Origin of the sequence: Corynebacterium sp. ACRPO, from assembly GCF_022347205.1 — a bacterium.
Classification (GTDB): domain Bacteria; phylum Actinomycetota; class Actinomycetes; order Mycobacteriales; family Mycobacteriaceae; genus Corynebacterium.
On sequence record NZ_JAKRNE010000007.1, the window covers coordinates 1 to 57,671 of the forward strand.

Annotated in this window: 46 protein-coding genes and 1 tRNA gene (1 of these 47 running past the window's edge); 28 read left to right on the top strand and 19 right to left on the bottom strand. The window is 60.8% G+C overall.

The window, feature by feature from the left end:
- The first annotated feature begins 214 nt into the window (after positions 1-214).
- From MHY22_RS06220 to MHY22_RS06240, 5 genes are all read left to right on the top strand, one after another.
- Positions 215-391 (top strand): hypothetical protein, encoded by a 177-nt coding sequence (locus tag MHY22_RS06220; protein ID WP_239278548.1) that lies wholly within the window; start codon positions 215-217, stop codon positions 389-391.
- A 183-nt stretch (positions 392-574) separates the two neighbouring features.
- The gene (locus MHY22_RS06225) at positions 575-1,765 is read left to right on the top strand and encodes a sensor histidine kinase (RefSeq protein ID WP_239278549.1); all 1,191 of its coding nucleotides are present in this window, start codon (positions 575-577) and stop codon (positions 1,763-1,765) included.
- Positions 1,766-1,980: 215 nt separating this feature from the next.
- The gene (locus tag MHY22_RS06230; protein ID WP_239278550.1) at positions 1,981-2,685 is read left to right on the top strand and encodes a response regulator transcription factor; all 705 of its coding nucleotides are present in this window, start codon (positions 1,981-1,983) and stop codon (positions 2,683-2,685) included.
- A gap of 580 nt (positions 2,686-3,265) precedes the next feature.
- A complete protein-coding gene (locus MHY22_RS06235; RefSeq protein WP_239278551.1) occupies positions 3,266-6,709 on the top strand; it encodes a bifunctional proline dehydrogenase/L-glutamate gamma-semialdehyde dehydrogenase in 3,444 nt (1,147 codons plus the stop codon).
- Between the two features lie 119 nt (positions 6,710-6,828).
- A complete protein-coding gene (locus MHY22_RS06240; RefSeq protein WP_239278552.1) occupies positions 6,829-8,202 on the top strand; it encodes an AI-2E family transporter in 1,374 nt (457 codons plus the stop codon).
- A gap of 52 nt (positions 8,203-8,254) precedes the next feature.
- Here MHY22_RS06240 and MHY22_RS06245 read toward each other — a convergent pair whose 3' ends face one another.
- A complete protein-coding gene (locus MHY22_RS06245) occupies positions 8,255-8,845 on the bottom strand; it encodes a nucleosidase (protein WP_239278553.1) in 591 nt (196 codons plus the stop codon).
- Positions 8,846-8,868: 23 nt separating this feature from the next.
- Positions 8,869-9,852 carry a hypothetical protein gene (locus tag MHY22_RS06250; RefSeq protein ID WP_239278554.1) on the bottom strand — a complete coding sequence of 328 codons (984 nt, stop codon included), beginning with the start codon at positions 9,850-9,852 and terminating at the stop codon, positions 8,869-8,871.
- 443 nt (positions 9,853-10,295) lie between these two features.
- On the opposite strand from MHY22_RS06250, the gene MHY22_RS06255 reads away from it, so the two are divergent.
- The 3 genes from MHY22_RS06255 (at position 10,296) to MHY22_RS06265 (ending at position 12,415) form a co-directional block, all read left to right on the top strand.
- A complete protein-coding gene (locus tag MHY22_RS06255) occupies positions 10,296-11,210 on the top strand; it encodes a hypothetical protein (protein WP_239278555.1) in 915 nt (304 codons plus the stop codon).
- Between the two features lie 202 nt (positions 11,211-11,412).
- Positions 11,413-12,024 (top strand): LppP/LprE family lipoprotein, encoded by a 612-nt coding sequence (locus tag MHY22_RS06260; protein ID WP_239278556.1) that lies wholly within the window; start codon positions 11,413-11,415, stop codon positions 12,022-12,024.
- A gap of 202 nt (positions 12,025-12,226) precedes the next feature.
- Positions 12,227-12,415: a hypothetical protein gene (locus tag MHY22_RS06265; RefSeq protein ID WP_239278557.1), complete on the top strand. Its 189-nt coding sequence runs from the start codon at positions 12,227-12,229 to the stop codon at positions 12,413-12,415.
- Here the strand turns inward: MHY22_RS06265 and MHY22_RS06270 are convergent.
- From MHY22_RS06270 to MHY22_RS06280, 3 genes are read right to left on the bottom strand one after another with little or no spacing between them, the layout of a single operon-like run.
- On the bottom strand, positions 12,412-13,695 hold the full coding sequence (locus MHY22_RS06270) for a sulfate adenylyltransferase subunit 1 (protein WP_239278558.1): 1,284 nt from the start codon (positions 13,693-13,695) through the stop codon (positions 12,412-12,414). The genes MHY22_RS06265 and MHY22_RS06270 overlap by 4 nt on opposite strands.
- Positions 13,695-14,594 (bottom strand): sulfate adenylyltransferase subunit CysD, encoded by a 900-nt coding sequence (gene cysD / locus MHY22_RS06275; RefSeq protein ID WP_239278560.1) that lies wholly within the window; start codon positions 14,592-14,594, stop codon positions 13,695-13,697. Before cysD ends, MHY22_RS06270 begins: the two co-directional genes overlap by 1 nt.
- Positions 14,594-15,379, bottom strand: a complete 786-nt coding sequence (locus MHY22_RS06280) for a phosphoadenylyl-sulfate reductase (protein WP_239278561.1) — start codon at positions 15,377-15,379, stop codon at positions 14,594-14,596. The genes cysD and MHY22_RS06280 overlap by 1 nt, the downstream gene beginning before the upstream one ends.
- Positions 15,380-15,552: 173 nt before the next feature.
- On the opposite strand from MHY22_RS06280, the gene MHY22_RS06285 reads away from it, so the two are divergent.
- From MHY22_RS06285 to MHY22_RS06295, 3 genes are all read left to right on the top strand, one after another.
- Entirely contained in the window at positions 15,553-15,972 is a 420-nt protein-coding gene (locus tag MHY22_RS06285; protein ID WP_239278562.1) for a methylenetetrahydrofolate--tRNA-(uracil-5-)-methyltransferase, read from the top strand.
- An 85-nt stretch (positions 15,973-16,057) separates the two neighbouring features.
- Entirely contained in the window at positions 16,058-17,800 is a 1,743-nt protein-coding gene (locus tag MHY22_RS06290; protein WP_239278563.1) for an ABC transporter ATP-binding protein, read from the top strand.
- Positions 17,800-19,737, top strand: a complete 1,938-nt coding sequence (locus MHY22_RS06295) for an ABC transporter ATP-binding protein (protein WP_304504386.1) — start codon at positions 17,800-17,802, stop codon at positions 19,735-19,737. Before MHY22_RS06290 ends, MHY22_RS06295 begins: the two co-directional genes overlap by 1 nt.
- An 18-nt stretch (positions 19,738-19,755) precedes the next feature.
- Here the strand turns inward: MHY22_RS06295 and MHY22_RS06300 are convergent, their stop codons facing one another.
- Genes MHY22_RS06300 through MHY22_RS06310 form a run of 3 tightly spaced genes read right to left on the bottom strand, consistent with a single transcriptional unit; the run spans position 19,756 to position 21,381 of the window.
- Positions 19,756-20,349, bottom strand: a complete 594-nt coding sequence (locus MHY22_RS06300) for a hypothetical protein (protein WP_239278564.1) — start codon at positions 20,347-20,349, stop codon at positions 19,756-19,758.
- Positions 20,346-20,813 carry a DUF6114 domain-containing protein gene (locus MHY22_RS06305; RefSeq protein ID WP_239278565.1) on the bottom strand — a complete coding sequence of 156 codons (468 nt, stop codon included), beginning with the start codon at positions 20,811-20,813 and terminating at the stop codon, positions 20,346-20,348. The genes MHY22_RS06300 and MHY22_RS06305 overlap by 4 nt, the downstream gene beginning before the upstream one ends.
- Positions 20,803-21,381 (bottom strand): DUF6230 family protein, encoded by a 579-nt coding sequence (locus MHY22_RS06310; protein WP_005325466.1) that lies wholly within the window; start codon positions 21,379-21,381, stop codon positions 20,803-20,805. Before MHY22_RS06310 ends, MHY22_RS06305 begins: the two co-directional genes overlap by 11 nt.
- Before the next feature lie 244 nt (positions 21,382-21,625).
- Here MHY22_RS06310 and MHY22_RS06315 point away from each other — a divergent pair, with 244 nt between their 5' ends.
- From MHY22_RS06315 to MHY22_RS06335, 5 genes are all read left to right on the top strand, one after another.
- Positions 21,626-24,400 carry a (Fe-S)-binding protein gene (locus tag MHY22_RS06315; protein WP_239278566.1) on the top strand — a complete coding sequence of 925 codons (2,775 nt, stop codon included), beginning with the start codon at positions 21,626-21,628 and terminating at the stop codon, positions 24,398-24,400.
- 34 nt (positions 24,401-24,434) lie between these two features.
- Positions 24,435-25,712, top strand: coding sequence for a cation:proton antiporter (locus tag MHY22_RS06320; RefSeq protein WP_239278567.1), 1,278 nt, complete (start codon positions 24,435-24,437; stop codon positions 25,710-25,712).
- Positions 25,713-25,769: 57 nt separating this feature from the next.
- Entirely contained in the window at positions 25,770-26,411 is a 642-nt protein-coding gene (locus tag MHY22_RS06325) for a DUF1707 domain-containing protein (RefSeq protein WP_239278568.1), read from the top strand.
- A gap of 54 nt (positions 26,412-26,465) precedes the next feature.
- Complete coding sequence (locus tag MHY22_RS06330; protein WP_179387070.1) at positions 26,466-27,695, top strand: pyridoxal phosphate-dependent aminotransferase; 1,230 nt, start codon at positions 26,466-26,468, stop codon at positions 27,693-27,695.
- Between the two features lie 144 nt (positions 27,696-27,839).
- The gene (locus tag MHY22_RS06335; protein WP_239278569.1) at positions 27,840-29,003 is read left to right on the top strand and encodes a YibE/F family protein; all 1,164 of its coding nucleotides are present in this window, start codon (positions 27,840-27,842) and stop codon (positions 29,001-29,003) included.
- A gap of 71 nt (positions 29,004-29,074) precedes the next feature.
- On the opposite strand, the gene MHY22_RS06340 is transcribed toward MHY22_RS06335, so the two are convergent.
- Complete coding sequence (locus tag MHY22_RS06340; protein ID WP_239235618.1) at positions 29,075-30,397, bottom strand: UDP-glucose/GDP-mannose dehydrogenase family protein; 1,323 nt, start codon at positions 30,395-30,397, stop codon at positions 29,075-29,077.
- A 42-nt stretch (positions 30,398-30,439) separates the two neighbouring features.
- Positions 30,440-31,003, bottom strand: a complete 564-nt coding sequence (gene dcd, locus MHY22_RS06345) for a dCTP deaminase (protein WP_005329405.1) — start codon at positions 31,001-31,003, stop codon at positions 30,440-30,442.
- A gap of 65 nt (positions 31,004-31,068) precedes the next feature.
- Here dcd and MHY22_RS06350 point away from each other — a divergent pair.
- Positions 31,069-31,142 (top strand) — tRNA-Gly (locus tag MHY22_RS06350).
- A gap of 22 nt (positions 31,143-31,164) precedes the next feature.
- On the opposite strand, the gene MHY22_RS06355 is transcribed toward MHY22_RS06350, so the two are convergent.
- The 3 genes from MHY22_RS06355 to MHY22_RS06365 are packed head-to-tail and all read right to left on the bottom strand — an operon-like array spanning position 31,165 to position 34,361.
- On the bottom strand, positions 31,165-31,464 hold the full coding sequence (locus MHY22_RS06355; RefSeq protein WP_239278571.1) for a hypothetical protein: 300 nt from the start codon (positions 31,462-31,464) through the stop codon (positions 31,165-31,167).
- Between the two features lie 13 nt (positions 31,465-31,477).
- The gene (locus MHY22_RS06360; protein WP_239278572.1) at positions 31,478-33,166 is read right to left on the bottom strand and encodes a VanW family protein; all 1,689 of its coding nucleotides are present in this window, start codon (positions 33,164-33,166) and stop codon (positions 31,478-31,480) included.
- Positions 33,167-33,200: 34 nt separating this feature from the next.
- A complete protein-coding gene (locus tag MHY22_RS06365; protein ID WP_239278573.1) occupies positions 33,201-34,361 on the bottom strand; it encodes a glycoside hydrolase family 3 N-terminal domain-containing protein in 1,161 nt (386 codons plus the stop codon).
- A 58-nt stretch (positions 34,362-34,419) separates the two neighbouring features.
- Between MHY22_RS06365 and MHY22_RS06370 the strand changes: the two genes are divergently transcribed.
- Genes MHY22_RS06370 through MHY22_RS06380 form a run of 3 tightly spaced genes read left to right on the top strand, consistent with a single transcriptional unit; the run spans position 34,420 to position 38,217 of the window.
- The gene (locus MHY22_RS06370; RefSeq protein ID WP_049359996.1) at positions 34,420-34,926 is read left to right on the top strand and encodes a universal stress protein; all 507 of its coding nucleotides are present in this window, start codon (positions 34,420-34,422) and stop codon (positions 34,924-34,926) included.
- Positions 34,927-34,948: 22 nt separating this feature from the next.
- Complete coding sequence (locus MHY22_RS06375) at positions 34,949-35,146, top strand: DUF2613 domain-containing protein (protein ID WP_005325448.1); 198 nt, start codon at positions 34,949-34,951, stop codon at positions 35,144-35,146.
- A gap of 2 nt (positions 35,147-35,148) precedes the next feature.
- On the top strand, positions 35,149-38,217 hold the full coding sequence (locus MHY22_RS06380) for an alpha-(1->3)-arabinofuranosyltransferase family protein (RefSeq protein ID WP_239278574.1): 3,069 nt from the start codon (positions 35,149-35,151) through the stop codon (positions 38,215-38,217).
- Here MHY22_RS06380 and MHY22_RS06385 read toward each other — a convergent pair.
- Positions 38,138-39,298 carry an acyltransferase gene (locus tag MHY22_RS06385; protein ID WP_239278575.1) on the bottom strand — a complete coding sequence of 387 codons (1,161 nt, stop codon included), beginning with the start codon at positions 39,296-39,298 and terminating at the stop codon, positions 38,138-38,140. The genes MHY22_RS06380 and MHY22_RS06385 overlap by 80 nt on opposite strands.
- A 9-nt stretch (positions 39,299-39,307) precedes the next feature.
- On the opposite strand from MHY22_RS06385, the gene MHY22_RS06390 reads away from it, so the two are divergent.
- Positions 39,308-40,462, top strand: coding sequence for a porin PorA family protein (locus tag MHY22_RS06390; RefSeq protein WP_239278576.1), 1,155 nt, complete (start codon positions 39,308-39,310; stop codon positions 40,460-40,462).
- A 34-nt stretch (positions 40,463-40,496) separates the two neighbouring features.
- On the top strand, positions 40,497-41,870 hold the full coding sequence (locus MHY22_RS06395; protein WP_239278577.1) for a hypothetical protein: 1,374 nt from the start codon (positions 40,497-40,499) through the stop codon (positions 41,868-41,870).
- Here MHY22_RS06395 and MHY22_RS06400 read toward each other — a convergent pair.
- Positions 41,785-42,894, bottom strand: a complete 1,110-nt coding sequence (locus tag MHY22_RS06400) for a glycosyltransferase family 4 protein (RefSeq protein WP_239278578.1) — start codon at positions 42,892-42,894, stop codon at positions 41,785-41,787. The two genes, MHY22_RS06395 and MHY22_RS06400, sit on opposite strands and share 86 nt — an antisense overlap.
- Positions 42,895-42,918: 24 nt before the next feature.
- On the opposite strand from MHY22_RS06400, the gene MHY22_RS06405 reads away from it, so the two are divergent.
- A complete protein-coding gene (locus tag MHY22_RS06405) occupies positions 42,919-43,662 on the top strand; it encodes a bifunctional 2-polyprenyl-6-hydroxyphenol methylase/3-demethylubiquinol 3-O-methyltransferase UbiG (RefSeq protein WP_239278579.1) in 744 nt (247 codons plus the stop codon).
- Positions 43,663-43,707: 45 nt separating this feature from the next.
- Here the strand turns inward: MHY22_RS06405 and MHY22_RS06410 are convergent, their stop codons facing one another.
- Complete coding sequence (locus MHY22_RS06410) at positions 43,708-45,531, bottom strand: phosphoenolpyruvate carboxykinase (GTP) (protein WP_239278580.1); 1,824 nt, start codon at positions 45,529-45,531, stop codon at positions 43,708-43,710.
- Between the two features lie 349 nt (positions 45,532-45,880).
- Here MHY22_RS06410 and trmB point away from each other — a divergent pair, with 349 nt between their 5' ends.
- Genes trmB through MHY22_RS06435 form a run of 5 tightly spaced genes read left to right on the top strand, consistent with a single transcriptional unit; the run spans position 45,881 to position 50,760 of the window.
- Entirely contained in the window at positions 45,881-46,657 is a 777-nt protein-coding gene (gene trmB, locus MHY22_RS06415) for a tRNA (guanosine(46)-N7)-methyltransferase TrmB (protein ID WP_225746315.1), read from the top strand.
- Positions 46,658-47,251 (top strand): NYN domain-containing protein, encoded by a 594-nt coding sequence (locus tag MHY22_RS06420; RefSeq protein ID WP_239278581.1) that lies wholly within the window; start codon positions 46,658-46,660, stop codon positions 47,249-47,251. It begins immediately after the preceding gene.
- Positions 47,252-47,263: 12 nt separating this feature from the next.
- On the top strand, positions 47,264-49,417 hold the full coding sequence (locus MHY22_RS06425) for an MMPL family transporter (protein WP_239278583.1): 2,154 nt from the start codon (positions 47,264-47,266) through the stop codon (positions 49,415-49,417).
- Positions 49,418-50,434, top strand: a complete 1,017-nt coding sequence (locus MHY22_RS06430; protein WP_239278584.1) for a YbhN family protein — start codon at positions 49,418-49,420, stop codon at positions 50,432-50,434. It begins immediately after the preceding gene.
- On the top strand, positions 50,431-50,760 hold the full coding sequence (locus MHY22_RS06435; RefSeq protein WP_239278585.1) for a DUF3054 domain-containing protein: 330 nt from the start codon (positions 50,431-50,433) through the stop codon (positions 50,758-50,760). The genes MHY22_RS06430 and MHY22_RS06435 overlap by 4 nt, the downstream gene beginning before the upstream one ends.
- Before the next feature lie 188 nt (positions 50,761-50,948).
- Here MHY22_RS06435 and MHY22_RS06440 read toward each other — a convergent pair whose 3' ends face one another.
- From MHY22_RS06440 to MHY22_RS06450, 3 genes are all read right to left on the bottom strand, one after another.
- Positions 50,949-52,505: an acyl-CoA carboxylase subunit beta gene (locus MHY22_RS06440; protein WP_225746311.1), complete on the bottom strand. Its 1,557-nt coding sequence runs from the start codon at positions 52,503-52,505 to the stop codon at positions 50,949-50,951.
- Positions 52,480-57,186 (bottom strand): type I polyketide synthase, encoded by a 4,707-nt coding sequence (locus MHY22_RS06445; RefSeq protein WP_239278586.1) that lies wholly within the window; start codon positions 57,184-57,186, stop codon positions 52,480-52,482. Before MHY22_RS06445 ends, MHY22_RS06440 begins: the two co-directional genes overlap by 26 nt.
- A 79-nt stretch (positions 57,187-57,265) precedes the next feature.
- A protein-coding gene (locus MHY22_RS06450; protein WP_239278587.1) for a FadD32-like long-chain-fatty-acid--AMP ligase crosses the window boundary here: on the bottom strand, positions 57,266-57,671 show its final stretch. 1,307 nt of this gene lie beyond the right edge of the window; 406 of the gene's 1,713 nt are visible here — the last part of the coding sequence; its start codon lies off the right edge, out of view — the gene reads right to left on this strand; it ends in the stop codon at positions 57,266-57,268.

Sequence of the window (57,671 nt, forward strand, 5' to 3'; positions counted from 1 at the left end):
CCCCCTACACGATCGCCCCCTTTGCCCGGCGCCACCCACACCCAAACGGAGCTCCTTAAATAACCCTAAGAGGATCCAAAAGTCACCTCAGAAAGGATCCAAAAGAGGATTGGCAGCCCGCCCCCGCTACCGCATACTAGAAATCACAGCAGTTAAGAGCTGCTACCCCAGAGAGAGATTGTAGTTTTACTCCGCCGATCCGAAAGGAATGTATATGTTCGATACCCTCGCAGACCTCAGCTCCGCCATTGACTGGGAAGCACTCGTTAAGGGCATCAAGGGCCTCATCGAGGCTTCCTCCGAGTCCAACACCGACTCCGAGGGCCTGTCCTCCGTATTCGAGGGCCTGTCCTCCAAGGATGACGCAGAGGCTGCTGCAGAAGCTAAGTAATTAGCTTTCTGTACTCCTTCATGAAGACCAGCTAAACCCCCTCACCTTCTTCCTCCGCTCGGAACCCACCACAAGGAACCGCGCACGAAGGTGCGGGGGTTTCGCTGTTTTCAATCGCTGTTTCACGTTCGCCGTACTTACACTAGGGAGATAAAACCCATTGAGCCTTAGCATCCAGGAAGCGTGGACCGCACCGTGTCGAAACCTTCACAGCCGCCCATTCACCAACGCATCCGCGCGGCCATGACCCTGCAGCGAACAGCCGCTTTAACGGCGTTCTTCTGTGTAATACTCGCCTTCCTCGGGGCATTCTTTTCTCCCACCGAGGACCAGCTATCTTCCGCCCTACTCGGCCTCACACTCACCGTCGTCACGACTTGCGCTTACCGCTGGCCTATCAACATGTCAGTGGCTTTCGTTGTCATCTGGGTAGCTGCAACACTACTGACCAAGACTCCATTTATTAGCTCGGTATTCTTAGCGCCGATCTTTCTTGCCGTCATTGCATATCATGGACACCACGGGCGCACTTTCCTGATCGGAATGGTCCTTTGGCTAGGTGGCCTAATTGACCCCACAGAGCCCAGCATGAATATCGACCCTGCACCAGCCTTCACTTGGGCCATGCTGATCACTATTGGCGGAGTCATCGGTGGTACGTTCGCCCATTCCGCTGATCGTTATAGGTCCGCCATGGTGGAATGGAACAATGATGTCAAGCGACGCCAATCTGACCTCGCAGAGACTCTGCACAATTCGGTAGTTTCTAGCCTGACAGTAAATACTATGCAGCTAGAAGCTCTAAGCCTCGAGTACGCTAACCAGCCAGAGCTAGCCCAGAGTCTCGATAAACTTAGCGATTCCATGCGCTCTTCAATGTCTGAAGTCCGTGCACTTACCAAGGTTTTGCGCAACGACATCGATGGCATTAACGACGGCACAAGCTTTGCAACCACCACGAAGCCTTCGAACTTTGCTCAGCTGCTGTCAGAAGAGCAGGAACGCCTGTCACGACTCAACCGAGCACCAGTCGTAGAGGTTTCCGGCGAAGAATTCGCGCCGGAATTCCCCCGAGAAATCCTGGATCCAATCGCAGCAATTACTACTGAGGCCTGCCTCAATGCTGTCAAATATTCGCCACCTGGCGCAGAAATTCTGATTTCTGTCCGACCTCATCTGGGGTGGACACTGGTCTCAATTACCAACCCCGTAGCGAAACCTACAACTACAAATGCTGATATGTCTTCCGGCATTGGACTGTCCTCAATGAATCGTATAGCCGCGACTATAGATGCTCGTGTCGACACCAACCTAGAAGATGGAAGCTGGGTTTTGACTCTGTCGCTGCCGCCAAGCACACATAAGGCACGTTAGATCCAGCACTCCGCCTAGCAAACACCGAGTTCGTCCATTAAGCTATCGCTTGTTTCTAACTAAATTGGTTTTTATTGAAGGAGCCCGCAGATGCAGGCCGCACTCGCTACTTTTCTCGCACCACTAATGCTGTCCACTTCACTCCTGGGTGGTCTCGCGCCTGGAGACCTTTCCTCCACAACTGAGTACAAGTCTGCCGTGGATATTGCATTCGGATGCCCCGCACCATGGTGCCCGAAATCGAAGTAAAAACATCCCTCTTGGTCGTCGATGACGACCCACTTGTCCTTGAGGCCTTGGGGCGCTATTTTGCCTCGGCTGAGGACATGGAAGTGCGCGCCACCGCAGAAAATGGCAAGGTCGCCCTCGAGCTTTTGCAAGAGCAGGACTTTGACGTCATTGTCGCGGACATCCATATGCCCGAGATGGATGGCACGACCCTCTTGCGCGAGGTCAACAAGCTGGAAGAACCGCCGGTCTTTGTCGCGATGACCGCGATGGACAATGACGAGACCCTCAAAGAGGTCATGTCCAATAAGGCTGCGGCCTATATTCTGAAAAGCTCCAAGCCGGTCTACATTTTGGATACCGTACGCGAGGCCGTGCGCGGCGGCACGGTAGTCACCCCGCAGTCGCTTACCCGCTTGTTTGAGCAGCTACCTGATTGGAACGCTGAGGGAACCAGCGCCGATGCCGCAGCCGCAAACGCAAAAATCAAGGGCAATCACCACATCTCCCCTGCGCTAGAGCAGGTCCTGGACTTGGTCTGCCAAGGAAAGTCCAACGAAGAGATTGCCAAGAGCACGCATTATGCACCGGGCACGGTGAAGAAGTATGTGTCCACCCTGCTCAGTGAATTCCACGCCAAGTCGCGCCTCGAGCTGGCAGTGAAGGCGCTTAAGGCCGGCTACGGTTCTTAAAACCCAATTGTTGGACAATCCGGGGGTAGATTACCCCCGGATGAGTCAATACCCCCTCTAAACCCCACATGCTGGGGTTTATTTTTTGTTTTTCTACCCCCGCTTACCGTTTTCCAAAGGAGACTAGCATCACGTTTACCGCTTTCCTATAATTGCGGCAACACAAAAGTTCATAGTATTTCCCAGGCAACAATTGGAACCTGAACCTGCAGGGTTGCCGCACGTCAGAGCGTTATGGCGCTCGCGTTTTCCTTTAGCCTTACACAGTCACGTCATAGAAAGCAGGTGAGTGTTGAACACCAACCTGGCGCGTGTTCGTCGCAGCAGCGATAGGCCTCCCGTCCGCACTCGGCCCGCATAATGGCCCGCTGAACATCGCACTTCACATCGAATCCCTGCGACCCTCACATTGCGTCGCGCGCACCCGCGTGTTCGCTCCTCACCCGACTGCAGCCTTGCAGTACCACATAGCTCACCGCTTACGTCCCAGCCGCCGTATCGCCTGGCAGCCCACTGTCCGGAACGAATACTGCTAGCGGCTACGGGGATGTGACCCGTTTGAAAAAGAGGTAGAACCAATATGACTTCTCCTGCTAATACCCGCTTGCCCATCTCTGATGATGTGGAAGCAGTCCTGCCTGCAGCAATTAGCCGCGCACACGACTGGTTGAAGTCCACTGCGGACGAAGAAGATAAGGCCACCGAACAGCTCGCGGACCTGCTGCGCGATGAAGACGGCGTGAAGTTCACCATGGACTTCGTCGACCGCGTCATGCGCCCAGAAGATGACAAGGTTGCCGCGCACGCGCTGAAGGATATTTCTTCCCACTATGACCCGTCGTTCCTGGGCAGCATCAATGGTGCACTCGTTGGCGCCGGTGGCTTCTTCGGCCCCATCCTGCCGAACCTAGTCATGCCGGTAGCCCGCCTATACATGCGCAAGATGGTTGGCCACCTGGTTCTAGACGCAGAGTCTGATGCCCTCAACAAGATCCTGGACAAGGCCGCCGAATCCGGTGAGCAGCTTAACCTCAACCTGCTGGGTGAGGCCGTACTCGGTGAGGAAGAGGCGAAGTCCCGCGCGGAGCGCACCCTCAAGCTCATCCAAAACCCCCGCGTGACCTACGTTTCGGTCAAGGCTTCCTCCATGGTGGCCCAGCTCAACCACTGGGATATCGACGGCTCGGTAGAGCGCCTCAAGGAGCGCCTGCGCCCGCTGTATCAGGCTGCAGCAGACCGCACCGACAAGGTCTTTATCAACATGGACATGGAGGAGTACCACGATCTCCACCTGACCATCCGCCTGTTCAAGGAGCTGCTCAGTGAGCCGGAATTCCTCACCTTGGATGCCGGCATCGTGCTGCAGGCTTACCTGCCGGATACCTTCGATGCGCTCAAGGATGTCGCTGACTTTGCCAAGGAGCGCGTGGCTAAGGGCGGCGGCAAGGTCAAGGTGCGCATTGTAAAGGGCGCGAACCTATCCATGGAAACCGTGCAGGGCGAGGTCCACGATTGGCCGCTGGCTACCTACACCAACAAGCTCGACGTTGACGCCAACTACTACCGCCTATTGGATTTCATCCTGCGCGAAGAATACGCCGATAGCGTCCGCATCGGCGTAGCAACCCACAACCTCTACACCGCGGCAATGGCCTATGAACTGGGCAAGAAGCGCGGCGTGCTGCACATGATGGATTCGGAGATGCTGCAGGGCATGTCCCCAGCACAGCAGGCAGCGGTGCGCAAGGTCTTTGACGGCCGCCAAATCCTCTATACCCCGGTTGTCCACGCAGAAGACTTCGACGTCGCCGTGTCCTACCTGGTGCGCCGCTTGGAAGAAAACTCCGCGCCGCAGAACTTCCTCTACGCGCTCTTTGCCCCTGGAGAGGAGCCATTGGCGGACCAGGAAGAGACGTTCCGTCGGGCCGTCGCCAAGCGCTGGGACACCTTCGCTGGTGCCCGCCGCACCCAGAATCGCCTCGAGGAAGACGGCCGCCAGGCACCGCGCACCGGACGCTTTACCAATGAGGCAGATACTGACCCGGCGCTCGCGCCGAACCGCCAGTGGGCGCTGGAAGCGCTCAAGCGCAATCCAGGCGAGCACGGCATTGCGGAGGTTACCGACCCTGCCGCGGTCGAAGGCCACATCGCTCGTGCCAAGGAACTGGGCACCGAGTGGGGCAAGCGCCCTGCCGCCGAGCGCGCCGCCGCACTGGAGGCCGTGGCAGATCAGATCGCGTCCCAGCGCGGCAAGTTCATCTCCGTGGCTGCGTATGAGGCCAATAAGACTGTTACCCAGACCGACCCTGAGGTCTCTGAGGCGATTGACTTCTGCACCTACTACGGCCAGTCCGCGCGCCTGCTGGAAGAGTCTTATTCCGAGTTCACCCCGCACACCGTCACCGTGGTAACCCCGCCGTGGAACTTCCCCATTGCCATCCCCACCGGCGGCATTGCTGCCTCCTTGGCGGCGGGCTCGGCGGTCATCGTCAAGCCTGCACCGCAGGTGGTTCACTGCGGCAAGCTCGTGGTGGAGACCTTCCGCACCGCCCTCGAGGCGCAGGGACTGGACCCGGACCTGGTCCAGCTCGTGCTTACTGATGAAGGCGAAGCCGGCAAGGCTCTGCTCTCCCACGATGACGTGGACAATGTCATCCTCACCGGCGCCTCCGATACCGGCGCGCTCTTCCGTTCTTGGAAGCCGAAGATGAACATTATGGCGGAGACTTCCGGCAAGAATGCGCTCATCATCACCCCAGCCGCAGACCCGGATCTGGCCATCGATGATCTCTACAACTCCGCCTTTGGCCACTCCGGACAGAAGTGCTCGGCGGCCTCCCTGGTTATCTTCGTCGGCGCGGCCGGCAAGTCCGAGCGCCTGCGCACCCAGCTGCTGGATGCCGTCAAGACCCTTAAGCCGGGCCCAGGCTTCGATATCACCACCACCATGAACGGCCTGGCGGAAGAGCCGAGCGAGAAGCTCCTGCGCGGTTTGACCCAGCTCGAACCGGGCGAGAAGTGGCTGCTCAAGCCGGAAAAGCTCAACCAAGAGGGCACCCTGTGGTCCCCGGGCATCCGCGATAATGTGCAGCCGGGCTCTTGGTACCACAAGAACGAGTGCTTCGGCCCCATCCTGGGCATCATGTACGCCGATACCTTGGAAGAGGCCATTGCCTGGCAGAACGACACCGGCTATGGCCTGACCGGCGGCATTCACTCGCTTGACGACGCCGAAATTGAATACTGGATCGACAACGTCGAGGTGGGCAATGCCTACGTCAACCGCGGCATCACCGGCGCGATTGTCCAGCGCCAGTCTTTCGGCGGTTGGAAGAAGTCCGTCATGGGACCGGGCGCCAAGGCTGGCGGCCCGAACTACGTGGCGCAGATGGGCGAGTGGGCCGATGGCGAGCTCAAGCCGCGCAACGTGGACATTGCCCCAGCTAGCCTCGCCGCGCTGCACCGCCTGCGCGATAACCTCTCTGGCAAGCTCACCGAGGACGACATCACCTGGCTGTGGCGCGCCGCGGAGCTAGACCAGGTGGCTTGGCAAGAGGAGTTCGGCCGCAACCACGACCGCACCGGCCTGGTCTCTGAGGCCAATATCTTCCGCTACCGTCCACTGCTGACCAAGCTGCGCGTGCGCGTGGGCGAAGGCTACGAACTGCGCGAGGTTGCTCGCCAGGTGCTGGCCGCCGCGATTACCGGCACCGCCACGGAAATCTCCGCCACCCCGGAGGTTGCCACCCAGCTGCAGGACCTCGGCTTCGACGTCAAGGCCATCGCCGACGAGGCTTTTGCTACCGACGTGGCCAATGACGCCTCCTCCCGCGTGCGCGCCCTGGGCACCGTCCCGGATTCCTTCTACGAGGCCGCGGTGCGCTCCAACTCCGTGGTGCTGGACCAGCCCGTGCTTGCCGACGGCCGCCGTGAGCTCATGCCTTACCTCCTTGAGCAGGCAGTGTCGGTTACCATGCACCGCTTCGGCATTATCCGCAACGTAGGTAACCTGCGCGACGAGTAATTCCCGGCCGCGTCAGCGGACGTGTTAAAGGTATTGAAGGGAGGTAGCGCCCCGCCCGTGGGCCGCTACCTCCTTTTTCGTATATGCGCTGCGAGTTTTATGTGGCATAGTGGTAGACAATGTCTACGTCACATAATTCGTCTTCCCGCGACGAGGTCAAGCGCCCGTCTGCGCAGGAAAAAGGCAACGCAACCCAGATCCAAAAGCCAGGCGAGGAAGATTCGCATACCCTCGTCGCTTATGATGACGCGCACCTTGGTGCAGAGGCTGCCAGCGAGCACCCTGCCGAGCGCGACGATAAATCCGCTGTTCTGGCCAAGGACTTCCGCACCATGGCCAAGGTCTCGGTAATCTTTATCCTTATCGTCGCCGGCCTAGCGCTGGCCGGCTACCTGCTCAAGTTCACTTGGGTAGGCCTGCTGCCGGTCTTGCTCGCCATCCTCGTCTCCACGGTGCTCTACCCCATCAGCGCGTGGCTGCGCAGCAAGGGATTCCCGCGCTCGCTCGCGGCGGTGAGCACCTTGCTCGGCCTCATCATCATCTTCTGCGGCGTTTTTGCCGCCATGGCCCCCGTAGTCACTAGCCAGAGCCAAACGCTCATTAACCAAGCCGAAGAGGGAATCAACCAGCTCACGGAGATGGTGGAAAAGTCCCCCATCGATATCCAAAGTGACCAGCTACAGTCCGTGCTCCAGGACGTGGTCAAGTTTGCCAAGGGCCAAGCCTCCACCATCGCCACCGGCGTTATCTCTGGCTTCTCGATGGCCAGCTCCATCGTCGTGGCCGCGCTGATCATGCTCTTTGTCACCTTCTTCATCATTAAAGACGGCGACAAATTCTTGCCTTGGCTGCGCAAGTACACCGGCAATTCCACCGGCTGGCACGTCACTGAGCTGGGTTCACGCATCTGGAAGACCTTGTCCGGCTTCATCCAAGCCCAGGCCGCCGTAGCCATGGTGGACGCAATCCTCATCGGCCTTGGCCTGTGGGCGCTGCAAGTTCCGCTCGCGCTCGTCATCGCCGTGGTGACGTTCTTCGCCAGCTTCATCCCGATCATCGGTGCCGTGACCGCCGGTGCTTTGGCGGTTATTATCGCCTTGGTATCCAATGGTCTGACCAATGCACTATTGGCCTTGGCCCTCATCATCATCGTCCAGCAGGTTGAGGGAAATCTCCTACAACCAATGCTGCAATCCAAGGCCATGGGACTGCACGCGGCCGTTGTCCTACTCTCCGTCACCGTCGGCTCTACCCTGGCCGGCATCGTCGGCGCCTTCCTCGCCGTCCCCGTGGCCGCAACCATCGCTGTTGTCGTGCGCTACCACGCCGAGATGGCTGCACTGCGCTCCGGCGAAGTCGAGCCCTCTGATATAGACATCATCACCGGCTCCAAGGACGATCCTGCAGACTCCAGCGACGTGGCCTACGAACACGCCGAGACTCCACGCGACAAGGTAGAACAGCTCTACCAGTCCATGAGTCCGCTGAGCTAAGACTCAGCCACCACTAGCAGCGCGCCGGCCCTCCCCGGCGCGCTTTTAGTTTTTAGCGCAGAAAGCCTAGGTCCGTAGCGGCCGAGGCGAGCTGGCGCGCACCGCGGTCCAGGACGTTGGCCCAGGTGCCCTTGGATTCCTCATTGGCGGAATCGGACACCTGCTTGAGCAGGGTGCAGGGCACATCGAAGCGCTGGCATACTGCGGCGATGGAATAGCCTTCCATGTCGCACAACTGCGACTTCTTAGCCAGCTCGGTGCGCAGGGCGGTATCGAAGACAAACATGTCGCCCGTGGCCAGTCCGCGCACCGGCAGGCGGCCGGAGGTCTCGAGCTCGATGGTCTCTGGCAGCAGGTAGCGGTTGATATCGGTAAGCACTTCTAGCTTGAAGTCATGCTTGGTGACCTTATTGACTTCGAAGACGCCAGCCATGCCGTCGACAAGCGCGCCGGCCGTGCCAATGTTGACCACGCGATCGGGAAGGGCACCGTTCGCGCGGGCGTCGGCAAGAGCTTCCGTCAGCGCAATGGCCGCCGGAACCGTACCGATTCCGGTGATGAGCAGGGGTTCGCCTTCCGGAATGTGGGCGGCTTCCGCATCCACGGCGGCGACGAAAAGGGTGCGTCCGTTGAGATTCTCCATGCCTGCGAGAATACCTGCCCACCCTAGTCAAAGTTCAATGTGCGGTTCTTCTGGCGCAGGCGAATCGTAATGTTTTTCTGTCCAGCGCCGAGGGCAATGATTTTCCCGCTGAGCACCCGGGCGACGGCCAGGTCCTCTTCCGTCGGTGCTTCGGCCGCCACCCGCGCCGTAGGCAGCCAAGCATCGTGCGGGTCTGGCGCGCCGAGGTGAATGAGCCGTTCGCGCTCCACGTCGATCCAATAGCCCTCCGTGGCCATGAAGCGGTCGTGGCTCCCTTCGAAGGAATCGCGGCGCCACCCGCCCTCGGCCACGCGGAAGACAAAGGGGCAGTAGCCAAAGCGCGAAGGCACGATATAGCGCGTCTGGGGGCTGACACGCCAATGGCCGCGCGCGGAACTCCACACCTGGCGGTAGGTATCAGCCAGGCTCATGCCCAAACGCAGACGCTGCTGCCGGTCCTCCTCTAGGCCAGCATCTTCTACCTGGGTGTTTAGCTCCCCGAGCCGCGTGGCATCGGCCACATACATGCCCAGCCACGCTTCCTCCGGAGTGGTGTACGGGCCGGTGATATCACGGTGAAAGGAATCCGGCACGGCTCTTTCCGCATCCTGGGGCAGGCGCTGGCGGGCGGCAAAAGCCCACAGGCGCGGATGCCCCATGCGGTACAGCATCACCGTCGCCCGCGGCAGGCGTTCGTGCACCTGCTGGCGCGTCAGATAATCACCCGCGCTGATGCGCCGCAGCAGCTGCTTAGCGACGTCCCCCTCTACCTGCTGCTCCACACCCGGCGCGACTTCCATATCAGGTAGCTGACTAAGCAGCATCAGATCGATGATGTCTCCCAAATCAAAGACCTTGCTCAATTCCGTCTGCGCCTCTGAACCAAAAGCCTCAATTGCGTCATACCCCAGCGCACCGCCCAAGCGGCGGATGAGATCCGGGGACACGCTCACTCGGTTGCGGGTCGCGTGCAATTCCGCGGCGTTGAGATTACGGTCCAGGCCCACGAGGGCTCCTTCCTCCCCCTCATCGGGGATTTAATTCTTGGTCATGCTTGGGATTAAGCCGGACATTGGTCTTACCCGGTGTCCTTCATTGAGGTCTTGTCTCGGCAAGCAGGCGTCAGATAGAAGCCTTTCTAGGAGAATTTGGACTCCCCAACTTCGTCGCTGTTGGTTCTCGACCACGCAGCTGATGACGCACTTAATCCGTACGAATTACATCGCAGGAAAGTGGCGCGTTGCAATTACCCCTTTCATAGTCCCATTCGAGAGAATTCTTGCAACTCTTATGCCTATAGTATGACGCGGAATGATTCTTAATCATTCCCTTTCTTTCGCATTTCTCTTTCTGGCCAGCGCACAAAGGAGCCTCCCCTTTGAATGACAAGAATTCTTGGGGTTCATCTGACTCAACCCCATATTCAGATTCGAACGGACCTGCATCCCCTATGCGGGACTCCGGTACTGGAACCAACGCAGAATCTTCGGGCAAAGGCACGCGCACCGCCATTATTGTCGTTGCCGCCCTCGCCATCATTGCGCTTATTGGCGGTGGTGCCTGGGCATTAACGGGAAACAAAAAGTCTGATGATTCCAGCAGCGCTGAACCGAATTTCCATTCTCAAGAAAACAGCAGCGAGGAAATCACCGAAGAGGCGACTTCTGAGAAAGAATCCACGCCTGAAAAGAAAGCTGAGACTACACAAGCTAAGAGCGCTAGCACTGGACCTTCCACAGAGGAGAAGTGTGGAACGCTAGCCAATAACCTAATGGACGTTCCAATTGGTACGCTTCAGTTGTTTTGCGACGGCACCTGGCTTTACATGGCCCAAAAGCAATCCTCAAATTTTGGCCTGTTCTACTGGACCGATAACGAGTGGAAGGTGTACCGGTCTGACAATACGACTGGAGACTCCGTCAATCAGTGCTACGACAAGGGCAAGTTGGACACGGCTGGCGCCCCAAAGGAGCTGACCAACCAGCTCCAACTCTGCGATGCACAGCAAACGCAAACTCCAAAGGTTCGCGACAGGCCTATTACCGCCGAGGAGGAATTTCCGCCCGAAGATTATTGGTACGGCGAATGCGACGGCAGCTATGTGCTCATCGCGGAATCGGTCATCATCCCGCCGACAACTGATCCGATTTCTGAGCCCTACCGAGTGCACAAGAAGTACCCAGGCTCCAAGATCATCAAGGGCGGCGCGTGTAGTTCCCTGCGCAGCCGCACTGAAGGCGGCTCTATCTATGCCATCATCTACGAAGCCGGTCACAGCGTGGACAAGGTCTGCGAACTCAAGGCCAAGTACGGCGGCAATGCCCGTTCCCTCAATAACGACGCGGATTTCTCTGACCCCTGCTAATCCAGATTCCGCGCTCAATTCCCTGTCACTCCCCTTCTGCTGCGTTGACTCCCTACACCCGCTACAACGCAGCGTGCACCCCTTTGACCTTTCATCTACCGCCTCAATGTGAAAGCAATATCTTATGCCTAAATCATCTGCCCACCTAGGCCGAATAAGCCGAATAAGCATTGCAACAAGTGTCGCCCTCATTAGTTTCTCCTTGGCTTCCTGCGATGACGAAACGTCGGATACAACCGCACAAGAGTTTTCAGTGGAGCCGGCGACGACGTCCGCTACAGAAGAAAGCAGCGATGCCAAGCCGGAAGAATCGCCCACTGCCTCTACTGCGACGGAGGAAGAACCTACTCGGCCGGTGCCCCCGAACGTCGTGATGGATGACGAGCAGCCGAGCCCGGAAGCCGACACCACTTCGTCGTGTGGCGCAGCCGATGCCCAAACGGCATTCTCCGAAGGCGTATCCCAAGTCGCTCCGTGGGGCACCATCGGATGGGAGCTCTTTGACTCCTCCGGTTATGACCCCTGCGCATCCCTATCGTGGGAAACCCTGATGATTGAGGGAGGAACCAGTTCTTCGCCTTTCCACATCATGTTGTTTAATCACGGCGAATACTTGGGCACCGCAACGGCAAAGCCCTATGGATTCGCCCCCACTATTGAGCGCGTGAGTGATTCCGAGATCGCGGTAACCTACCACTGGCCGCGCGAAGGTGAAGGCAATGCCAACCGCTCAGGCACAACCAACGCAGGCTTCCGGTGGGATGAAGGACAGCAAAAGGTAGTCATGTCCGGCGACGTACCGCCTATGCAATAGCTCGATGTAAAACAAGCACGTTTCGCTAAAATTTCACCAGTTAGGCGGCGAAACGTGCTTGTTTTGTTTGCAGGTGTGACCGCGGTGAAGCAGTGCGGGCCTAGAGGGGAGCGCAGAAGCCAAGAAATGGCCGCGTTCTAGGCTTTCGCGGGGAGCCAGGGGCGGTTATCGTGGCCGTAACGTAGCCGGAGGAGAGATAGGAATGAGCGAGAAGACGTTTCAGCAGAAGTTCGGGGCTTTCGCACTGGTCGCGGCGGTTGCCCTGCTGATCGTGAACTTAACCGTAGTAGGGCCTACGGTGTTCGGTATCTCCACGCCGCTGCTACTCGGCGTCACGGGCATCATAATGATGCGCGGTGAGAGAAGCAGCAGCGGCACAAAGGGTGACTAGCGCAGGCGGTGGCCTACGAAGCCGGCGGCGAGGGTGTTGCCGGAGGATTGATCGATGAGCAGGAAGTTGCCTACCGCACCGCGGGCGGCATAGTCCTCGACGGGGAGCTCGGCCTGGGTCTGGATAGTGATGTGGGCGATGTCGTTCATGGCGACGGACTCGGGATCTTCCACGTCGGAAACGCCATCAAGATCCAGGGTGCGGGTGACGGCGGCGACGCGGGCCTTAACCAGGGAAGAGCCGTAGCGCAGCTTGAGCATCTGGCCGGGCTTAATGTCCTTTTCGGTCAGGCCGACAACGGTGGCGTCGAATTCGCGGGTGGCCGCGGGGCGTTGGGGTCCGGCGAGGAGATCGCCGCGGGCGAGATCGACGTCGTCGGCAAGCAGGAGCGTGACGGAGTCGCCGGTGGCGGCGGAGTCGGCTGGGCCGTCAGCAGTGTCGATCTGGGTGATGGTGCTGGTGCGGCCTTCAGGGAGGCGGACCTCGTCGCCCACGGAGATGGAGCCCGCCTTCACGCGGCCGGCGTAGCCGCGGTAATCGGAGGCGTGCTCGCGGATGACGTACTGGATGGGGAAACGGAAATCCAGCTCATCGGCGCGGCCGGTGGCCACGGGGACGGTCTCGAGAACCTCAAGGACGGTCGGGCCGGTGTACCACGGCATAGTGGTGGAGCGCTCGACCACGTTATCGCCCTTGAGGGCGGAAATCGGCACCACGGTGGTATCGGTAATACCCAGGCGGGTGGCGATCTGGTTGAACTCGGACTCGATATCGCGGAAGACCTGCTCATCGTAGTCCACCAGGTCGATCTTGTTCACCGCGAGGACCACGTGGCGCACGCCGAGGAGGGCGGCCACGTTGAGGTGGCGGCGGGTTTGTTCGACGACGCCATGGCGGGCGTCGATAAGAAGCACCACTACCTGGGAGGTGGACATGCCGGTGACCGTGTTGCGCGTGTATTGCACGTGGCCGGGGGTATCGGCGAGGATGAAGGTGCGCTTATCCGTGGCGAAGTAGCGGTAGGCCACGTCGATGGTAATGCCCTGCTCGCGCTCGGCACGCAGGCCGTCAACAAGCAAAGAGAGGTCCATGCCGTCAAAGCCGCGGTCGGTGGAGGTGCGCTCCATGGACTCGACCTGGTCCGCGAGCACGGACTTGGTGTCATAGAGCAGGCGGCCGACGAAGGTGGACTTGCCGTCATCAACGGAGCCGGCGGTGCACAGGCGCAGGGTATCGCGCTGCTTGAGGGCGCCGACATTCGGCGTGAGGGTCGTAGTCATCAGAAGTAGCCTTCCTTCTTGCGGTCCTCCATGGCGGACTCGGAAAGTTTGTCATCGGCGCGGGTGGCGCCGCGCTCGGAAAGGGTGGAAATGGAGATCTCCGCGAGCACCTCATCCGGGATCGACGCGGTAGATTCCACGGCGCCAGTACAGGACATATCGCCCACCGTGCGGTAGCGCACGGTGCGGGTTTCCAGCTCCTCGCCTTCGGCCGGGCCGCCCCATTCACCAGGAGCCAGCCACATGCCATTGCGCTTGAATACCTCGCGCTCGTGGGAGTAGTAGATGGAGGGCAGCTCCAGTTCGCGAGCGCCGATGTATTCCCAAATATCGGACTCGGTCCAGTTGGAGATGGGGAAGACGCGGACGTTTTCGCCGGCCATCTTTCCGCCGTTGTACAGGTCCCACAGCTCGGGGCGCTGGCGGCGGGGATCCCACCCGCCGAAGGAATCGCGGATGGAGAAGATGCGTTCCTTGGCGCGGGCCCGCTCCTCATCGCGGCGGGCGCCACCGCATACGGCGTCGTACTCGCGCTCGGCGATAGTCTCTACCAACGGCACGGACTGCAGCGGGTTGCGGGTGCCATCGGGGCGTTCTTGCAGGTCGCCGCGGTCGATCCAGTCCTGGACGCGGGCGACGTGGAGGCGAGCGCCGGATTCTTCCACGAGGCGGTCGCGGAAATCGATAACCTCGGGGAAGTTGTGGCCGGTATCGACGTGGAGCAGCTCAAACGGCACCGTGGCCGGGGCGAAGGCGCGGCGGGCTAGCTCGAAGACTACGACGGAGTCTTTGCCGCCGGAAAAGAGGATGCCTACCTTGTCGAACTGCCCGGCCACTTCGCGCAGGATGTGGATGGACTCGTTTTCTAGGTCTTTTAAGTGTGGAGAAAGTGTGCTCATTATTCGTGTAACCCGCATTCTGTCTTGCCGTCTGCAAATACGCGCCCGGACCGGGCATCGTCGCCTTCACCGACCGGGAAGGTCAGCGGGGCGCAGCCGATGGAGCGGTATCCCTGCAGGGTGAGTGGGTGGATGATGAGGTTATTGTCCTCGATATAGCGGTCCGTATCGTCGAGATCCCAGGTAATGATGGGCGAGATCTTCAACCGGCCGGTGCGGTCGAGGCTCAGCGCTGGGGCGGTGGCGCGGTGCTCGGAATCGGCGCGGCGCAAGCCGGTAACCCAGCCGGCATAAGGATCCATGGCCATGTTCAGCGGCTCGACCTTGCGCATGCGGTTATAGGCCGCGGTATCGCGGGCGTAAAGGCGCGGGCCGTAGACCTCGTCTTGTTCTTCTGGGCTGAGCAAAGGCAGCACGCGAACAAGTGGCAGGTCCGGGTAGCGCTTTTCCACCTCGTCAGCTACCTGCAGGGTTTCCGGGAAGTGCCAGCCAGTATCGATAAAAAGCAGGTCCGCATCGAGCCCGGCGCGGTGAGCGAGCTCGGCCAAGACCGTGTTCTCCATGGACATGGTCACGGCCAGGCGTCCGGGTGCGTGTTCGGCGGCCCATTCGGTAATGGTTTCCGCTGAGGCGTCATAAAGCTTATCCGCCCACTGGTCCACCAATTGCTGGTTGCGCGCGGCTACCTCGGCGTCCAGCGGCGCGGTATCGCGCGTGCCTTCCGGGGAGATGCTGGGGTCGCGGTAGTTCTTGCCACCGTCCAGCAGGTTCGTCGTTGGGTTCATGCCGTCACACATTAGGCAAAACCCCCGAGGCGGCGCAGCGGATTCTGGGCGAAAAGCCGCTGAGCTTGGCGGGAGGCGCGAATAAAAAGTTTCCAATCCGTACCAAGCGGACTAGATTTACAGACAAGACAGTCTATTGCGGGCGTCCGCGCCCCGCACAAGGAGGCACTTTCATGCAGCGTATAGCCATCATCGGGGAGGGCCCGGCAGCCCTATCCACCACCGAGAAGCTTATCAGCGCTGGCATGTGTGTGGACCTCATTACCCAGTGCACCGCACCATTCGGTCTACTCCGCCGCTTTGCGGGTTTGGCAGGCGTGCTGGGCGACGCCGTCACGGGCTCCCACTGCGGCCCCGGCACCACTCCCCGACTCCGCCTCATCGGCAACGTGCGGGTAGGACCAGACGGCGATATCACGCATAACAAAATCCACCGGCTAGCCGCCTCTGGCAACCGCGAGCTACTCGTGCTCGAACTCAAGGCTCGCGGCGTGGCCGTCACCACGTGGGAAGGCCTATGCGCCCCACTGCAGGATTTTGAAGACTGGCGCAGCGTCATCACCCGCGCACAGCTGGCTCACGTGGGGATTTAGCAGCAGTAACCAACTAGCGCCCCACCCACCACCGGTATAAACTTGCACGGCTACCCAGCCACGGCAAGGAAAGGGGCGCGAGTCCATGGATCTGGTTCGCATTCTCATTACACGGTCGGCGCCGTATACGCCGTATTTCATCGCGGTACTTGTCCTGCAAGCCTTATCTACAGCCGCCACGCTGTACCTTCCATCGCTTAATGCCAAGATCATCGATGAAGGTGTGGCTCAGGGCGATGTGGACTTCATCTGGCGCACCGGCGGCATCATGCTGGCCGTCGCGTTTGCCCAAGTCATCACCGCTGTTGGCGCAGTCTGGTGCGGCAGCCGCACCGCCATGGGTGTCGGCCGGGATCTGCGCGGCGAGGTTTTTCGACACGTTAATTCCCTGTCCACTGAGGACATGAGCCGCTTTGGCACGCCTACGCTCATTACCCGCGGCACCAATGACGTCCAGCAGGTGCAGATGGTCTACATGATGATGCTGAACTTCATGGTGACCGCACCCATCATGTCCATCGGCGGCATCATCATGGCCGTGCGCGAAGACGCCGGAATGTCCTGGCTGGTGTGGGTGTCCGTGGCGGTACTGCTCGGCACCATCTCCGTTATCATTTCCCGCCTCATGCCGCTCTTCCGTTCCATGCAGGACAAGCTGGATTCCATCAATGGCACCTTGCGCGAGCAGATCACCGGCATCCGCGTGGTGCGTGCCTTCGTGCGCGAGGCCTATGAGTCCGAGCGCTTTACCGAGGAAAATAAGAACATCACCCGCCTGTCCTTGAACATCGGCCGGCTTTTCGTGGTGATGTTCCCGCTCATTACGGTGATCCTCAACGTGGCCACGGGCGCGGTCCTGTGGTTCGGCGGCCACCGCGTGGATGAGGGCTTGGTCAACGTCGGCTCGCTGACCGCATTCCTGCAGTACCTGCTGCAGATTCTGGCGGCGGTGATGATGGGTACCTTCATGGCGATGATGCTGCCGCGCGCCATTATCTGTGCCCGCCGCATCACCGAGGTGCTCCAGCACGAGCCCTCCATTACCCCACCCAGCTCCACCACCTCTCCGGAGGCCTGCGTGGGCACGGTGGAATTTCGCAACGTGGGCTTTTCTTATGCCGGTGCGGATGCGCCGGTGCTAGAAGACATTTCCTTTACCGCTCAGCCCGGCACCACTACCGCCATCATCGGTTCGACGGGTTCGGGCAAGACCACCCTGGTTTCCCTCATCCCACGCCTGTACGTGCCGACGGAGGGCCAGGTGCTTATCGACGCCACCCCTACCACCTCCCTGGCCCGCCAGGACATCGTCCAACGCGTCTCCCTCGTCCCGCAGAAGGCTTACCTATTTAGCGGCACTGTGGCCTCCAACCTGCGCTTGGGCAGGCCCGAAGCCACCGATGACGAGCTCTGGGAGGCGCTGCGCGTGGCCCAGGCGGACTTCGTAGAAGACTTGGACATGCCCATCGCACAGGGCGGCACCAACGTCTCCGGTGGCCAGCGCCAGCGCCTGTCCATCGCGCGCATGCTTGTTGCCCGGCCGCTGATCTACCTCTTTGATGATTCCTTCTCCGCGCTGGACGTGGCTACCGATGCCAAGGTGCGCGCCGCAATGCGCGCCTCCTTTGCCGAGCGTGAGCAGCCGGTGACCAGCATTATCGTCGCCCAGCGCGTGGCGTCAATCCGCGATGCAGACCAAATCCTGGTATTGGATGCCGGCCGCATCGTTGACCGCGGCACCCACGAGGAGCTCCTGGGCCGCTGCGCGGTCTATCAAAAAATCGTTCATTCCCAAGAAACCGCCGGTGTTGCAGGAGGCGAAAACTAATGGCTGAGAACACCACTTCTACTGCCGAGTCCACGGATGCCGGTTTTGATCCGATGGGCGGCTCCGCACCCCGCCAGGCCAAGAATTTCTGGCCCTCCACCAAACGCCTTTTCTCCCTGCTTGCTCCCTTCAAGCGCCACCTGTGGGCCGTCGCGGCAATGAACATCATCTGCATCTTCTTGGCCGTGGTAGCCCCGAAGATCATGGGCAAGGCCATGGACGTCATCTTTGCCGGCGTCATTTCGCGCAACCTGCCCTCTAATATTTCCGCCGAGCAAGCCATTGCGGGCATGCGCGCTGAGGGCCAGGACCGCTTTGCGGATATGGCTTCCGCGATGGACTTCGTCCCCGGTGAAGGCATCGATTTTAACCGCCTGGGCACGCTCATCATCACCGTGATCGCGATGTACATCGTCTCCTCTGGCTTCCAGTGGTGGCAGGGAGCCATCCTCAACAAGTTAAGCATGGATATCGTGTTTGACCTGCGCGAGCGCGTGGAGGCGAAGATTAATGCGCTGCCTCTCAACTACTTTGATTCCCAGCAGCGCGGCGATATCCTCTCGCGTACCACCAATGACATCGACAACGTGCAGCAGGCCCTGCAGCAGGCGCTATCGCAGCTTTTTTATGACGCGCTGCTGGTCATTGGCATCACCATCATGATGTTCAGCGTTTCGTGGCAGCTCGCTCTGGTGGCTCTACTGTCCCTGCCGCTTACCGGCTTAGTCATTGGTGTCATCGGCAGCCGCTCGCAGCGCCAGTTCAAAACGCAGTGGCGCTCCACCGGTCAGCTCAACGGCCAGGTAGAAGAATCCTTCTCCGGCCACGACCTAGCCATCGTCTTCGGCCGTACCGAGGCCATGAGGGAGGAATTCGACAAGCGCAACGAAGAGCTCTACCACTCCGCAGCTAAGGCTCAGTTCCTGTCCGGCATCATGATGCCCATCATGCAGTTCCTGTCCTACCTGTCTTATGTGGCCATTGCGGTCCTGGGCGGTCTGCGCGTGGCCAATGGACACATGACTTTGGGCGCTGCCACCGCATTTATCCAGTACTCCCGCGAGTTCAACCAGCCGCTCGGCCAGCTCGGCGGCATGATGCAGCAGGTGCAGTCCGGTGTGGCCTCGGCCGAGCGCGTCTTTGAGCTTCTCGACGCCGAAGAGCAAGCCCCCGACACCACCGACGAGGACCTTCCCGGCCGTGCCCAGGGGCTCGTGGAGTTCCAGGACGTTGACTTCTCCTACGCAGAGGAGAAGGAGCTCATCACCGGCCTCAACCTGCGCGTGGAGCCCGGCCAGACCGCGGCCATTGTCGGCCCCACCGGTGCCGGCAAAACCACCCTGGTCAACCTGCTCATGCGCTTCTATGAGCTAGATGGTGGTCAGATTCTCATTGATGGGCACGACATCGCCCGCATGCCTCGCCATACCCTGCGTTCCCAGGTGGGCATGGTGCTCCAGGACGCCGTGCTCTTTAAGGGCTCGATCATGGAAAATATCCGCTACGGCCGCTTGGATGCGACGGACGAAGAAGTCATTGCGGCGGCAAAGGCAACCTATGTGGACCGCTTCGTTCACGCGCTGCCCGATGGCTACGACACCATCATCGACCAAGACGGCGGCGCAATCTCCGCCGGCGAGCGCCAGCTCATCACCATCGCCCGCGCGTTCTTGGCCCAGCCCGCGCTGCTCATCCTCGATGAGGCCACCTCTTCGGTCGATACCCGTACCGAGGTCCTCGTCCAAGAGGCGATGAACGCATTGCGCGCGGACCGCACCTCCTTCGTCATTGCCCACCGCTTGTCCACCATTCGCGATGCTGACCTCATCCTCGTCATGGAAAACGGCACCATCGTGGAACAAGGCTCGCACGACGATCTCCTTGCGGCCCAAGGCGCATACTGGCGCCTGCATCAATCCCAGTTCGCTCAAGGGTAGGTCTTCCCCGGCGGTGAGCTACTCCAGCCCTACCGTCACGGTCGGCGCGTTAAAGTGAGCACCCTTGAGGTTTACCAGCTCAAGGGTGACATCGCGCAGCTCGAAATGCTCCATGATTACATCGGGCACTTCCGCATCGGGGACGGGATGCGGCTCTGGAACACCAAGTTTGTCCAACACGGCATTGATATCGTCGCGGCTTAAATCGATATTCGCCCGGGGTGCAGAAACCTTACCCACCGCCGGGGTGGCTGTGAGCTCGGTAGCCATAATGGTCACCGGTCCGCCGCGTACCTCGGTGGTATCCCCTCCCGTGGTCAGCATGCCAACGCCGTAGCGGCCAGGCAGCGTGATGCCAAGGTTGTCGATGTCGAGGTTCTCGCCCTTCAGCTCTAGAACCCGCACATCACCGCTGGCGGTGGGGAAAGTACCCAAAGAAACGGTGACATTTTTCGTCAGCGTCACCTTATCCGCGAAGACGGTACTGAAGTACGGAACCGCCGGGGCATCTTGCGCATTAACCCGTTCGGAACCACTCACACCACCCACCACCAGGGCACAGGTGAGTACGGCCAAGCAGCTACGCGCCGCCCGCGGCATCGCCCTCGTCATTGCTCTGCTGCTTCCTTAGGGCGGCGCTTTTGCTCCCCCGGCTGCCACGCAAAGGTAAAGGCCCCGCCAATGATGCCGAGCAGGGAGCCGATGACGAAGCCGCCCAAATTGGACGTCGGCAAGGCGATAATGGCCACGATGATGCCTAGCACACCGACATAAGTCGAGGTTGCCGGCTGGAACCACGCACCAAGGCCGAACATGGCCAACAAGACGCCGATAAGCAGCGTAGAGACGCCAGAGATGGTGGAAATCATCACCAAAAGGTCAGAGATCCGAATGGTGATATAGGCCGGCGCGGCAATGATGATGCCGGACAAAATAAGCAATAGCCCGGGAAGGAAGGGCCGACCACTGCGCCAGTGGCGGAAGCGCTGCCACAGGCTGGGCTTAGATTCCTCCTCGCCCGTTGCCTCCGCCGCCGGGAGGGTCTGTGTTTCTTCCGTGCTGGACTCAGCAGCCATTATCGGACCCCCTCCTCACCGTCACTCCCACATTCTTGGCAGAAAGGCGCTGCGCGCCCACGGAGGTGGCCTTCACATCATCCGCTTTGAGGGAAACTTGCTTGGAATAGAGACCCCAGGCGCCGGGATCGGCGGTATCGCTGAGCTGATTCGCATCGATGCCCACGTTGACATCCTGCATCACCAAGGAACCATCCACGTCGGTCGCACCGACCAGCAGGCTATCGGATTCCACACTGCCCTCGCCCTCAGCCTTCAGCGCTAGGGTGGCCTCCCCACCAACGCCGGGCACCTTGGGAACCGTCACGGAAAGGCAGAGATCAGAGACCTTCGCATGCTCCAGTTTGATACGCGCGACGGGAAGGTGCTCTTCGGCCTTTTGATCATCATCAACAAAAAGCGAAAAGCCCTCTCCATCCAAGTGCCCCATGGTGATTTTAAAGAAGCTACCGGAAAGGGCCAGGTTCGCGGTCAAGCCGCCCTGCGCCACGGCGAATCCAGTAACACCAAAGGCAGCAAGGCCTGCGGTCAAGGCCACCGCGGCCTTGGTGATATTGGTTTTGCCCATGGCGGTTTACCCTTTCTGCGGCAGTCTCGGTCTTCTTCTTGCCCGGCCACATTACGGACGCCGACACTGTATTATTCCGCCGCCGTGCACAGCACGTTTAGCAGAATATGGCGGCCGAGTTTCTCATCTTGACAGTGTACAGCCCACCCTGCCGTGATACCGCACTGAATGCAGACTCTCTGATTTCCACCCCTAGGCTTTAAGGTAGATAACAACGTGGAGCATCAGTAATAAAGGAGCACGCATGACCACCGTGTTCGGTTGGATAGCTATAGCCGCATCGATTCCGGTGTGGCTGTACTTTTTCACCCGCGTATGGGCCCTCTTTAAGTTCATCCGCTCGGGCGGACCCACCCAGCTCAAGCGCACCGATAGTCCGGGTAAGCGTTTATGGCGCGTAATTGCGGAGGTCTTTGGCCACTCCCACTTCAAGGGTAAACCGCTGGTCAATGCCGCCCACTGGCTGGTAATGGTGGGCTTCCTCTTTGGCATTTTGGTGTGGTTTGAGGCCTATATCCAAACCTTCGCGCCGGATAAGGGCTGGCCGTGGCTCAGCCACTGGCCGGTCTACCACTTCGTCGAGGAAGTCTTAGGCATCGCGACGGTCCTAGGTATTGGTTTCCTCATCGGCGTGCGCCTCAAACTCGGCGATACTGAGCGGGGCAGCCGCTTCTTCAACTCCCAGACCGCCGCGGCGCGCTGGGTAGAGTTCATTGTCTTTTCTGAGGGACTCGGCATGATCCTGGTGAAGTCCACCAAGATCGCCACCTACGGCGGCGGCTCCGCCTGGGCGGATTTCTTGAGCGTCCACCTTGCCAAGCTCTTCCCTGCATCCCCAGCATTGGTGAGCTTCTTCGCCCTGTTCAAGCTGCTGTCCGGCATGCTGTTTATTGTCTTTATTTCCCGCAATTTCCAGTGGGGCGTGATGTGGCACCGCTTCACCAGCTTCTTCAATATCTTCTTCCAGCGCAACGCCACCGGTGAAAAGGCGCTGCAATCCCTGCCCACCCCGGACTTGGAGGAAGACATCACCCCGGGTAGCTGGAAGATGCTGCTGGATTCCACCTCGTGTACCGAGTGCGGCCGCTGCCAAGAGCTATGCCCGGCGTGGAATACCGAAAAGCCGCTGAGCCCCAAAAAGTTCATGATGGACCTGCGCCAGGGCGCACTGGATAACTACAATCCGCACGAGGGCCTGGATGTGCTGTCCATGGCCGGCGTTATCGATGATGACGTGCTCTGGTCTTGTACCAACTGCGGTGCCTGCGTGGATCAGTGCCCAACCGATATTGAGCACATCGACCACATCGCGGATCTGCGCCGCTTCAAGGTACTTGCGGAATCGGACTTCCCTTCCGAGCTCACCGGCCTGTTTAAGAATATGGAAAACAAGGGCAATCCATGGGGCCGGAATAACTCTGAGCGCCGCGCCTGGATCGATGAGGCCCGCGCCGATGGCATCGACGTCCCCATCATTGGTGAAGACGAGGCCGATTTCTCCGATATGGAATACCTGCTCTGGGTGGGCTGCGCCGGTGCTTATGATGACGATGGCCGCCGCACCACCCGTGCCGTAGTAGACCTGCTGCATACCGCAGGCGTGAAGTTTGGCGTGCTCTCCACGGGTGAGACCTGTACGGGTGATCCTGCCCGCCGCGCCGGCAACGAGTTCCTTTTCCAGATGATGGCGCAGCAAAACGTAGAGACCCTCAACAACGCCTTCGACGGCGTCCCGGAGGGCCAGCGCAAGATCATCACCACTTGCCCGCACTGCTTTAACACCATCCGTAATGAGTACCCGGACTTTGACGGGCACTTCGACGTCTTCCACCACACCCAGCTGCTCAACCGGCTGGTCCGCGAGGGCTTGCTCAAGCCGGTGCCACGCACACCGGAGAACCGCAAGCCCATTACCTACCACGATCCTTGCTTCCTCGGCCGCCACAATAAGGTCTTCGATCCTCCGCGCGAGCTGCTCGAGGCCACCGGCGTGGAGCTGCGCGAGATGGACAAGAACCGCGACGAGGCCTTCTGCTGTGGCGCCGGCGGCGCCCGCATGTTCATGGAGGAAAAGCTCGGCACCCGCATCAATGACTTCCGCACCGAGCAGGCCCTAGAGACCGGCGCGGAAGAAATCGCCACCGGCTGCCCCTTCTGCAATGTCATGATGACCGGCGGCGTGAAGTCCTTGTCGCAGGATTCCACGTCCACCACCAAGGTCAATGACGTGGCGGTTATGCTGCGCAATTCTATCTCCCTCGACGAGTCCGGCACCCTGCCGGAGCCCCACCCCAAGGCGTTCCTGGCTACCCCGGTGCGCCACCAAAAGTCCGAGGGCACCACTGACGCCCCGCTTGCCGACGCCCCCACTTCCGCCACCCACACCCCGGCCGCATCGGCACCAGCACCAGCCCCCGCCGCTCCTGCAGCACCGGCCGCACCCGCAGCGCCGTCTGCATCGCAGGCTCCTCAAGCGCCGAAGGCTCCCGCGGCACCAAGTGCACCCACCCCTCCAAGTGCTCCGGCAGCACCTGCACCACAGGCACCCGCGGCACCAACTTCGCCACAAGCTCCCCAAGCACCAGCGGCACCAGCCGCTCCTGCAGCACCGGCCGCACCCGCAACGCCGGCTGCACCGCAGACTCCCGCAGCACCGAGTGCACCCACCCCTCCAAGTGCTCCGGCAGCACCTGCACCACAGGCACCCGCGGCACCAACTTCGCCACAAGCTCCCCAAGCACCGGCAGCGCCCGTCGCACCAGCTGCTCCCGCAGCACCGAGCGCACCCACCCCTCCAAGTGCCCCGACAGCACCTGCACCAAAGGCACCAGCCGCGCCGACCTCTCCTAGCGCGCCCGCAACGCCTGCAGCACCTGCAGCACCGAAACCGCCAGAGGCCCCTGCTGCGCCCACGCCGCCAAAGGCTGAGCCGCCAGCCGCACCGGCCCCGCCAGCACCGCCGGCGGCTCCGGCACCACCGGCGTCGGAAAGCGTGCCAAAGCCACCTGAATCTGAGTAGGCGCGCAGGGGCATTGGTGCGTACGCTGTAGTCCATGCATTTTAATGCGGGACTCCCCACCGATGCCCTGCTGCTGGCGGCAGGCGCAACTGAAAATACAAATTCCCTCGTCTCTTTCGCCTGGATTATGGCCGCGGCCCTACTCGCGCCGCTGGTCTCTTATATGTTGGGCTACCGCCTGCCGTCGGTGGCCCTCTTGTTGATTTTCGGCATGATTATTGGCCCTTCCGTACTCGACCTCGCCGCCGAGGACGAAGGCATCGAAATGCTCAAGGAACTCGGCGTGGGCGCGTTGTTCCTCCTCGCCGGCTTTGAGATTCAAATCTCTACGCTCAAAACCAAAGAAGCCGGAACGGCCCTATCTACCTGGATTATCTGCGCCCTCGCCTGTGGCGTGGGCGCCTACTTCTTGGTGGATAACGTGCCAGGTGCCATCGTCGTTGCCTTGGCGCTGACTTCAACGGCGCTGGGCACGCTCACGCCGATGCTGAAACAGGACCGCATTCTGGGCACCAAGGTGGGCAACTCCGTGATGATTCACGGTGCCATTGGTGAGGTCGCCCCCATTACCGCCATGGCGCTGTTGCTGGGTACTCGTTCCACACTGACGACGATGATCATTTTGTTGTTCTTCATCATCATCGCCGTTGCCGTCGCCGTCATGCCAGCGGCCATCGCCTCGACCATCCCTTGGGTAAAGGCCGCCTTTATCTCCGGTGCGGGCTCCACCAACCAAACGATTTTGCGTCTTATCATCCTGATTCTGGCCATCCTCATGGCCGTAACCGCAGTCTTTGAGCTCGATATCGTGCTCGGCGCCTTTGCCGCTGGCATTATTTTGAACCGCATCATCCCGGATGAATTCCACCGCCGCCTGGAGCACCGCCTCGATGTGGTGTTTTATTCGATGCTTATTCCGGTCTTCTTTGTGGTCTCTGGCATGAGCATTAGCTGGGATACCATCGCTCATAATCCGTGGAAGGTACTGGGCATTCCAGCTCTCATCTTGGTGACCCGTGGCCTGCCCGTCTTCTTGCGCGAAAATGTTGGGCATACCGGATCTGATATTGAAACCTTCCGTGAGCGCCTCCAAGTAGGCTTGTATTCTGCCACCGGTCTGCCGATCATCGTGGCGGTGACCACCTTGGCGGTGAACTCGAAGATTATGGAACCCGAAAATGCCTCCATCTTTGTCTCTGGCGGCGCACTTACCGTCGCCCTCTTCCCATTCCTCGCCAGCCTGGTGGGCGGCAAGAAGCAGCCTGAAAAGAAGGATGAGGAATCTTCCGCCGCTGAAACTAAGGACCTATAGGCAGCGTTCGCTAAGAGCACGCCCCTAGCAGGGAGGAAATTTCCTAAACTGGGATGCGTGAGTAATAACTTTGGTTCTTCCCCTATCAATCGGACCATGCGCCTGTCCGATTCCGAGCGCAACGATGCCATCAATGACCTCGCCCGCGCCGTGGGTGAAGGCCGGTTAACCATGGAGGAGTTCGAGGACCGCTCGGACGACGTCATGCGCGCCCACACCCACCAAGACCTCGTGCCCATCTTTCAAGACATTCCGGCGCGTGGTTCTCACGAGGTCAAGGTCTATTCCCGCGGTGAGGTCACACGCGCCCATAATGCAGGCAAGAAACCAAAGTTTGCGACCGCACTTTCCGGTTCGGTGCTGCTTGCCGTTGCCAGCCCAACGCTTATCGTGATGAGCGCTACCTTGAGCAACCCATGGCTTTTGCTAGGAGGCGCGGCAGCAGCCGCGCTCATCCCTATCCTGTGGATTCTGCTCTACGTTGCCAAGGTGGGCCCATCCTCGTGGCACGCCCCATCTGTACGCCAGATTGAGAAAGAACAATTGCGCGAGATTCGCGCGCTCACGGCGCATGAGCGCGCACAGCAAAAGATGATCGAAGAAAAGATGTGGGCCGATCGACGCATGCAAGCCGGCGAAATTACCGGACAGGCTATGGATCTGGCCAAGCGCAAGTTCAACGAGTGGAATAAAAAATAGTCATTGCCGCTGTTAAAGCGTTTTGTGTGGCTGTGATCGTGGCACAATATTCCCATGACTTCTCCGAAACACCGCATCTTTGACCAGTCCGACAAGCTCAAGGGCGTCGCGTATGACATTCGCGGCGAGGTCTCTGCGGAAGCGGAACGCATGGAGCTCGATGGGCACACCATCTTGAAACTCAACACCGGTAACCCAGCCGTCTTTGGCTTCGAGGCTCCCGATGTCATCATGCGCGATATGATCGCTGCCCTGCCTACTTCCCAGGGCTATTCCACCTCCAAGGGAATCATTTCTGCTCGTCGGTCCATTGTTACCCGCTACGAGCTTGAAGATTTTCCGCCCTTTGATATCAACGATGTCTTCTTGGGCAATGGCGTCTCCGAGCTCATCAGCATGACCACCCAGGCGCTGCTTAATAATGGCGATGAGGTTCTCATTCCGGCGCCGGATTATCCGCTGTGGACCGCAGCTACGTCCCTGGCAGGCGGTACCCCAGTGCACTACCTGTGCGATGAGGAGGACGACTGGAACCCATCGATCGAGGACATCGAGTCTAAGATCACGGATAAGACCAAGGCCATCGTGGTCATTAACCCGAATAACCCAACGGGTGCGGTCTACTCGCGCGAAGTTTTGCAGAAGATTGTCAACATCGCCCGCGAGCATAACCTGCTCATCTTGGCTGATGAGATCTATGACCGCATTCTTTATGACGGCGCGCAGCATATCTCCATTGCTTCGCTCGCCCCAGACCTGCTCACCATCACATTTAATGGCTTGTCCAAGGCCTACCGCGTGTGTGGCTACCGCGCTGGTTGGATGGTGCTCACCGGCCCTAAACACCACGCCCGTGGCTTCATCGAGGGATTGGAGCTTCTCGCCGGAACGCGCCTGTGCCCGAATGTGCCGGCGCAGCACGCTATCCAGGTGGCGCTAGGTGGCCGGCAGTCCATCTACGAGCTCACCGGTACCGGCGGGCGCCTTTTGCGCCAGCGCAATATTGCCTACGAAAAGCTCAACGAGATTCCGGGCGTTTCTGCGGTAAAGCCCATGGGCTCGCTCTACCTCTTCCCGCGCTTGGATCCGAACGTGTATGAGATTCATGATGATGCCAAGCTCATGCTGGATATTTTGAAGGCAGAAAAGATCCTCATGGTGCAAGGCACCGGCTTTAACTGGCCGAACCCGGATCACTTCCGCGTGGTGACGCTGCCGTGGGCATCCCAAATCGAAAACGCCATTGAGCGCCTAGGTAACTTCCTAGTGAGCTACAAGCAGTAGTTTCCCACCAGTTGCTAACGATAGTGATAATCCATAACAATATGGTGCATGGGAAGACATTCTGCGGGACCTAAACCTCAGCCGACCCCTAGTTCATGGCGTCGGCTCTCTGCTTCGATAACTCAGCATCCATGGCGATTAACTTTGCTCGGTGTGCTCGTCACAGCGCTTATTGCCACCATTGCGGGCATGGCAGTGCTGTGGCCTCAGAGTCCAGCTTCCGAGCACACCTCCACTGAGTTTCAGCAAACCTATGCCCTCAACCACCCACAGGTGGAGGGCACGGTCGATACGACAGACCACTCGGCTTGCCAATCGGAACTTACTGGGCAGGCCTTCGATACGCCGCCACTTATTCCTGGGACTGAGGAAGTGCAGTGCGACCGTGCCCTAGTCAACATCACCTCCGGCGAGGACGAAGGACGCATGACCCAATTGGTCACCTACGGCAATGCCGGCGATCCGCAGCTCAAACCGGGCGACAACATTGTTCTTTCCAAGGCTAATGACCCTTCCGGTGCTGTGTCCTATGCTTTCGCTGATTATCAGCGCACCGGAAACCTAGCTCTGTGGGCAGTTATCGTGGCCGTCGTCATTATCGCTTTTGCGGCCTGGCATGGCGTGCGCGCCCTTATCGGCTTGACGCTCAGCCTAGGCGTGATCTTTGCGTTCCTCGTCCCCGCTCTTATCGACGCCCATAACCCCCTCTGGTCCGCCCTTGTTGCCTGTTCCGCCATCATTCTGTTCGCCGTTCCTCTCGTCCATGGACTGAATTGGAAATCGGCATCGGCGGTGGGCGGCTCCCTTATCGCTCTCATTCTTGCAGCAGCGTTAGCGTGGGCCGCTATCGATAGTTCGCAGCTACAAGGCTATAGTTCCGAGGACAACCTGAAGCTACTTCTTTATATGCCCAACGTGTCCATCGTGGGCGTGCTCTTATGCGGTTTTGTGGTCGGTGCCTTGGGCAGCCTTGCCGACGCCGCCGTGGCCCAAGCATCCACCATTACCGAACTCCACGGAGCGGACCCTGATGCTCGCCCTTCACAGCTTTTCCTCTCCGCAATGAAGGTGGGCCGCGACCATATTGCCTCAATGGTTTATACGCTAATTCTGACCTATACCGGTGCGACCTTGCCACTGCTCATGTTGATCACCGCAGCGGAGCGCCCCGCAGGCCAGATTTTAAGCAGCGATCTCGTCGCAACGGAGCTGCTGCGTTCCGGAGTAGGTGCGATGGCATTGACCCTCGCGGTTCCCATCACTACAGCCATTGCAGCTTTCACAGTGCCACAGCGCGCACAATCTTAGGGCCCTTATGCAGAAGGCTGAGCAGCGCAATAATCACGCTGCTCAGCCTTTGTATCTCAGAAGTAGAGGACCTAGAGGGTGCGCCCCAAGGCCTCGACCTTCCAGCCCGCCTGCTGCCAGTCTGCGACAGGCAGCACATTGCGGCCATCGATAATGTGCTTATTGTCCACAAGCTGGCCCGCCTGCTGCGGATCCAATTCTTTGAACTGCTTCCACTCGGTAGCCAAAATCACCAGTTCAGCCTCGCGCAGGGCATCGTCAGTGTCCGCGGCGTAATCCAAGGTTGGGAATACCTTCTTGGCGTTGTCCATGCCTTCTGGGTCATAGACGGTTACTGCCGCGCCAGCCAGCGACAGGGAACCGGCTACGGCAAGGGCGGGCGAATCGCGCACGTCATCGGAATTCGGCTTAAACGCACAGCCCAATACGGTCACGCGGTGGCCAAGCAGGGAGCCATTGAAGGCTTCCTTGGCAAGGTCCACCACGCGGTCACGGCGGCGCATATTGATAGCATCCACCTCACGCAGGAAGGTCAGCGCCTGGTCGGCGCCAAGCTCGCCAGCACGGGCCATGAAGGCGCGAATATCCTTGGGCAGGCAGCCGCCACCAAAGCCGAGGCCGGCGCCAAGGAACTTGCGGCCGATGCGCTCGTCGAGCCCAATGGCGTCGGCAAGAGCGGTAACGTCCGCGCCTGCAATCTCGCAGATCTCAGAAACGGCGTTGATAAAGGAAATCTTGGTGGCCAGGAACGCATTAGCGGAGACCTTGACCAGCTCGGCGGTCTGCCAATCCGTCACGATGAATGGGGTGTCCTGCGATAGCGGCTGAGCATAAACCTCGCGCGCTACCTCTTCGGCACGGCTTTCGCCCTCGCGCACACCGAGAACGATGCGGTCTGGGGTGATGGTGTCCTTGACGGCATACCCCTCACGCAGGAACTCCGGGTTCCATGCGATTTCCACGGTGGTGCCTTCTGGGGCAAGCTCATTGGCTAGCTCTTGGAGCTCCGCCGCGGTTCCTACCGGAACGGTGGACTTACCAAAGATGATGTGATCGCCCTTGAGCTTGGGCACCAGATCCGTGATCACGGCCTTCACGTAGGTCATATCGGCCGCATAGGAACCGCGGCGCTGCGGGGTACCTACGCCCAAAAAGTGCAGGTTGCCGAACGCGGCTGCTTCTTCATAGTCCGTGCTGAAGTCGAGGCGGCCGGCCTCGATATTGCGCTCGAGAACCTCCGGCAGGCCCGGTTCATAGAACGGAACCTTGCCCGATCTAAGAGCGGAAATTTTATTGTCATCTACGTCCACGCCTAGTACTTCATGGCCGAGCTCGGCCATGCAGGCAGCATGGGTTGCACCCAAGTATCCGGTGCCGATTACAGTCATACGCATAAAGCCCCATATTAGAGGCTCTATGTGAATGCCGGTTTAAGCCTATCGAAAATTCAGGTAAGACTTCGATGGCGTCGGGCCGCGCTGCCCCTGGTACTTCGAGCCCAGCGAGCCGGTGCCATATGGGCTTTCCGCTGGTGAAGTCATCTTGAAGATTGCCAGCTGACCCACCTTCATGCCCGGCCACAGGGCGATAGGCAGGTTGGCGGTATTAGAAAGCTCGAGCGTGATGTGGCCGGAAAAACCTGGATCAATAAAGCCCGCGGTGGAGTGGGTCAACAATCCCAGGCGGCCGAGGGAAGACTTGCCCTCCAAGCGACCGGCCAAGTCTGCCGGCAAGGTGAATTTTTCCAGCGTGGCACCCAGCACGAACTCGCCTGGGTGCAGGATGAAGGACTGATCTTCTTCTACTTCCACCAAGGTGGTGAGGTCCGGCATTTCCTCTTTGGGGTCAATATGCGTGTACCGCGAGTTATTGAAGACTCGGAAATACTTATCCAGGCGCACATCTACGGACGAGGGCTGGATAAGTTCGCTGTCGAAGGGCTCGATGCCCAGTTCTTCGGCGTCAATGGCGGCACGGATATCACGATCTGAAAGAAGCACGGCCCCAATTCTACTCATGCCGAAGGCCGCGGTGTATAGTAGGCCGGAGCGTGCAAGCGCGCAGTGCCGACGTAGTTTAATGGTAGAACTGCAGCTTCCCAAGCTGCTAGCGCGGGTTCGATTCCCGTCGTCGGCTCCAATTTTCGGGGGACAATATCGTGCTAGTCAGTAGCGCTTAGCCACTGGGCCAGTTCTTTTTGTGCTCGTTCTACCCCGCCTGGATAGTGTGCTTCCAACTCTGCGGCGGCTGGTTCGAAGAATTTCTCTGTGAGCGCGGCTAGGTCGCGCTCAGGAACGGTGCCACGGATGTCCTCTAGCGGGGCGCGGAACGTCATCCCACAATCGGTGCGGCGCTGATATCCGCGCCAGTCTTCGCTGTAGATACGAAGTTCTGCCCCGCGCAGGTTGGACTCAATGACCACGTTGCCGAATATGAGCGTGGTAAGGGTTCGTTCTTCCATAGCGCCGAGGCTACTAGCCGCAGCGGACGATGGGCTGCGGGTCGTAAACCGTGGTGGTGGTCTCGCGGGAAAGCTCCTTGCCCCCTAGGTCCTTGATGATGCGGGTATCGGACGTCGTAAAGCCCGGCGCGCCAGAAGAAGGCGAGCAGTCGCTGCCGGGCACGGACATAGGTTGTGGGTCGGTCTTAGCCCAGCGGCCGTTGTTCACAGACTCGACGTCGACGGTCTTGGTGCCCTTCAAACGCACGGTAATCTTGTCGCCCCCGAAGTCGGTCTCAATGCGGACCGGGGTGTTGAAGGTATTGGTGAACTGCAGGTCGATGGCGCCTTCGTAAACGGTGGCTTCGCGGCCGGCGGGGTAGCGCGAAATGTAGTACGAGTGCGGGGTGTGGGCGGTATCTTCCATGCCCGCAAAGTAGGCAGCGTTGTACAAGGTGGTGGCGAACTGGGAGATGCCGCCGCCGACGGCGGAACCGGAGTGTCCGTCAATAATGATGCCGGATTCCACGTAGCCCTGGGCAGTACCGCGCGGGCCGGTGTGGCCGTTGAGGGAGAAGGTCTCGCCCGGGTTGACCACGGCACCGTTGACCTGCTGGGCCACCAATTCGATGTTCTTGCCCGAGGCAGCCGAGTAGCCCTCGGTGGTGAACTCACCGACGGTATCGTTGAAGGTCGCCTTCTTGGCATCGTCGGTGGTGAACTTGGCTGGGTCCGGCTTATAGGTAGCGTCCCACTCGCGGTCATCGCCGGTCACGCGCTTGTCAAAGTCCTTCATGGTCGGCTCCCAGTCGATGATCTCGCCGTCTTCGGACGGGGTGATCTGCTTGTCGTTGCCGTTGAAGGAAATCTTGGCATTTACGCCGGGGACATCGGCGCCCTCGGAGCGCTCGGCCAACAGCTCCTGCGCGCGGTTGGTATCCACGGCGAGCTTGAGCTTACCGTCCTTCTTTTCAATGCTGGTGAACTGGGAGATTTCCGGCTTATTCAGGGTAGCGGTGACATTATTCTTGGCCTTCAAGGTAATGGGATTATCCAGCGCCTTGGCGGCATCGCCGGTGCGCATGGCCTCGATAGCTTCATCATTGATGGCTGGCTCTACCTCTTCTGGGTCCACGTCTACGCCCTCGGAATCGAGCCAATTATCCGTAACTGCATTGTGCAGGGTGCCGGCATCCACGGTTTGGCCGAGCTTGGGGTCGGTGACCTTGAGCTCACCATTGTTGAGCTCCAACATGCCATCGACTGGATCGGTGGAGAGCTCCTTCTTCACGCGGTCCAGAGCCGGTTGCAGCTGGGCCTCATCCACGTTGGTCTCTACCGGAATATCCCGGGTGGGGCGGAAGAAGCTATACAGGCGGGTAAAAGGATTGAGGGAAGGCTCCTCAATATTGTCCACGGCGCGCTGGTTATCCAGCGCAAGGCCGGACTCGGAAGGGACGAGTTCCGTGTGGAGGTCGCCGGAGGTGACGCTCACAGGCTCGGTTTCTACGCCCACCAGTTCATCTTCGAGCTTCTCCACGGCGGCGGTGCGATCCATGGCGGAGATATCCACGCCGTTGACGGAAACGGCGCGCGGAATCTTGTCCTGGTTTGCTGCGACATCCCAGGCATAAGCAATACCCGCGATCAGGACAAGGCCGACCAATACGCCGAGCGCGATGAGCCAGCCTTTAGCACCGTTTTTTCCTTCTGCCTTTTTCACGCCTTAAAGGTTAACGGTTTTAGTGGCATTTTTCCTAGTCCTGTGCGGGCTCGGGTGCAGCGCTGGCCGGGGGAGCGCTGACATGGCGGGCGGCATCTGCAAGGCGTTCGAGTGGCAGGCGGCCCTGGTCGACGGCGCCAACAACGGCGTCGATCACCGCATTAATGTCGCCTTCGGTGGACCACAGGGGCATGTCGGCACCGGCATTGAGGGAGGCCACGACGGCGTCGGCAAGCGGGTGCGAATCCGCAATCGCCTTCATGCCGCCGATGTCATCGGTATAGATGGGCCCGTCGTACTGCAGGGTCTCGCGGGCCAGGCCATAGGCTTCCGGCAGGATGGAAGCGGGAGTCTGACCATCGCCCAGGCCGGGCACGGCGAGGTGGCCCATCATGAGCGCGGCATTGGGCGCTTGGGGAAGGGCAGTCTTAAAGGGAATGAACTCGTGGCCTTCTAGTTCTTCTAGCGGCGGGGTAACGGCCTCGGCCAGGTGGGTATCGCCAGAAGCGCGGCCGTGGCCTGGGAAATGCTTGAATACGGCCTTGACCCCGGCGGAATCCAGCCCGCGGGCAAAGGCCGCGCCATACTCGCCTGCTTGGACCGGATCGGTGGAAAAGGATCGATCTCCCACCACCTCTAGGCCATTGCCATCGACGTCAAGCACCGGTGCAAAGTCCACGTTGATGCCATGCGCCTTCAGGCTCGTGCCCATCTCGTGCGCAAGCTGCTCCACCTCTTGTGGGGAACGCTCGGCCGCCATCTGTTGCGGGGAAGGGTACTCCCCGAGGACGTCGGAAAACCGCTGCACGCGCCCGCCCTCAAAATCGATGGAGACCTCAAAGTCGCGGCCTACCTCTTGGCGCAGGGCATTAATGTCGCGACCCTCTTCCTGCAGCAGGTTTGGATCCGCCCAGCTGGGGATAAAGATTCCGCCCACACCGGCCTCCAGCTTGGCCTTAGCGTCGTCGTAATTGGTGACCGGCGGCATCAGCACGGACGCAGCCATGGCGCGGATGTCCTGCTGCGGGGCGGCCTCCTGCGAGGTCTCTTCGTGCGTTTCCTGCGTTGCGGCAGGTGAGCTCGACGCAGCCGGGGTGGTGGAGCCCTGGCTCTCGTTGTTCTCCTGGGTGGAGGTAGAGCAGGCGCCCAGGGCCGTCACGAGGGCGAGGCTGGCAAGGATGCGCGGAGTTTTCATGCCTTCTAGTGTGCAATATTCCTCGCGTTCTGTCGCAAGCGGTGGGTAGACTAGTGACATGAGTAACGGCGAGACAATGCTAATTGCCTACGATGGCACCGAACGAGCCGGCCGCGCCCTCGAGTACGCGGCCCAGCTGCTGCGGCCCACCACGGTAGAAATCCTCACCGCCTGGGAGCCGGTAGCCCGGCAGACCGCACGCGCCGTCAGCCGCACCGGAATGCACCAGTCCACCGTTTCCCCGGATGGCGTCGAAGAGGATCCGGCCTATGAAGAGGCGCTAAAGATTTGCCGCCAGGGCATCGAGCTGGCCGAAAGCCTGGGCCTAGCCGGCCGCGCCCACCTAGTGGAATCCGCTACCACCATCTCCTCCGCCATCATTGATGCCGCGCATGAGCTGGACGTAGACGTCATCGTCACCGGTACCCGCGCCCTGACCGGCTTCCGCGCGTGGTGGACCAACTCCACCGCCGACCAGATTGTGCGCAATGCCGGCCTCCCAGTGTTCATCGTGCCGCAGGAAAACGAGGATGACGCGGACGATGATGAGGCAGAATACTTCTAAATAGCTGCTAGTATCTTTAGCCATGGCTCTGGAAACCGATTCTTTGAACAAGCGCACCCTTGGCCCTGCCATCGGTAGCGCTGTTGTGGGCATCGCGCTCGGCGTCATCACCATCATCGGCATCGCACAATTCTCCGGCACCGATACTGTGCCGGAAGGCAATGCGGTTTCTGCTTCCGATGCGGTTTTGGGCGGCCCTGAGTACGGATCCCGCAACTAGGTGTGCGTACCCTCCGCGGGCGGCTTGCCCGCCCCTACCCGCTGGGGATTCTTGCCCTAGCGCTCATCCTCCTCGTGCAGCCGTGGGGGCTGACTGCGGCCGATACCAAGCATGATCTGGCGGCCGATCCGCTGCATTTTCTCCGCGGGGCGCTAAGCGCCTATACGGATACCTTTACCCTGGGGCAGCTGCAGAATCAGGCCTATGGCTATCTCTTTCCCCAGGGACCTTTCTTCGTTTTAACCCAGCCCCTGCCCGATTGGGTGGCCCAGCGCCTATGGTGGCTACTGGTCTTAAGCGTCGGCTTCATCGGCTTCCATAAGCTCGGCCGCAAGGTGGGCCTGCGTGGCTGGTGGGTCTGGGTTGCAGCGATGCTCTACGCGCTCTCGCCGCGCACTCTTTCCACCCTGACCGCCATTTCTTCTGAGACTTGGCCGGTCATGCTCGCTCCCTGGGTTATCCTGCCCTTCCTCAACGCCAAGCTCACCTGGCGCGATGCCGCCGCGGCCACCATCCCGGTGGCGCTGATGGGTGCGGTCAATGCCACCGCGACCATCGCGGCGTGTATCCCGGCCGCTGTAATCCTGCTCTACCGCCGCGCCTTCACGCCCGGCGCGGCCTGGCTCTTAGGCTGCCTGGCGGTATCGGCGTGGTGGATCGGCCCGCTCGTCGTGCTAGGCCGCTATGCCCCGCCGTTTACGGAATTCATCGAATCCGCGCGCGTGACCACGCGCTGGCTCAACTTGCCAGAGATTCTGCGCGGCACCACGAGCTGGACGCCGTTTGTCGATACCGAGCGCGTTGCCGGCTATGAGCTAGCCACCGAGTCCTTCTTTGTGCTGGTCACCATGGGAATCGCAGCCGTGGGCATGTACGGGCTCACCAAGCTGCCGCGCGTGTGGTCCGTCATGCTGGTGGTGGGCATCGCTGTGCTGGGCTGCCAGGTGGCGTGGTACCTCGATGCACTCGATGGGCCGCTGGCCGCGCTGCGCAACCTGCATAAGTTCGATCCGCTGGTGCGCATCCCACTTCTTTTGGGCGTGGCGCGAGCCTGCGCCCATCTTCCACTACCGAGGAGCTTGCGCCCCACCAAGAAACAGACGGTGGGTGCACTGACGCTGCTCTTGTGCATCGCGGTGGTCTCCCCCGCGTGGTCGCAGCGCTTGTTGCCGCTGGGCGCCTATAAAGAGGTGCCCTCCTACTGGCACGAGGCCACGGACTTTATCAATACCCATGCCGCCGATACCCGCACCCTTATCTACCCGGAGGCCTCCTTTGCCCGGCAGACCTGGGGATGGACGCGCGACGAGCCGGCCCAGCCGCTACTCGATGTCCCCTGGGCCGTGCGCGATGCCATTCCGCTCGTGCCCCCAGAGGCCATCCGCGGGCTCGACGGCGTCATGGCCGCACTCAAGGAAGATCCGGCTACCGGCGTGCGCTCCCTTCAGCGCCTGGGCATCGGCGCGGTCATGGTGCGCCACGATCTCTTCACCGGCGAGGACGAGGTGCTGGCCAGCAAGTTTGGCGGCGAAGTCCATCGCTTCGGCGAAGTCGATGTCATCCTGCTCAACCACGCCGGCATGTCCTTAGGGACCACGGACCCAGTGCGCGTGGCCGGCGGCGGGGAAGCCTTGGCGCTTCTCGACGCCCACTCCACCCCCACCACCCGCCAGCTCGTCGATCACGACGCCGATATCGTCACCGATACCCCGACGCTCACAGACCGCAACTACGGCACCCTCGATGGCCCCATCTCCGCGCCCATGGCCGCGGACGACCCCAGCCACGTGAATAACCGCCTGCGCGATTATCCCTCCGCTGGGCCGCTTACCCAGGTGGAAACCCACGGCGGTTCGGTAGCAGTCTCTTCCTCGGCCGCCGATGCCACGGCCTTTGGCGGGGCCCAGCCCAAAAAGTCCGCCACGGCCGCGGTGGATGGGGAAAACTCCACCGCCTGGTGGCCCGCGCCGGGCGATGACTCCGGGTGGATTGAGCTGCGCGGATCTTTCACCCAGCCGCGCCTCAAGCTCATGGCCACCAGCGCCACCACGGTGACCGTGCGCTCTGGCAGCGCGGCCGTAGACGTGGACTTACAGCCCTTCCGCTCGCAGGAAGTCCGCGTTCCCGGCGGCGATACCGAGGCCATCCGCGTAGAGCTATCCCACCGCACCGGCATCGCGGAGTTAGGAGTGGAAGGTCAGCCAGTCGAGCGCGTGGTGACCGTCCCGGATACCTCGCCTGACGTGCACCAATTCTTCTTCCAGCGCATGCTGCAGGATACCGGCGTGCTCATCCGCGATTTCACGGCGCCGCGCCCCATGCGCGTGACGGTGGATTCCACCAAGCCCGTGCTTATCGACGCCCACCGCTACTCCCCCGGCGCTTCCCTCACCCTCAGCCCTGGCACGCACCGCGTGCGCACCACGGGGCCGTGGGTAAGCCTGCGCGAGGAGGGCTGGCAACCAGCAGGCTCTTCCAAGCCCACCGGGTACTCGATTGCAGCCGCTGATGAGGATCGCCTCTTGGTCACCGGTCGCGCCTTCAATAAGGGCTTACGCGGCTACCTAGGCGAGGAAGAGCTCGCCCCGCGCGAGATCGATGCGGCCACCCAAGCTTTTGTCATTCCGGCCGGCCGCTCCGGCGACTTCCGCATGACCTTTAGCGCCCAACCGGTTTACCGCGCCACCCTCCTCTTCGGCGGTGCGCTGGGGTTACTTGCCCTCGGCCTGAGCATCCTGGCGGCCATGCGGCGCCCGTCCCAGCCCACTTGGCGCGCGCCGCACGGCGGCGCTGCCCCGGCCGTGGTCGCACTCGGCGCGCTGGCCCTCACCGGCTGGCCGGCCGCGGTGGCGGCCGTTGCCGCTTGGTTGGTGCTGCGCTGGACCACCATCCCACGCGCCTACCTCGCGCCTGGTGTTGTAGCGGCGGCCGGGGCGATCCTCGCCCGCGCGCCGTGGACATCGGGATCCTATGCGGGCGGTTCGCTCCTGCTTAGCTGCTTGTGTGCCGCGGGCGTGGCCTGTCTTTTTGTCTCCGACCGAGGAGAAGATCCCGGCCGGGACGCTCGATGAGCGTATAGCTCGCGGCCGAGACCACCACGGTGGCCACCACCGTTACAGCCAAAATCACCCAAAAGTCCAGGGGCTTCCCGCTAAACAGCGGCACCCCGGTAAGCGGAAACGCTAGTCCCAGAATGGCCACATGCCATAAGAAGATGGAATAGGACCACGCGCCCAGTGCTTGCATGAGCGGGCTGGTCAGCCAAGACTTATCCCGTGGGGCGAGCGCTACCGGTATCACCACGACTGCGGCAAAGGCCGCTCCCGCAATGATCCGGCGGGAAAATTCACCTGGCTCTGGATGCACCAGCCCCTGCGGCCCGAACCACTCGCGGCTGGCAAGCCACAGCACCACCGCTGCCGCGAGCCACCATGCCCAGCGCGGCCGCAATACGCGTTGCACGCGCCGGCTAACACCAGCTTCTTCGCATTCCGCGGCCAGCATTCCCACGGCAAACCACGAAGCATATGCCGGCGGCCAAATCTGCGAATTGACCTGATCCTTGGTGTAATCGGCCACAAAGGGAACGAAGCCCCAAGCCCAACTAATCACAGCGCCGAGCGCGATGGCCGCTACCCGCCAGCGCCGCGGCAGCGTACCGAGGAGCCACCCCAACAAAGGCAGGGCAAGGTAGAAGAAGAACTCCACGCATAGCGACCACAGGTGGGTAAGCCCCGGCGCTAGCCCGTCCACCACATAAATCTGGGTGGAGGTGAGGTTACTCAGCAGTTGGGTGAGGGTGAGCGAGTGGGCGTCGGGAAGCAGGAGCATCACCGCCACCACGCAGGCATAATATGCCGGTAACAGGCGCGCCGCGCGCGAGCGCCCGTAGCCGGATAAGGTGTGCAAGCCGCGGCGACGCCACAAGAGGAAGGCGCTAAGGGCAAAGAAAACAGCGACAAAAAAGTCGAAGCGTCCCGCAAAGCCCCACCCGGTTCCGGTTTGAAAAGACACGTGGGTGACAATGATTCCAAGGGAAGCGACCGCGCGTAAACCGTCTAGCTCCGGCAGATGCTGGGGTACGCTTTTCACAGATGCCTGCGGCTGCACGCTTGCTCCTAACCCCGGATCGACCTGAAACTGATTGGACATTTTACTGCAATGAAACGCTACCTTTGGCCACGCTCGCCACTGGCGTGGGTTGTCATTGCCGCCGTCATTTTCTTGGTGCTGGGCACCGTGGTGCCGCCGCTGTATAACAATCAGACTCGGCCGCTGGCCTTCGACCAAAACATCAACACCGTCACCGCGCCGTCGGCCGGGGTGTGGATGGAAGCGCCCGAGTTCATCGCCGGGGACAAAGCCTCTGGCGATAGCAAGGACCCGCAGTGCCAAGAAAAGCAGGCACCCATGTGGTGCTATCTGCACCACGACCTGCTCACTATCGAGCGCAATACCACCACCTCTGAGGTGGCAGAAGATGATGCGCTCGCTAACTCCGATTCGCTCTCTCGCCTGCTCGCCGGCAATACTCCCCTTGCCCAAATCACGGAGCATTCCGTGTTGAACCGCGAGTCCACCTACCCAGTCGCTGCGCCAAAGGATAAATGGGACTTTGTCCTACCGGCGCTGGATACCGGCATGGCCCGTACCGACTTCGAGCGCGATGGAATCAACTACTTCTTTCCCTCCGGTACCGAGCAGCGCTCCTATCCGTTTTTCGATCTAGCGACGCAATCCTCCACGGCGGTGGACTTCACTACGATGGAAAGGCTCGACGGTATCCCTACCTATTCTTTCCACCACGATATCCAGCCCATTTCCTTGGCTGATATGCGCAAAAGCATTACCACTGAGGTCGATACCGGCACCGGCAATAAGCAACTAGCGGCCAAGGATTTCCGCATCTCCGGGCCGGCGAAGCGGTTCTACGACTCCGAGTCGCGCGAACTCCTCGGCTTAGATGCCACTGACCGGGTCACGGTGGAACCCTTCTACACCATCGGCCGCGATATCTCCGTCGAGCCGACCACCGGCACCATGGTGGATTTGCGCGAGAACATCAAGATCTTTTTCGCCGCGGACGAAAAGCAGGCCGGCACCATGGTGGCGAATGATGATACAGAGGACCGTTCCATCTTTGCCGCCGATTTGCGCTGGTCCGATGAGACCCGGGCGGAGCGCCTGAATGAGGTGCGTCCGGTCATTCGCACCATTCGCGCCTTGATGGTGGTCGGCTGGGCCGGCAAGGCTATCGGCGTTGGTCTATTGCTCTGTGCTGCCTATATGTACATGCGCCGCCATCGTGAAGGCTAGGCGTCTTTTACTCCTCGCATGGGGCGTCCTCCTCGTGGCCGCGGTGTGCTGGCCCTTTGCTTTGCCCGGCGAGTTCTTGTGGCGCGATATGGCATTGCTTGACCATCCGGCGCTTTCCCCTTCTGCCTTTGGCGGCGGCAGTCTGCCTGCCCGCAACGCACCGCAAGACGGTTTCCTTGCTCTCGTAGGCGGCGCGTGGGCGGCACGGGTGCTCATTTTTGCCGCCGCCGCGTCCTCCGCGCTCACCGCGGCGCGCTGGGCACGCTCTACGGTCGCCGCGGTGAGCGCGATGGCGGTGGCGGTGGCCAATCCCTTCGTCATCGAGCGTCTCTTGCAGGGCCAGTGGTCGCTTGCGGTGGCTGCGTGGCTGCTGCCGGTCATCGCGTGGGCAGGAAAACAACGCAGCTGGGTGGCGTGGCTAGCTATGTGGGGAGCATCGCTTACCCCTACGGGTGGTCTCTTTGCCGTGGTGACCGCGGCGGTGACCTGCCGCAAGCGGGTAGCCCTCGGCGGCGTGATCTTGTGTGTGCCGTGGGCCATTCCGGGCATGTTCAATCCCGCCGCACCCGGCGATACCGCAGCGGCGGTGGCCGCGTTTGGCCCGCGGGCAGAAGACTACGTCGGCACCGCGGGCGCGCTGCTGCGACTCGGCGGCATATGGAATGCGGAAGCGGCCATCGGGTTCGCTGTGTGCGGTGTCATCGTGGCAGTCATCGCCTTGCTCGGGGCGTGGCGGGTTCCCGCGCGGTTAAGCGTCCTCGCGGCGATGGGGCTCGGCGGGGCGATGTTCTTCTGGCTGGTTCCCGGCGCGCTGGTGTGGTCCATCGATCACGTACCGGGGGCGGCGCTGCTGCGCGATAGCGGGAAACTGACCATGTTGGCGTTGCCGCTCTATGTGGCCTCGCTGGGGGCGCTGCCGAATCTGCCAGCGGCACTGGCAACCGTGGCTGCGACCGTGCAGCTGCTGCCCGTTCCGGGACGCCTCGCGGTACTCGCGCCGCGGGATACGGGGATAGATGAGCAGTTGGTGCGCGCGATTGACGGCCGCGTGGCCTTCTTCCCAGACCGCGCCAACCTCGTGGAGGTTCCCGGCGGCGTGGCCGTCGACCCCTACTCCAAGGCGGTGGCCATGGTGGAATCGGGGGAATTAAGCGTAGACGGGACCGTGGTGGACCAAGCCTCGCCGCAGTACCGCGCGGCACTGCGCGCGTGGGAAGAGCACGATATGGACCGGTTGGCCGAGATCGGCATTGGCGTAGTCGTGGTGGACGGTGCCATAGCCGCGGAAACGAACGCGCCGCGGCCGCAGGTTCCGTGGGCGCTTACCGCTTTGTGGATGGCGTGTCCGCTACTAGCCCTTGCAGCAATTCCGCGAACTGCTCGCCGGTCTTCTCCCACGAGAAGCTAGCGGCAAAATCCCGCGCGTTGGAGCCGAGGGTGCGGCGCAGTGGGGCGTCGGCAAGCAGCTGCTTGGTGGCCGCCACGAAGTCCTCTTCGCGCTCTACCAGGATGCCGGTCTTGCCGTTAATAACGCTGTCACGCAGGCCAAATGTATAACCTACAGTGGGGACTCCATGTTGGGCCGCCTCCATTACTGCCAAACCCCACCCCTCTTTGCGCGAGGGCATAAGCAAGGCATCGGCGCGGGCGAGCAGGGCATGCTTATAGTCCTCGGTCACCTGGCCGCGGAAGCGCACGCGATCGCTCACGCCATGTTCCTCGGCATAGGCGCGCAGGTTAGCCTCCCACCAGCCGGAGCCGATGACGTCCAGGACCGCGCCCGGGGTCTGCGCCACCGTATCCATGGCATGCTCGATCTGCTTATGTGGCACTAGGCGCGAGAGCGTGACCAGGTGCACCTCGGCCTCTCGTTCCAGGGAAGGAACATGGTCCGGAACCGGGTCCAGGCCATTGGCGATGATGTGCGCGCCCTTAATACCCAGCGCCTCCAAATCCTCGCGGGAGGCCTCAGACACGGTGACATAGGGAGCGCCGCGATATACGCGCGGGGCCACCCGGGACTCAAGGAACCAACCGAGCCGGCCGAGGAGAGGGCCTGCCACCGGCCACTGTTCGCGGTGGCAATGGTGAGTAAGCAGCACCGTCGGCGCCCCGGACACCAGCCGAGCGAAGAAGGGGATGCCATTTTGTGTATCAATCACCGCATCCACGCCGCGCAGATCTCCCAGCCCCAGGCGGCCGGCCAGCATCGCCGCCCAGGCACGCGGATACACGCCAAATTTGGCGCCGCCGCGGCTATAGCGCACGCCGTCGCGCACCTCCCGGCGCGCGGCATTCATGTGCTTGGAGGTGCGAAAGACCACCTCGTGACCCTGGGCCGCCAGGTACTCGCCCACGCGCTCCAAGTAGCGCTCCGAGCCACCGCCTTGCGGGTGGGTGGAATCGCGCCAGCATAGTAAAAGAATCTTCATCGTGAGGTATTAGCCTAGTGGGTTATGAGACATACCCGTGAGATGGCCACGCTCCGCCGCTCCATTCAGCTGCTGCGTTCCTTCCGCTTTGAACAGACGCGCCCGGAGATTTTTTACGGCGGGCTCGCGGAGGATACGGCCGCGCTGGTGGAGAACCTCGGCCGCGACCTGGGCGTGCAGCTTTCTGGGGCACGGGTGCTCGATGTCGGCGGCGGCCCAGGCTATTTTGCGGACGCCTTTGCCCGGCGCGGCGCCCGCTACGTGGGATTGGAGCCGGATGCGGGCGAAATGTCGGCGGCCGGTATCCACTTGAGCAATTCCGTGCGCGGCGATGGCACCAACCTGCCCTTTGCCGATAATTCCTTTGACGTGGTCTATTCCTCTAACGTGGCTGAGCACATCCCCAATCCCTGGGATATGGGCGAGGAGATGCTGCGCGTAACCCGCCCCGGTGGCCTCACCATCCTGAGCTACACGGTGTGGCTTGGCCCCTTTGGCGGCCACGAAACCGGCCTGTGGGAGCACTACATTAGCGGCGAGTTTGCCCGCGACCGCTATACCCGCCGCCACGGCCATCCGCCCAAGAATGTCTTTGGCACCTCGCTTTTCGACGTCCCCTGCTCCGCCGGCCTTGCCTGGGCTAAGAGCACCGGCGCGCTCAAACTCGCCTTCCCCCGCTACCATCCCAGCTGGGCTTGGTGGCTCACCCGTGTACCAGGGGTGCGGGAGTTTGCGGTGTCTAACCTGACGTTGGTGTTACAAATGTAGCCCCCAACGACGCTGACGTCGCTGGGGGCTAGTTAAGCCTGGTTCTTAAGAGGCGTTTTCTACGCGCTCCTTCAGGGCGTGGAACTGGTCCCACACCTCGGACGGCACGCGGGAGCCCAGGAAGTTGAGGTAGCTGGCGTTATCCTGCATATCGCCTTCCCAGTCCTTCGGGTTGACGGCAAGAGCGGCGCGAACGTCCTCGATATCGAAGTCGATGCCCTCGAGGTCGATATCCTCGGCGCGGGCGGTGTGGCCCACGACGGTTTCCTCGGCCTCAACGTTGCCCTCAATGCGGTCAATGATCCACTTGAGCACGCGGGAGTTCTCGCCGAAGCCCGGCCACAGGAAGCGGCCGTCGTCGCCACGGCGGAACCAGTTAACCAGGAAGATAGACGGCATGCGGTCGCCACCCTTTTCACCCATATCGATCCAGTGCTGCAAGTAGTCACCAGCGTTGTAGCCAATGAACGGCAGCATAGCCATCGGATCGTGGCGCAGGGTGCCGACGCTGCCCTCTGCTGCAGCGGTCTGGCCGGAAGCCAGCAGGGCACCGATCATGGTGCCGTGGTTCCAGTCGAAGGCCTGGGTTACCAGCGGAACGGTGGTCTTGCGGCGGCCACCGAAGAGGATGGCGTCGATCTTCACGCCCTGCCAGTCGTCGTACTCCGGAGCGGCGCTCGGGCACTGGGAAATCGGCACACAGTAGCGAGAGTTCGGGTGCGCTGCCTTTGTAGAAGATTCCGGAGTCCAGTCTTCGCCGGTCCAGTCGATGAGGTGCTCTGGCGCCTCCTTGGACATCTCCTCCCACCAGACATCGCCGTCGTCGGTAAGCGCAACGTTGGTGAAGATGGTGTTGCCCGGCTCCATGGTCTGCATGGCAATCGGGTTGGAATCGTAGTTGGTGCCAGGGGCCACGCCGAAGAAGCCATTTTCCGGGTTGACGGCGTAAAGGCCGTCCTCGCGCAGATGCAGCCAAGCAATATCGTCACCGACGACCTCAGCCTTCCAGCCCGGAATGGTCGGGGTAATCATGGCCAGGTTGGTCTTGCCGCATGCCGAAGGGAAGGCGGCCGCAACGTGGTACTTCTTGCCCTCTGGGTTGGTGAGCTTCAGGATGAGCATGTGCTCGGCCATCCAGCCTTCTTCCTTGGCCATGACAGAAGCGATGCGCAGCGCGTAGCACTTCTTCGCCAGGATGGCGTTGCCGCCGTATCCGGAGCCGTAGGACCAGATTTCCTTGGTTTCAGGGAACTGGGTGATGTACTTGGTGTCATTGCATGGCCACGCCACATCTTCCTGGCCTGGCTCTAGTGGGGCGCCCACGGAGTGCAGGGCGTGGACGAAATCGCCGTCCGCACCAATCTTGTCCAAGGCTTCCGCACCCATGCGGGTCATGATGCGCATGGAGAGCACCACATAGGCGGAGTCAGTCAGCTGCACGCCTAGCTTTGGTTCCGGATCGCTAATGGGGCCCATGCAGAAGGGAACCACGTACATGGTGCGGCCCTTCATGGAGCCACGGAATGCCTCCGTCATCTCCTCCTTCATCGCAGCAGGCGGTGCCCAGTTATTAGTAGGACCAGCGCCATCTTCGTGCTCGGTGCAGATGAAGGTGCGGGATTCCACACGGGCAACGTCGGAAGGGTTGGAGCGAGCCAGGTAGGAATTAGGGCGCTTTTCCTCATTCAGCTTGATAAGCGTGCCCTTTTCCACCAGCTCTGCGGCCAAACGGTCAGCCTCGTCCTGGGAGCCGTCTACAAAGACCACCTGGTCCGGCTGGAAGAGCTCAACGTTCTCGCTGATCCAGCCGATAAGCTTTTCGTTTTTAGTCGGCAGCTCTCCGACGAGCCCTGGGATAGTGGCGGTCATTAGTAATTCTCCTGAGGGTGGGTATGAAAATTGGGGAAATAAATCCCCAACTGTGCCTTTCACCTCAAGATTAACGTGCTTGTCCGAATAATTTGCGCAGATTTTGTCACACCGGTTATATCCACCGCGTTTACCAGAACTTCACCAAGCGCAACCACAGATACTGTGTTAAAAATCGCCTTTTCCCATCCCCCTGTCTGGGGGTCTATTACCCTCCCCAGCGGCAATCAAAACGATCATCTTCCACCCCCAACCGGGACCACTGGTTATACCCGGATTGACCTCGCCACACGTGACCCACGGCGCGGCGTATTGCTTGACAGGGCTAAGCAGGGAAAAATAGGCCGCAATGAATAACACAGATAACTCTCAAAACACCCGCGCTGGAGAAATGCCTCCAGGTCGCCCACCACAGACCGACTTCAATGCCGTATTCAACAACGAGCTCGACTACCCACGCCTAGGCAACGTCACCTTCCGCCGCGGCACGCTGACCGAAAATCAGCATGAGCTTTTTGAAAAGCGCTGGCCAGAACTAGGCCGCACACTGGAAGACGAGGTCATTGACCTCGACGCCTGGTTTGGCCGCAGCGGCGCCAAGACCATCGTAGAAATCGGATCCGGCACGGGTACTTCTACCGCTGCCATGGCGCCGAAAGAAGCCGATACCAATATCATCGCCGTCGAACTCTACAAGCCGGGCTTGGCCAAGCTACTGGGCCAGATCGAGCGCGAGAGCATCGACAATATCCGCATGATTCGCGGCGATGGCATCGAGGTCATGGTGCGCATGTTTGCCCCGGAGTCCCTTGATGGCATCCGCGTCTTCTTCCCGGATCCCTGGCCAAAGGCCCGCCACCACAAGCGCCGAATCATCCAGTCGGGCACACTCAATCTTTTTGCTTCCCGCCTGAAGAAGGGCGGCGTGCTGCACGTTGCTACCGACCATGCCGGATACGCCGAGTGGATCGATGAGCTTGTGGACGTAGAGCCGAGCCTGGATTACAAGGGCTGGCCGTGGCCAGAGTGCCCGCAGTTGGTGGACCGTCAGGTCATCACCAAGTTTGAGGGCAAGGGCCTAGATAAAGAACACGTCATCACGGAGTATCTCTGGGAGAAGAAATAAATGAGCACCTACCTACTTGTCTGGGATGCGCCCAATATGGACATGGGCTTAGGCTCCCTGCTCGGTGGCCGCCCCACCGCCGCACACCGCCCGCGCTTCGACGCCATCGGCCGCTGGCTGGTACACCTTGCCCAGGACGTTGATGCGGAGCCGCGCGCCGATGTCTTTACTAATGTCACCCCGGGCGGCGCCGATGTCATCCGCCCATGGGTAGAAGCCATCCGCAACGTAGGCTTCGGCGTTTTTGCCAAGCCCAAGATCCACGAAGATGATGACGTGGATCCGGATATGCTTGACCACATCGAAAGCCTCCGTGAGGATCTAGCCGGCGTGATTGTTGCCTCCGCCGATGGCCAGAATTTCCAGGAACCTTTGGAAGAGCTCATCGCGGCAGGCCTTCCGGTGACGGTCCTCGGTTTCCATGAGCATGCCGCGTGGGCCGTAGGCCACGCAGACATCAATTTTGTGGACTTGGAAGATATCGAGGGTGTATTCCGCGAGCCGCTACCGCGCGTGAACCTGGATAACCTGCCTGAGGGTGGTGCATGGCTGCAGCCATTCCGTCCCCTGGCTGCGCTGCTTAATAACCGCTAGGAGGCTGCCCCAATGTTTGAAAAATGGGGACGTTTTTCCTATGCGCACCGCCGGCTCATCCCCGCCGTCATCGTCGCCGCTATCCTTGCGCTCTTTATCGGCTTTGGTTTGCAGCTCGAAGACCGCATGAGCCAGGAGGGCTGGGAGGATCCCAATGCGGCGTCGACAAGCGCGGCCCAGATCGAGCAGGAAGCATTCGGCCGCGATAACTCCGGCGATGTCATCTTGCTCTTCCACTCCCCCGATGAGAACTTCGACGCCGCCAAGCAGCACTTGGCGCAGTTGAAATCGGAGTATCCGGACCAGATTGACTCGGTGACCAGCTACTTCGACACGAAGAACCCGAACCTGGTCAATGCTGATCACTCGCTGGCTTTCGCCGCTATCGGCCTGAAAGGCGATGATGAGCAGACGCTGAAGGATTTCCGCGCCATCGAGGGCGCTCTCACAGATACCACCGCACCGGTGGAGATTGCGGGTGCCACCGCGGTTGCTGATGCCTTGGATGAGGGAATGTCCCACGATATTTCCCGCGCCGAAAAAGCCGCCCTTCCACTGGTAGGTATTCTCCTGCTGGTGGTCTTTGGCTCCGTCGTCGCGGCCTGCATGCCGCTGGTGGTCGGCGGCCTCTCCATCTTGGGCTCTTTGGGCATCCTGTCCATCCTGGCCGGCTTCTCGCAGGTCAATGTCTTTGCCCAGGCCGTCGTCACGCTGCTGGGGCTTGGCCTAGCCATCGATTATGGACTCTTTATGGTCTCGCGCTTCCGCGAAGAGCTGGACAAGGGCCGCTCCACGGAGGAGGCGGTGGCCACCACCACCGCGACAGCCGGTCAAACTGTGGTTTTCTCCGCGGCCATGGTCGCCGTTGCGCTTTCCGGTCTCTTCCTCTTCCCCCAGGCCTTCCTGAAATCCGTGGCCTATGGGTCCATTTCTGCAGTCGGCTTGGCCGCGCTCCTTTCGGTCACCGTGCTGCCGTCCATTTTTGGCATGCTCGGCCCCAAGATCGATACCTGGTCCGTGCGCCGCACCTCGCGGACGGCACGCACTATTCAGGACACCTGGTGGTATAAGCTCCCGCGCTGGGCCATGCGCCATGCCCGCGGGCTGACCATCGCGGTATGCGGCCTGCTCATTGCCCTGACCCTGCCCATTATGAGCATCACCTTTGGCGGCATCAACGAGTCTTACCTGCCGCCTGACCAGGACACCCGCGTGGCACAGGATAAATTCAACGAAGAGTTCCCGGCCTTCCGCACGGAGCCGGTCAAGCTCGTGGTAGAAAATGCCTCGAACCAGCAGCTTGTCGACGTCGTCATGCAGGTCCGCGGCCTCGACGGCCTCACCGAGCCCATGGCGCCGACGACTGCCACCAAGGACGGCACTACCGTCCTTTCCGCCGGCATTGAAGACCGCGATGATTACGCGAAGATTGTGCACGAACTGGAAAAGGTCAAGGCCCCTGAGGGTGTGAACCTCTACGTGGGCGGTACTCCCGCCATGGAGGTGGAGTCCCTCGATGCACTCTTCCACACGCTGCCGTGGATGGCGCTCTACGTGGTGCTGGCTACATTCCTGCTCATGGCCCTTGTTTTTGGCTCCTTTGTACTGCCGCTCAAGGCCATTGTGATGACGTTGCTGACCTTGGGCGCAACGCTGGGCATCCTGACGTTAATGTTCGTTGCCGGCCTGGGCTCGGACATCCTCAACTTCACGCCCGGCCCGCTCATGAGCCCGATTTTGGTGCTCATCATCGCCATTGTCTACGGCCTGTCCACCGATTACGAGGTCTTTTTGGTCTCCCGCATGGTGGAGGCCCGCCGACGCGGTGCTTCCACCGACGAGTCTATTGCGGCCGGCACCGCGCATACCGGCGGCATTATTACCGCAGCGGCGCTCATCATGATCGTGGTCTCCGGCGCTTTCGGCTTCTCCGATATCGTGATGATGAAATACATTGCCTACGGCATGATTTTTGCCCTGCTTATCGACGCCACCATTGTCCGCATGCTCCTCGTTCCGGCCGTCATGCACTTGCTGCGCGAGGATAACTGGTGGGCCCCTAGCTGGCTGCGCCACGCCACCACCACTTTGACTGGCGGTGCGACGCACCGCGGCAAGACTGTTCCCTTCACTGAACTCAAAAAACGCCTCGAAGGGGGTAAGTAAGTGAAGAATTGGCTGCGCCTCATCGCCTCGCTCATCGTCCTGCTGGTCTTGGTTTATGTCTTCCGCGATGAGCTGGACTTCCTGCGCGAAGGCTTCTCGCGGCTGTCCCACTCCGATCCCGCTGCGATAGTACTCGTAGTCATCGCCTCCATCGTGGCGGTACTCGCCATGGGCGAGGTCATGCGCTTGCTCATTCGAGCCGGCGGCATCAAGGTGCCGGCCGCAGAAACCGCAGCACTGACGTTGGCCGCTAATGCCTGGTCCACCACTCTTCCGGCCGGCCCGGCCTTTTCCGCCATCCTCACCTTCTACGTGCAGCGCACATGGGGCGCGTCCGTCATGCTGTGTGGCTGGTTCTTCGTGCTGTCCTCTGCAATTTCCACGATGTGGCTCGTGCTCATTGGCTTGGGCGGCGTGCTCTTTCTGAACGCGGATATGGCGCTCTGGTCCCTCATCGGCACCTTGGTGCTCATGCTGGCGCTTTCTGGCGGCCTCTTCTGGCTGACCAATCACCCGGATAAAATCATTCGCTGGCTCAACCGCCAGAAGCTCATTAAAGGCTCCAAGCGCGAGGCCCTCGTAGACCAGGTCAAGAATCTGGAAGAGGTACACCTCACCCGCCGCCAATTCGCCTGGGTATCTTTTTACTCCCTGGCCAACCGCCTGATCGATATGGTCTCGCTATGGGGCTGTGTGTGGGCCGTTACCGGCCACCTGCCAGCGCTGCACGCGGGCGAGGACACCACGACGATGGCCGGCGTGGCGCTGGCCTATCTCACCGCTAAGCTTGCCGGTTCCGCTCAGGTCACGCCGGCCGGCCTCGGTACGGTGGAAGCCGCGATCATCGCCACTCTTGTGGCCACGGGTATGACCGCGGTGGACGCTACCGGCGCGGCCATCATCTACCGCCTTATCTCCTTTGCCTTGATCACCATCATTGGCTGGCTAATCTACTTCTGGCACTATGCCCGCAAGGGCATTACCTACGCCGCCTTGAACCGAAAGGAAAACGCATGAGAATCGCCCCCATTATCGATATCATCGCCCTGATGCTCTTCGCCGTGGCTGCCCGCCTCGCCCACGGCGGATTGAGCTTTTCCACCTGGGTAGATGCCTTTTGGCCCTGGGCCGTAGGCGCGCTTATCGGCTGGGTCATCATCCTGGCTACCAAAGCGCAAGGCAAGTGGAAGGAAGGCGGAATCGTCTGGCTGAGCACCGTCGTGGGCGGTATGGCGCTGTGGATGCTCGTCAACGGCCGCCTGCCGCACTGGAGCTTCCTTATCGTAGCGACGGTGATGTCCGCACTATTTTTCTTTGGCTGGCGGCTTTTCGCCCGCAAATAAAAATAAGGAGGGTTTAACCCTCCTTATTTTTTGCTCCACTTACTTGGAGATTACCGGTACGCCTGCCTGATTGAGAATATCAACGATGAAACCGATAAGTTCGCTGACGATATCCACAGCGCTAGACAAAATCATAAATAACTCCTTCACTAGGATTAGCTCTTTATATGCTATCCAAGCACAAGGCATTACATCGGCGCAATAGTGTGCTTCTTCGGCAGATCGCTTTCCTGCTTGGTGGCCAGTTGGCGCAGTGCCTGACGGAGCGCCAAGCGCGACTGATTCGGCTGAATCATCGCGTCTAGATAGCCGCGCTCGGCCGCAACATACGGAGCCGTCATGGTCTCATCGTAGAAGTCCATGAACATCTTCTTGGTCATCTCTCGCTGTTCCGGGGTCTCGGCTGCTTCTAGCTGCTTACCTGCAATCATCACCACGGCAGCGGCCGCACCCATCACGGCGATCTGCGCGGTCGGCCACGCCAGGTTGATATCACCGGTCAGGTTCTTCGAGCCCATCACCGCATAGGCACCGCCGTAGGCTTTGCGCACGATGAGCGAGACCTTTGGCACGGTGGCTTCCACCACGGCGAAGGCAAACTTGGCGCCGCGGTGGATAAGTCCCACCTTTTCCTGTTCCACGCCCGGCAGGTAGCCCGGGGTATCCACCACAAAGACCAGCGGAATATTGTAAGCATCGCAGATGCGGATGAAGCGCGCGCCCTTATCGGCGGCGTCGGCATCAATGCAGCCCGCAAGGTGCATGGGGTTATTGGCCACAAAGCCAACGGTCTTGCCATCGATACGGCCAAAGGCGGTGATCATATTGGGCGCGAAGTTCTCTTGAATCTCGATGAGATCCTCGTCATCGCCCAGCTGGGTCAACAAGTCCATCATGTCGTAGCCAGCATTGGTGTCATCCGGCATGAAGGCGTTGAGCTCTTCGTCTTCGGCCACTTCGGCGTCGGCAGGCGCAGCAAACTCCGGCGCCTCATCAAAACAGGTCAGCGGCAGGTGATCGAGGAGATCGCGGACCATATCAAAGGCGTCGTCCTCGGAAGGGACGACCGCCGAGACATTACCGTTGAGCTCCTGCTGGCGAGCACCGCCCAGCTCGGCGGAGGTGATGTCCTCACCGGTAACCTCACGGATGACGTTCGGGCCGGTGACATACATTTCTGCTTCCTCATCCACGGCAATGACAAAGTCCGTGGTCACAGGAGCATAGACGGCGCCACCGGCGGACTTGCCCATCATGATGGAAATCTGCGGGCTGCGGCCGGACAGCGGGAGCTGGCGGCGGGCAATCTCGGAATACATGGCCAGCGAGGTGACTGCATCCTGAATGCGGGCGCCGCCCGAATCCTGAATACCGATGACCGGGCAACCAATCTTGATGGCCATGTCCATGACCTCGGTGACCTTCTTACCAAAGGTCACGCCGACAGAGCCGCCGTAGACGGTCTTATCGTGGGCGTAGATACACACTGGGCGGCCGGAAATGCGGCCATAACCGGTGACCACGCCATCGGAATAAATGGCGTCAGGGTCACCCGGGGTCTTACCCAAGGAGCCGGTTTCGACGAAGGAACCCTCATCTAGCAATTCATCGATGCGTTGACGAGGCGTGGTGCGCCCAGCCTCGTCGCGGCGCTTGCGGGAGCGCTCACTGCCTGGGTCCTGCGCCTTGTCCAGACGCTCGCGCAGGTCAGCGAGTTTCTCAGCGGTTGTCTGCTTGGCCGCCACGTATCTTCTCCTCGATCCATTCGTCCATATGCTTGCCCACGATGCCGATGGCCGGCTCGTCGGGCACTGCAAGGTGATCACCTTGCAGCTGCACAATTTCTAGATCCTTAACGATAACTCCCCAACCGCCGTCGGGGTCAATCTCAGCGTAGCGCGGCTCCAGCTCAATCGCACCGTCGTGCATACGCTCGGAACGGAAAAGCAGAACCGGCACGGTGACATCGGCCCAGCGATGGAAGTCGATCTTGGCCAGAATCTGGTTATCCACGAAGGAAGCACGCTGGTGCTCCAGTACGCCGGCGGCAAGGCCGTGCTCAGAGGCGTCGGTAGTAGCGAGGAACTCCGCCAACATGGTCATGAGCGCATCTTCGCCCATGGTCTCAAGCATCTCGTACGGCGGCTCGAAATCCAGGCCGTAGGTCTTCTTAGCAAATGCCGCGTAGCGCTCCCACCGGGCACGGGTTTCTTCCGGGGTATCCGGCGCTGGGTTCGACGGCTGGGTGGTATCCAGCAGCGCGATGAACGCCACATCCACCGAGTCTTGGCCGCGCTGGGTGCGCTGATGCAGCTGATAGGCCACCTCGTAGGCCAGCGCGCCACCGAAGGACCATCCGCCGAGCACGACCTTGCGGCCGCGAGCGTAGTGCAGGATGTCCTCGATATAAGCCTCAGCGCGCTCCTCCAGCGAGCCCTCAATGCGCTCTACGCCGTAGACTGCCACGTCCTCGGGCAGGCGGCGGGTCAGCGGCTGGTAGACCACAGTGGTGCCGCCAGCTGGGTGGAACATGAATACGGCAGGACCATCAGCCTCGCGCAGGACGCGGATATTGCCTTCTACCTCGGTCTCCAGTCCTTCCCGGACGAGGTCGGCCAAAGTCTCTAGCGCCTCAGCCTCGTGGACCTGCTGGGCGGTGACCTCGATGCCGGCACGCTCGGTGAGGCGCTCGGCGATCTGGGTCGCTACCTCATCGCTTACCTCAGGCAGCGCCGAGGTAACGCCCGCAGCTGCCTTACCGGTAAAGGTAGCCCACGTGCCAAAGACCATGCGCTCCGAGGCATCGCGCGGGGCAACGCCGACGCCCTGGCCGGGTTCGTCTTCTTCTGGTGCAGGAGTATCCGCAGAAGCAATGTCGCTGGTATCCACGCTGCCGCCGGCTACGGCCTCTTCCACCATAGCAATGACGTCGGCCAAAGAGGCGTCGCGAAGCGCCTGCACCTGCAGCGGCGGAATCTGGAAGTCATTTTCCACGCGGTTCTTAATGCGCATGCCCATCAGGGAATCCAGGCCCAAGTCAATGAGCGGCAGCTCGCGCGGTAGGTCAGAGACGTCGTAGCCCATGGATTCCGACACGATGAGCGCGAGGCGGTCTTCCACGGTTTCCTCCGCGGGATCCCAGCGCACGGCATCAACGTCTGCGGTTGCTGCAGGCTCGCTTTCAGGCACATCGGCCACGCCCGGGATGGGCGCCGCGCCCAAGTCCAAGGCGGAGGCAAAGCCTTCCGCCAAAAGCTCGGTCTGCGCACCCCGGACAGCGTAGATGGCCACGGACATGCCACCGATGGACTGGCTTACCACCGTGGTGACTTCACCGCGCGGTGGCAGGTCGGCGTGTTCCTCGGTGGCGATGATGCGCGCCCCAGGCTTGACAGCCTCGGCCGCGGCCTCCACGATGGCCAGCGCGGATGGTGCCTGGTCCGCATTGGTAGAGAAGGCCACCTTTCCCTCTGGCAGGTTGACGCGTGCGCCCGGCAGGCCGGATACGCCGGCCGACGGACGCGCGTTGGTCCAGAAGCGCTGGCGGTTGAACTGGGTATAGGGCGCCTCTACGCGCGCACCAGAGCCAAAGACCGCGCCAAAATCTACCGGCATGCCGGCAACATAAAGCTTGCTGAGCAGATCCAGCAAGGACTCGGTGGGATCCACCTTGCGCTTCAACGCATATAGCAGCTGTGCATCGGCCTTGCCCACGGCGAAGGCGGTGGACATGAGGCCCATCAGCGCTACCGGGTTCGGTGAGATTTCTACCAGCTGGGTGTGGCCGGCGTTGAAGGCCGCCTCGGTGGCATCCTGCAGGTAGACCGAGTGGCGGGTCATGCGCAGCCAGTAATCCTCATCGTGCACGGTGGTACCAGGACGATAAACCTCGCCCTTATCTACGGAGGAAAACAGCGGGGTGTGCAGCGGCTTGGCTTCCATGCCGGCGATGGCTGCATGCAGCTCGCCCAGGATGGGGTCCACGGCCGAGGTATGCCCGGCGGCCTTCACATTGAGCGCACGGGCGAACTTGCCCTCGCCGTCGAGCTTTTCCACCAGGTCCAGCACCTCTTGGCGGGGGCCGCCCACGGTGGTCATACCGGGTCCGGTATACACGGCGGGTTCGATATTGCCGTCGAGCGCGGCAATGTCCTCGGCCGAGAGCTCTACGACGGCCATGGCTCCTTGCTCGGCATCGCTTAGCGACGCCTCACCCTCACCCATCAGCCGCGCGCGGTGGCAGGCAATAACCATGGCGTCCTCTGCGGAGATGCCGCCTGCGGCATAGGCCGCAGCAATCTCGCCCATGGACATGCCCATCACGCCGGCTGGGCGCACGCCAAAGGAAGCAAGCAAGTCCGTCAATGCAATCTGGATAGCGGTGATGGCTACCTGGGCGGTCTCGGTGTCATAGGTTTGGGCGTCGTCGTTGACGATATCCAGGATGGACCAGCCGGACTCAAAGTCCACGATGGCATCGAGCTCTTCCAAGCGGGCCTTGAACTGCGGCGAGAGCGCAATCATGTCCTTGGCCATCTTGCGGTGCTGGGATCCGAAACCGGAGTAAACAAATACTGGGCCCGGGACCTGCGGGGAATCCGCAGCGGCGATGCCAACGGAAACCTTGCCCTCAGCTACCTGGCGCAGACGCTTGACCGCTTCCTCGGTGGAGCTAGCCGTCACGACGGCGCGGGAACGGGAGTGGTTGCGGCGGGCGACGGTTCGGGCGACGTCGACAAGCGCGGGCTTTTCCGCTTCAATGAAGTCTGCCAACAGGGCCGCAGCGCGCGCCCGGCGCGAAGGCAAGAGGCCAGAGACCGGCAATGCGACCGTTTCGGTGGAAAGCTGCGGCGCGCGTTCGGCCGGGGTGCCGCGGTAATCGGTGAGCACAACGTGTGCATTGGTGCCGCCGAAACCAAAGCCGGATACGCCAGCGACCTTGTGGCCGGAGTACTCGGGCCACTCGCGTGGATCCTCGACTACCTCGAGATGCTCGGCCTCGAAATCGATATAGCGATTCGGCGCTGAGTAATTGATATTGGCCGGAATCACGTCATTGCGCATGGCCTGGATGACCTTGATGAGGCCGACTACGCCCGCGGCGGATTCGGAGTGACCGATATTGGTCTTGGCCGAGCCGAGCAAAATAGGAGTATCGACCCCACGCCCCGCACCGAGCACACGGCCCAGGGCAGAGGCCTCGATCGGATCGCCCAAGATGGTGCCGGTGCCGTGGGCTTCGATATAGTCCACGTCCTGCGGATTTACGCCCGCATCAGCATAGGCGCGGCGCAGCACATCCTCCTGTGCCTCCGGGTTCGGGGCGGTCAGGCCATTGGAGTGGCCATCGGAGTTGACGGCCGAGCCCTTGATGACGGCGAGGATATCGTCGCCGTCCGCTTCCGCGTCCTCCAAGCGCTTGAGCACGAGGACGCCGGCGGCGTCGGCACGCACGATGCCATCGGCGTCATCCGAAAAGGCGTGAATGGCGCTCGTTGGAGAGGTAACGCCCAACTCCGAGAACGCTGTGGACGCATGCGGGGCGGCCAGAATATTCACGCCGCCGGCCAGCGCCACGTCCGCGCTTCCCGTGCGCAGATCCTTCATCGCCTGGTTCACCGCCACGAGGGAGGAGGAGCAAGCCGTATCCACGTTGATGGAAGGGCCGCGGAAATCCAAGGCATAGGAAATACGGTTGGCCACCACCGCAGAAGAAATGCCAGTTAGCGCATACGGGTGCATCTCGGCGGAATCCGCGCCGATGAGCATGCCGTAGTCATTATTGGTCGATCCCATATACACGCCGGTCTGCGTGCCACGCAGCTCATTGGCGGGAATACCGGCGTTTTCTAGCGCTTCCCACACCAGCTCCAATAGGATGCGCTGCTGGGGATCCATATTGGCGGCCTCAAGTGGGGACAGGCCAAAAAATTCCGCGTCAAAGGAGGCGATGTCTTCAAGGTAACCGCCATCGGTATTCTGCTGAGCGATCTTCTCACTCATGACCGGATCGGCGGAGTACTCGGACCACCGGCCCACTGGCAACGGGCCGGTGCCTGCGCGGGATTCCGCCAACATAGACCAGAACTCTTGGGCGTTCTTGGCGCCCGGGAAGCGGCCGGAAAGACCAATGACCGCAACGTCGGATCCCTGCGCGATCCGCGGGGCGTACTCTTCCGGCTGGAGCGCCGCCGGTGCGTTCAGCAGGCGGTCCGCCAGCAGCTCGATGGTGGGATACTCATATGCCACGGTGGCATCGAGGCGGGTGCCCAGAAGGTTTTCCAGCTCGCCGGATAGCACTACAGCATCCCGCGAGGAGAGGCCATAATTTTCCAAAGGCTTGGAATCTAGGATCTCTTCGGCGGAAACACCGGTGGCCTGGACGACCCAGTCACGCAGCCATGCTCGCAGTTGCTTGATGGTCATAAAAAGGTCTTTCGTTACGGAAAAATACTAAATGGCGTAGGGGTATATCGCTATATTTTGTCACTTTGTTAGCGATATATCAGAATCCCACATAATTCTTCTTGGCTACGCGGCGCGCAATCTTGCCGGAGGACGTGCGGTTGATTTCGCCAGGCGCCTTCCACACGATGTCATCCGGAGTGATGCCATGGTGGGCAGTGACCGCGGTGCGAATGGCCTCGGTGGCCTCGGCATCGCCGGACGGCTGCGCATCATCGGCTCGCTCCACCAGCAGGACGAGGGACTCAGAGTCATTGCCTTCCACGGAGAAGGCAGCAACGGAATCCGGGCGAACCTGCGTGGAAGCGGCTTGCACCGTGCCCTCAATATCCTGCGGATAATGGTTGCGTCCAGCAATGACGATGAGATCCTTCAGGCGGCCGGTGATATACAGTTCCCCATCCACGATGGCCGCCAAGTCTCCGGTGGCCATCCAGTAATCGTCT

What these genes read in the sequence shown, in the direction of transcription:
- MHY22_RS06220 (WP_239278548.1), top strand. Translation starts at nt 215, where the DNA reads ATGTTCGATACCCTCGCAGACCTCAGCTCCGCCATTGACTGGGAAGCA.
- MHY22_RS06230 (WP_239278550.1), top strand. Translation starts at nt 1,981, where the DNA reads ATGCCCCGCACCATGGTGCCCGAAATCGAAGTAAAAACATCCCTCTTG.
- MHY22_RS06235 (WP_239278551.1), top strand. Translation starts at nt 3,266, where the DNA reads ATGACTTCTCCTGCTAATACCCGCTTGCCCATCTCTGATGATGTGGAA.
- MHY22_RS06240 (WP_239278552.1), top strand. Translation starts at nt 6,829, where the DNA reads ATGTCTACGTCACATAATTCGTCTTCCCGCGACGAGGTCAAGCGCCCG.
- MHY22_RS06245 (WP_239278553.1), bottom strand. Translation starts at nt 8,845, where the DNA reads ATGGAGAATCTCAACGGACGCACCCTTTTCGTCGCCGCCGTGGATGCG.
- MHY22_RS06255 (WP_239278555.1), top strand. Translation starts at nt 10,296, where the DNA reads ATGCGGGACTCCGGTACTGGAACCAACGCAGAATCTTCGGGCAAAGGC.
- MHY22_RS06265 (WP_239278557.1), top strand. Translation starts at nt 12,227, where the DNA reads ATGAGCGAGAAGACGTTTCAGCAGAAGTTCGGGGCTTTCGCACTGGTC.
- MHY22_RS06270 (WP_239278558.1), bottom strand. Translation starts at nt 13,695, where the DNA reads ATGACTACGACCCTCACGCCGAATGTCGGCGCCCTCAAGCAGCGCGAT.
- cysD (WP_239278560.1), bottom strand. Translation starts at nt 14,594, where the DNA reads ATGAGCACACTTTCTCCACACTTAAAAGACCTAGAAAACGAGTCCATC.
- MHY22_RS06280 (WP_239278561.1), bottom strand. Translation starts at nt 15,379, where the DNA reads ATGAACCCAACGACGAACCTGCTGGACGGTGGCAAGAACTACCGCGAC.
- MHY22_RS06285 (WP_239278562.1), top strand. Translation starts at nt 15,553, where the DNA reads ATGCAGCGTATAGCCATCATCGGGGAGGGCCCGGCAGCCCTATCCACC.
- MHY22_RS06290 (WP_239278563.1), top strand. Translation starts at nt 16,058, where the DNA reads ATGGATCTGGTTCGCATTCTCATTACACGGTCGGCGCCGTATACGCCG.
- MHY22_RS06295 (WP_304504386.1), top strand. Translation starts at nt 17,800, where the DNA reads ATGGCTGAGAACACCACTTCTACTGCCGAGTCCACGGATGCCGGTTTT.
- MHY22_RS06300 (WP_239278564.1), bottom strand. Translation starts at nt 20,349, where the DNA reads ATGACGAGGGCGATGCCGCGGGCGGCGCGTAGCTGCTTGGCCGTACTC.
- MHY22_RS06305 (WP_239278565.1), bottom strand. Translation starts at nt 20,813, where the DNA reads ATGGCTGCTGAGTCCAGCACGGAAGAAACACAGACCCTCCCGGCGGCG.
- MHY22_RS06310 (WP_005325466.1), bottom strand. Translation starts at nt 21,381, where the DNA reads ATGGGCAAAACCAATATCACCAAGGCCGCGGTGGCCTTGACCGCAGGC.
- MHY22_RS06315 (WP_239278566.1), top strand. Translation starts at nt 21,626, where the DNA reads ATGACCACCGTGTTCGGTTGGATAGCTATAGCCGCATCGATTCCGGTG.
- MHY22_RS06320 (WP_239278567.1), top strand. Translation starts at nt 24,435, where the DNA reads ATGCATTTTAATGCGGGACTCCCCACCGATGCCCTGCTGCTGGCGGCA.
- MHY22_RS06330 (WP_179387070.1), top strand. Translation starts at nt 26,466, where the DNA reads ATGACTTCTCCGAAACACCGCATCTTTGACCAGTCCGACAAGCTCAAG.
- MHY22_RS06340 (WP_239235618.1), bottom strand. Translation starts at nt 30,397, where the DNA reads ATGCGTATGACTGTAATCGGCACCGGATACTTGGGTGCAACCCATGCT.
- MHY22_RS06355 (WP_239278571.1), bottom strand. Translation starts at nt 31,464, where the DNA reads ATGGAAGAACGAACCCTTACCACGCTCATATTCGGCAACGTGGTCATT.
- MHY22_RS06365 (WP_239278573.1), bottom strand. Translation starts at nt 34,361, where the DNA reads ATGAAAACTCCGCGCATCCTTGCCAGCCTCGCCCTCGTGACGGCCCTG.
- MHY22_RS06370 (WP_049359996.1), top strand. Translation starts at nt 34,420, where the DNA reads ATGAGTAACGGCGAGACAATGCTAATTGCCTACGATGGCACCGAACGA.
- MHY22_RS06375 (WP_005325448.1), top strand. Translation starts at nt 34,949, where the DNA reads ATGGCTCTGGAAACCGATTCTTTGAACAAGCGCACCCTTGGCCCTGCC.
- MHY22_RS06385 (WP_239278575.1), bottom strand. Translation starts at nt 39,298, where the DNA reads ATGTCCAATCAGTTTCAGGTCGATCCGGGGTTAGGAGCAAGCGTGCAG.
- MHY22_RS06390 (WP_239278576.1), top strand. Translation starts at nt 39,308, where the DNA reads ATGAAACGCTACCTTTGGCCACGCTCGCCACTGGCGTGGGTTGTCATT.
- MHY22_RS06400 (WP_239278578.1), bottom strand. Translation starts at nt 42,894, where the DNA reads ATGAAGATTCTTTTACTATGCTGGCGCGATTCCACCCACCCGCAAGGC.
- MHY22_RS06405 (WP_239278579.1), top strand. Translation starts at nt 42,919, where the DNA reads ATGAGACATACCCGTGAGATGGCCACGCTCCGCCGCTCCATTCAGCTG.
- MHY22_RS06410 (WP_239278580.1), bottom strand. Translation starts at nt 45,531, where the DNA reads ATGACCGCCACTATCCCAGGGCTCGTCGGAGAGCTGCCGACTAAAAAC.
- trmB (WP_225746315.1), top strand. Translation starts at nt 45,881, where the DNA reads ATGAATAACACAGATAACTCTCAAAACACCCGCGCTGGAGAAATGCCT.
- MHY22_RS06420 (WP_239278581.1), top strand. Translation starts at nt 46,658, where the DNA reads ATGAGCACCTACCTACTTGTCTGGGATGCGCCCAATATGGACATGGGC.
- MHY22_RS06425 (WP_239278583.1), top strand. Translation starts at nt 47,264, where the DNA reads ATGTTTGAAAAATGGGGACGTTTTTCCTATGCGCACCGCCGGCTCATC.
- MHY22_RS06435 (WP_239278585.1), top strand. Translation starts at nt 50,431, where the DNA reads ATGAGAATCGCCCCCATTATCGATATCATCGCCCTGATGCTCTTCGCC.
- MHY22_RS06445 (WP_239278586.1), bottom strand. Translation starts at nt 57,186, where the DNA reads ATGACCATCAAGCAACTGCGAGCATGGCTGCGTGACTGGGTCGTCCAG.